Source organism: Acidimicrobiales bacterium (assembly GCA_035533595.1).
In the GTDB taxonomy this organism is placed as follows: Bacteria; Actinomycetota; Acidimicrobiia; order Acidimicrobiales; family Bog-793; genus DATLTN01.
In genome coordinates, this window is record DATLTN010000005.1 from 1 (window position 1) to 57,186 (window position 57,186).

Genomic DNA, 57,186 nt, shown 5'->3' on the forward strand with positions numbered 1-57,186 from the left:
TCCTCGGGGAGCCAGTCGGCGACCGACGGAGGCAGCAAGAACAGCTGGTCACGATCGCTTTCGCGGAGGTTGATCGGCATGATCAATTCTCCCGCGCGGCCCCGTAGGAAGGTGGGACCCCAAGGTTCGTGCGACAGCCTCGTCAGAGCCCTAATGTCCAGGGCTCGGCTGTATCGAGATGGCTCACTTCTCCGAAGTGGCGGATACAGCCTCCGATACAGCTGGGCGTGCACACTCGGGACTGTTGGTGTTTTGTGGATCGTTTTTCATCCGCTCACTTGCGGCGCAGTGCGGAAGCTCCAGGATGGAATTGAGGAGAGACACGTCCTCCTCGCGTTCCCACGGCCTCTCAGCCCGTCGGGGGTCGACCCACTCGGGATCTTGCATTTGCCGCGCCATCTTCGGCGGACGAACATCACGCCGTGCACCGCGCCGGGCTCCGCCAGCGTGATCCCGCCGTTATCGAAAGTGGGGTATGGGCGTATGAGCGAGGCAGATGCGGTTCTCGCGGTTTCAGGGCCACTTATCGGGGTCTACGCCGCGTGGGCGCCTTTTATCATCCCGAAGATCACAGCCCCCGACCGGAAGGTCAGTGAGCTCATCTTCCTAAAGCGAAGCGCGCTTCGCGACGACCTCGGAGAGCTCCGCAATCTTCGGATTGCCGTGTACGCCCTCGCCATCATCCCGACTCTCGGGGTACTGACCTTCGGCCAAGAAACCATCGCGTTGCTAGTCCACCGAGGGTTCTCGTGGGCGGGACGGGGTGTGATCGGTCTCGAGGTCCTGTGGCTAGTCGCTGCCGTGTTCGGTTGGGTGCGGATCAGGAAGCGTCGCCGGCAGATCGGCGATGCAAAAGCAGTGTTCGACGGGGGTGACCGCAGCAAGGAAGGCGTCCCCGTTCCGCCGATTCCGCGGCCTAAGTCGGCCGCCGCCGCCTGTCCGCCCGCCGGCGAACGAGGTTCAGGAGCGTCCTCCGACGCGCCCACGGGCGAACAAGGCTCAGGCATTACCTCCGGCTAGTTCACGCCGCTCATGCTCGGCCGGGGTCTCACCCCGAGGGCGCCCGAAGAATCGCTGCGCCAAGCCAATCCCTTCGACTTCCGAGGAGTCGACGTCCGTCACGACGCTGTCGACGTGGTTGGAGGCGATGAGGACGACCCGGCCGCTACCGAGCTTGTCGAACAGCCCAGCCTCCTTTACCTCGCCCTCATCAAGAACGCCGATAACGAGGTACTGCCCGAGGGCTTCCGAGACTCGGGCAAGCGTCTCCACTGTCGGGACGTTCGCCCCTCCCTCGAGCCGGGCAATTCCAGACTGAGTGGTGCGCATCATCGCCGCCATGTCGCTTTGGGTCCGGTGCCCGAAGTGGAGCCGCGCCACTCGAATGACGTATCCGAGACGTGCCGCCAGGTTCGCCGTGGCGTACTCACGAAACGTCCGGGGGTCGTCCTCCAGCGTCTTGTCGAATTCCTCAAACGTGCGGTACTGCTCCATTAGGTGTCCCCTCGCTTAGAGGTTCTCGGGCGCATGGTGATACCGCTCGGCACAGAGCTCCATGACCTTCCGGGCGCGCTCGAGCTCTTCGGCGTATGTACCCTCCTCGATGGGGAAGGTGGTGAGCAGAGCGAAGTCACTGGACGGAGTGACGTAGTAGCTGACCGCCCTGTCGACGCCCTCGACGTGGAGGTACGCAGTACGCAGGCTCGCCCCTTCGTGGAAGAACCTGACGCCGTCGGCCAAGCCATTCGCCTCGGCGAGGTCGTCAAGGAGCCTGCGCAATCGCCCCAAGAACTGCCTTCGTTCCGCGTCGCTAAGCGACTTGGCTCGATCGAGCCAGCCGCTGATCTCGGGGGACAAGCGAAAGCGGGAGTCGTCTGTCGGCGTGGGAGGAAGTCAACCACAGCGGCGGCCTCGGGAGTTCATAACATAGATAGTATATAACACACATGTGCTGCGAACCGCCGACGTCGTGCTCGCGCCATGCGCCACAACCCCCAGCGACAACCACAAGGGAGCCCAGTCATTCGCTCCGGTCGTCAATGGACAGCTCCTGGCTCGGCTGAGACGACACGGCTCACTTCTTCCGAAAGTGGCGCGATACAGCTTCCGATACAGGGGGGATGGCCGTCGAGCGGGATGACGGGCTGTTCGTGCCGGATCGGCTGCCGGACAAGTGGGGGCGAGGGGAGCGTCCCGACGTTGGGGCGCCACGCGCGAGCGGGACATAGCTCGGTGCTCTAGACGGTTGCCCTGGCTGTCTCGACGAGACGCTTTGCCGCGCGTTGGACTCGCCTGACGTCGTCTGCGCTCACGGGATTGTGGCTGTAGCCAGACTTGATCTTCAGTCCAAGGAGCGTTGCAAGGTCATCGGCGAGGCCTTTGTCGACCGCGGCGAGGAGTTGCGCTGCCTCCACGTGCCTCTCTCCCATGGCGTGCTCGCCCAGCCGCACGCAACAGATCACGTCAGCGGCAGCGATGCCGGCGTGGATCAAGAGCGTGACGTAGGCGTCGGTCAGATCGTCGTCATCGAGGAAGTTATCGATGACCTCGGCGGCGAGCATGAATTGGTCAGCCTTGGCCCGCCGCCCGGCGACGACTGCCGGGTCGCAAGGGCGTGTGCTCCCAGTGGGTCTAGGCACTCTGCCGTCTCGCTGGCAGGAACAGCTTCCGCAGCGAGCCGCTCAGGGCAACGCCCTCGTTGCGGATGGCGTTGAGCTTCAACGAGCGATCTAAGCCGTCTCCGCATTTCAGGATCGAGGGTCAGTTGCCCCGCACCAGCGGCTGACGCGATGACGTCGAACTGCAGCAGGAGAGCCGGTGACGCGTCCACCGGCGATACGGGAGCGCTTGACGCCCCGCAGCGGCGCACTCCCCGAGCTGATCGCCGGCGCGGCGTACTCCTGGGTGGCAAAGGGTTTAGGGATCTGCACGCCGGGGATTGTCTTGCTGCGGCACGGGGCCGTGAGAGAAACGGAGGGGTCGTGAACGACGAACAGCTGCACGAACTACTCCTACAGGGTCTCGAGACCGAGCGGGGAGGCATGAGGATCTACGAGGTAGCGATCCGTTGTGCCGTGAACGACGACTTGCGTGAGGAGTTCGAGAAGTACCACGAACAGACGACCCACCACGTCGAGCTGATGGAGGGGGTCGTGCGCGCGTTCGGCCTCGAGCTCGAGGCCGAGTCTCCCGGACGGTCCGCGGTGCGGAAAATCGGCGAGGCGCTCGTAGGCGCCATGGAGCTCGTACTCGAGGCGGGTCCGCCTGAGGCCGCGCAGCTAGTGGCCGCCGAGTGCGTCACCTTGGGCGAGACGAAGGACCACCTCAACTGGGAGCTGATCGGCGAGCTGTTGACCCGGGTCCACGGCGAGGAGGGGAAGGCACTGCGTGAAGCCCACGGCGAGGTCGAGGAGGAGGAGGACGAGCACCTGTACCACTCGACGGGCTGGGGACGGGAACTCTGGCTCGAGTCGCTCGGCGTGCCGGCCGTCCTTCCCCCTCCGGAGGAGCGCAAGGACGTGAAGACCGAGATCGGCGCGGCGCGGGCGAAGCAGCAGCGCGACCAGATGACCTGACGTGACGACTCATGAACGGGCGGCGTTCTTCGAGGTAGGGGATACGCAGGGTAATTCCGAGTGGTGGTGACCGGATGTGCCTCGAGCGGACGTGGGGACAACGGGCCGGTCTCGCCTGACGGTCCAGCGTCGACGTACCGACTGCAGCTGAACGGAGAATTCACGCTCCGGGACGCGGCCGACGCCGTGCCCTATCTCGCCAAACTCGGCATCGGCGCGTTGTACCTCTCCCCGATTCTGCAGGCGGCCGAGGGCTCAGGGCATGGGTACGACGTGGTCGACCACTCGCGAGTGGACCGCGCGCGCGGCGGTCAGCTCGGCTTCGAGCAGCTTCGCCAGGCCGCGCTCGAGGCGCACCTCGGCATCGTGCTCGACATTGTGCCGAACCACATGAGCGTGGATCCACCGCAGGAGAACGGTTGGTGGTGGGCCCTGCTGCGCGATGGCCCGGACGGGGAGGCGGCGCGATGGTTCGACGTCGACTTCGCTGCGAGGAACGGCAAGGTGAGCATCCCGGCACTCTCCGACAAGGTGGCCGTGTCCGAGCTCGGCGTCGAAGGAGACGTACTCGTGTACGGCGAGCGCAAGTATCCGCTCGCGGCTCCGGTCCGGATGGACGAACCGTTACGCACGCTGCTCCAAGCGCAGCACTACGAGCTGCTGCCCGATCGCGCGGCGGACAGCGAGCTCAATTTTCGACGGTTCTTCGCGGTGAGCAAGCTCGCCGGAATCCGGGTGGAGGACGAGTCGGTCTTCGACGCGAGCCATCGCCTCGTCCTCGAGCTCGCGCGCATGCCGGGGGTCGTCGGGCTTCGAGTCGACCACCCGGACGGCCTCACGGATCCCGACCGCTACCTCGAGCGGCTGCGTGCCGCAGCGCCGAGCCAATGGATCGTCGTCGAGAAGATCCTGGGGCAGGGCGAGGTGTTCCCGCACCGCTGGCCGGTCGCTGGCACCACGGGCTACGACGCGCTCCGCGAGGTCAACGGCGTCATGATCGATCCCTCCGCCGAGGCTGTCGTCGATCGCTGCTACCGCGAGGTGACGGGGGACGACCGGAGCTGGACGGACCACGTCGAGGCCGGCAAGCGCCACGTCGCGACGACGATCCTCTCCTCGGAGGTGCGTCGCCTGGCGCGGCTTGTCCCCGAGGAGCGCTGTGCCGCTGACGCCCTCGTCGAAGTCGCCGTTGCCTTCCCGCATTACCGCTCGTACCTGCCTGCCGGGCGCAGCGACCTCGACGATGCCCTCGCGGCCGCGGAGGCCCGACGTCCTCAGCTCGCGGACGCCGTGCGCCACCTTGCAAGCCGCCTGCACGATCCGGCCGACGAGCTGGCCGTCCGTTTTCAGCAGCTCACCGTGGCCGTGACCGCGAAGGGGGTGGAGGACACCGCCTTCTACCGCTACTCGCGCTGCATCGCCCTGAACGAGGTCGGCAGCGATCCCGGCGTGTTCGGCCTCGCTCTCGATGACTTCCATGTGGCGATGGCTCGTCGGCAGCATCGCCATCCCGACGGCATGACCACGCTTTCCACCCACGACACCAAGCGCGGTGAGGACGTGCGCGCCCGCCTCGCCGTGCTCGCCGAGCTCCCCCTCGAATTTGCCGAGCTCGCCGTGTCACTGTTGGACCGCGCCCCGGTGCCGAACCGGAGCTTCGGCTATCTGCTCTGTCAGACTGCTGTCGCGGTGATGCCGATCGGGCGCAACCGGTTGCACGCCTACGCCGAGAAGGCGATGCGCGAGGCCTCCATCGACACCAGCTGGCGCCGCCCCGACCTGGGCTACGAGCGGCGGGTGCACGAGGCCGTCGACCAGCTCTACGACGACGAGGCCGTGGTGTCGGCTGTGCGCCGTTTCACGCGCCGGATCTCGGCTGCCGGCTGGTCGAACGCTTGCAGCCAGAAGCTGGTGCAGCTCACGATGCCGGGTGTGCCCGACTGCTACCAGGGGACGGAGCTGCTCGGCGCCTCGCTCGTCGACCCCGACAACCGCACACCGGTTGACTTCGCGCTGCGCGAAAGGATGCTGGAAGACCTCGCCCACGCCCCGAGGCCGCCGCGGGGCGGGAGGCGCCTCAAGCTCTGGCTGACGCATCGGTGCCTGATCGCCCGTCGCGATCACTCCGACCTCTTTACGAGCTACCGCCCCCTTCCCACCGGAGGGGAGGCCGCCGCGCACCTCATCGCATTCGACAGGGGAGGGGCACTCACGCTCGCGACCAGGCTCCCGGTCGCGCTCGCTGAGCGCGGTGGTTGGGGGGCGAGCTGGGTCGACCTGCCGGACGAACCACTGCGGGAGGTGCTGAGCGGCACCGTCCACCGGGGACGCACCGCCGTTGACGTGCTGCTCGGCGGCCAACCCTGTGCCCTACTCGTGCCCGAGGCCGCATGGGTCGCCTGACGGTCTGGGCGCCGCGAGCGAGCCGCGTCCGACTCTGGAGCCGCCAGCCTGAGGAGGCCGATGCAGCGGTCGAAGAGATGGTCCGAGGTGACCGCGGTTGGTGGTGGATCGAGACACGTTCGGTCGCCGGTGGGCGCGACTATGGCTTTCTCCTCGACGACGGCGAGGGGGTTCTCCCCGACCCGCGCGCTCGTTGGCAGCCGCAAGGCGTGGAGGGCCCGAGCCGCTTCTGGCGCGACGAGGCACCGTGGTCCGACGAGGGGTGGAACGGGCGCGACCTCGCCGGAGCCGTCTTCTATGAGCTGCACGTCGGAACCTTCAGCGCCGAAGGAACCTTCGACGGCGTGGTCGGCCACCTCGATCACCTCGTCGAGCTCGGCGTCACCCACGTCGAGCTGCTGCCGGTCAACGACTTCAACGGATCCTGGAACTGGGGCTACGACGGGGCCCTCTGGTACGCAGTGCACGAGGCCTACGGCGGACCGGACGGGTTGCATCGCCTCGTCGACGCATGTCACCGGCGGGGGCTCGCGGTGGTCCTCGATGTCGTCTACAACCACCTCTCGAGCGACGGCAATGTCCTCCCCCGGTTCGGGCCGTACCTCAAGTCCGGCGCGAACACCTGGGGCGAGCACGTCAACCTCGACGAGACGGGTGCTGAGGAGGTGCGGGCGTACATCCTCGACAACGCCTGCAGCTGGTTGACCGATTTCCACATTGACGGTCTGCGTCTCGACGCGGTGCACGCGCTCTCCGACTCCTCACCGCGCCACGTCCTTGCCGAGCTCTCCGAGCGCGTCGGCGCCCTCGAGCACGTGCTCGGCCGGCGTCTGCTGCTCATCGCGGAATCCGATCTCAACGATCCGATCACCTGGACGCCGGTCGCCGACGGTGGCTGGGGTCTCGACGCGCAATGGGACGACGACGTCCATCACTGCCTGCACGCCCTCCTCACCGGCGAGCGGCAGGGGTATTACGTCGACTTCGGCAGCATCGGCGCGTTGGCCAAGGTGCTCCGGCACGCCTTCTTCCACGATGGGACGTATTCGGCATTCCGCGGCCGAGTGCATGGTCGACAGGTAAGTCCGGCGACCACGGGGCGTCATCTGCTCGGCTACTTGCAGGACCACGACCAGGTCGGGAACCGCGCCGGCGGGGATCGGCTCAGCGCGCTCACGAGCCGCTCGCTGCTCGAGGTGGGAATGGTGCTCCTGCTCGCGTCGCCCTTTGTGCCGATGCTGTTCATGGGCGAGGAGTGGGGCGCCTCGTCTCCGTGGCCGTTCTTCACGTCGCATCCCGATGCTGCCCTCGGGGAGGAGGTGCGCGACGGTCGCATCGCGGAGTTCGCGGCGCATGGCTGGGACGTTGAGACGATGCCCGACCCGCAGGACCCAGCGACCTTCGCGCACGCCAAGCTCGACTGGGGAGAGCTGCTCGAGGAAGGTCATCTGGCGTGTTTGTCGCGCTACCGCGAGCTCCTGCGCCTGCGTCGCGAACACCCGGAGCTCCAAGAGGGGCAGCTCGACAACGTGGTTGTCACCTACGACGAGGAACAGCGGTGGATCGCAGTGCGGCGAGAAGGCTTCGACGTGCTGGCCAACTTCTCCGATGAGGAACAGGAGATTCCTACGCTCGCCACCGAGATCGTTCTCGCGACAGGTGCCGTCAGCCTGCGACAGGGTCATCTCCGGGTTGCGGCACGCTCCGCCGTGATCGGGCGGCGCCGGGATCGTTGACGGAGCGGCGTGTGCCCCCATGTTTTGCCGGGGCCATTGCCGCTCCTCATCACCGTCGACACGATCTCGACGACCCTGCTGTCCGAACTTGGTGGCGGGGCTTTGCGAGGTTTGAGGTGAGGTGGGGCGCGTCGTCGAGGTCCTGGCCCGTCGAACGCAGTGGCTCCGGGACGAAAGCTTTCGCCTGCCCCTAGAAGCGATCTTTGACTCGCCTGATTGGACGCTGCCCGGGCGGCAAACTCCCTCCTTGCGGCGCACGATTCCCCCGCTGCGTAAGGCCCCGAACAACACGAGCAATACGCCGGCTCGGATCCACCAGGAGCTGCGTCGGCCGTCAGCCCGAAGTGCGGGCGCCCTCACCTCGAAGGACGAGGCAGTGCTCGAGCACGACACCGGCACGCTCACCCGTCTCGCGCTGCGGGAGCCCCGTCTCGAAGACGTGCAGAAGAGCGCTTCCCACCTCGACGCGCACCTCGCTTCGTCCGTCCACGAGGGCAGAGCGCACGACGGTGCCGTCCTGGTCACCCGCACCCGCGGCGACGAGTCGGATGGACTCCGGCCGAGCGACGAGGACCACACGGTCACCCGCCACGGAGGTCTCGTCGTGAGCCTCGGACCCCGCTGCTCCGGCATGGGCGAGCACCTCCGTGGCGCCGTCTCGGAGCGTGACGCGCAACCACCCGTTGCCTCGGTCAACCACAGTCGCTTCGAAGACGTTGAGCGCGCCCATGAACCTCGCGACGAAGGCGTTGGCGGGGTGCTGGTACAGCTCGACGGGGGTTGCGAACTGCGCGATGCGGCCGGCACTGAGCACAACCACGCGATCGGCGAGCGTCGTCGCCTCCCGTTGGTCATGCGTCGTTACCACCGTGGTCAGCTGCTGCGCGCGGGCTGCATCGATGATCAGGGTCTGCAGCTCGTCGCGGCGCGCAGCATCGACGCTCGAGAGGGGCTCGTCGAGCAGCAATAAGCGGGGATCGCCGGCGAGCCCGCGCGCGAGTGCGACGCGTTGCTGCTGACCACCAGAGAGCGTTGTCGGGCTGCGGTCGCCGAAGCCGTCGAGGCCCATCCGCGCGAGCAGCTGCTCCGCGCGCCGAGCGCGCTCCTCGGTGCGGACTCCGCGGGTCTTCCACGGATAGGCGACGTTCTCCCGGACCGTCATGTGCGGCCAGAGCGCGTAGTGCTGGAAGACGAAGCCGATCCGCCGACGCTCGGGAGGTATGTTCACGCCGCTCGCGGCGACGACCCCGCCGTTGATGCGGACCACGCCGTCGAGCGGCTCGAGGAAGCCGGCGATCGTTCGTAGCAGACTCGACTTGCCGCTTCCCGAGGGTCCGACGATGGCGACGATCTCGCCGGGACGGATCTCGAGATCGACTCCCTCGAGGACCGTGTGGTCCCGATAGGCGAGGGACACCCCGGCGAGTTCGATCGCAGCGCCGCCGCTCGGCACGCCTTGGCCCGCCGGTTCGGGTGCAGCCGGTGCGGCCCTCACGGCTGCCACGCCGGCATCTCGATGCCGACGTCCGCGACGACGAGGCGCCGACTCGAGCGGACAGCGAGCGCGGCACCGGCGACGATGACGGTGATCGCGGTGACGACGATCGCCAGCGCGGCGGTGAGCGCCACCTCGCCGGCCTGCTCGGCATCGAGCACCGCGACGGCGAAGGTCTTGGTCGCGGGGCCGTAGAGCAAGGACGACATCGTGAGCTCGTGGACGGCGAACAGGAACGTGATCGCGAACGACGTCACGATGCCCGGCCACAGGGCGGGCATCACGACGTCCCGAGTCGCTCGCCACTGGGACGCACCGCTCACCCGTGCTGCCTCCACGAGATCTTCGGAGAGCGCGCCGAGCGTCGCCGTTGAGGTCCGTACGCCGATCACGGCGAAGCGTGCCACATAGGCGAGGAGGATGATCAACAACGACCCGTACAGCCAGCGCTGCCACGCGATCAGCACGGCGATAGCGACAACGGAGCCGGGCAACGCGAACGGCAGCGACAGCAGCAGCGCCGCTGCGCTCGCGAGGCGTGACTCCCGCCGTAAGAGCAGTGCTACGAAGGCTCCGCCGAGCGCGACGATGACGGCGGCGCTCCCCGCCAGCAGCGCGGAGCGGCCGAGGGCAGCAAGATTCTGTCCAGAAAGCGCCGAGGCGTAGGAGCTGCCGACCCATCGCACGGGCGCGAAGACGAGCCGAAAGCCCGGGCTGACCGAGGTGATGAACAGCGCCCCGAGCGGGATGGCGGTCGTGACGACGACGAATGCGGCGCAGCCCGCCGCGGCAACCAACCGGAAGCGCCCGAGCGCAAGGAGCGGCCGGGAGGTGGCCCCGTGGCCGGAGGTCGGCCCCGCGCCGGCCCGGCCGCGGTTCGCACGACTCGTCGCGATGAGGAGTGCGATCGCGACCACGCCGAGGAGGGCCGAGAGCGCGCCCGCCGAGGAGATCGCATTCGCTCCCCCCGCAAAGCTGAGGTCGGAGTAGATAACGGTCGTCACGGTGGTGAAGCCGGCCGGGATCGCGAGCACGGCGGGTATCCCGAAGTCGGCGGCTGAGCTCACGAAGACGAGGAGCATCCCTCCCGCGATCGCGCTCTTCGCGAGCGGCAGGGTGATGTCGAGGAGGATCCCGATAGGTGAGCGGCCAGCGCTGCGGGCCGCTTCCTCGAACGCCCCGATACGTGCTGAACGGAGCGCCGCGAAAACAAGCAGATAGATGAGCGGTGCTCCCTGCAGGGCGAGGAGAAGCACGACACCACCCGGTCCGCTCAGCCAGTTGACTGCGACGTGGGCGAGATCGTCTGAGAGGCCGGCCCGGCTATACGCGTCGAGCCACGCGACTCCGGTCACGTAGGCAGGCACGATGAGAGGCGCGACCCATGCGCCGCCGAACCACCTTCGGAGCGGCAGGTCACTGCGCGCAACGAGGAGCGCCATCGTCACCCCGAGGGCGCCGGCGAGCATCGTCGCGAGTGCCGAGACGACGACGGTGTGGGTGAGGGCGGTCACCACCGGGCGCGCGGCGATCGCGCGCCAGGCGCCAATCCCCCCTCCGGGGCCAGACAGGGCAGAGCGGAGGAGGTCCGCGAGGGGATAGCCGACGAGGATCAGTGCCGCGACGGCCAGTAATCCGAGCTTCAGACGATGGAGCTGGCGTTCGCCGAGCGCCGGTCGCTCCGCGCTCAGACCAGCAAGCGAGTCACTCAACCAAAGATTCCCGCAAAGCTGTCGAGGATTGACGTCTTGTCGGCGGTGATCCGGCTCCAGTTGATGTTGAGCTGCTTCTCGTGCTTGGGCATCGGGTGCGCGGGGGTCGCGCCGAAGTAGGCGGCGTCGTAGCCAAGCTTGGCCGCTTCTACCTGGCCGCTGCGCGAGAGCAGCCAGGTGACGAACGCCTTCGCTGCCGCTGTGTTGCCGCTGTCTTTGGTGATTCCGACCGTGGCCGGGATCGGCACCGCGCCGTCGTTCGGCCAGACCATCTGGACATTCCCGCCCTGGGCAATGATGCTGCGCGCGACGCTGTCGAGGGTTACCCCCACGAGGTCCTTGCCGCTCGCGACGTCGGTGCCGACCGTTGTCGTTGACTGTTCGACGCGCACGCCGCCGGCCTTCAGGGATTGGAAGTACTTCCATCCGAACAGCGTGTGCAGCTCGGTCGCCCACCCAAAGGTCGTCCCTGAGTAACTCGCGCTCCCGATGGCTAGCTGTCCCTGGAGGGCGGAGCTGGTGAGCGCCGGCCACTCGAGCGGCGGGTTGGCCATCCCGGGATGCTCCAGCATCATCATCTCGAACGTGAAGGCACCGACCCAGCCCTTGCCGGTGTATCCGGCGGGAATCGCCCGCCCCGCGAGCGAGGGCTTCCAGGTGGAGAGGATCCCTTCGGAGACGAGGGAGTCCATGTCCGTCGGGTCGGCAAAGAGCACGACGTCGGCCCGCACGTGGCCGCTCTGCTGTTGCGCGGCGAGCTGGGTGGCAAGGGCGCCCGTCCCGCCGGTGACCATGTTCACCGTCACGCCGGGGTAGGCCGACTCAAAAGCACTCGTAAAGCCCTGGCCGCCCTGTGCAGTGAGCGCGGCGTAGACGGTGACCGATCCGGAGACGGGCGCGCGCTTCGCCTCGGGGGCGACCGGGGAGGCGCCGGCGGCTTGGACGAGGGCCGTGACGGCTACGAGGCCGGCCGCGGCGGCGACGGCCGCGTGACGGCCATTCAGGATTCGGGGATGAGCGGACCTGCGTGACGATTTCATGGCGCCATCGTGTCATGTGCGATTGAGGCCGAGGGTGCAAACAAGGTGAACGGGGACCGATCGTTTGGCGAACACTGCCTGAATAGCCGAGCTGTTCGGCGACGTGACCCGCCCCGACGAGTACCAGGCGGGCGCCCGAGAGCGTGAGTAGCGAGACGACAGTTTCAGGCTCTGCAGCGGTACCCACGGGTGGGTGGGTCGACCAGTCCCTCGGGGTACACGGCCGCAGGTCTTCTCGAGGCTTCGTTCAGGCTCTGCCTTGCTGGTCCTGCAGGCCCCGGGTCGCGCGCCGGGGCACCGGATCGGGCATCGCGCCCAGGGGATAGCTGGCGAGGTACTCGCCGAACTCGTCGGGCGGCATAGGGGCGCCGAGATACCAGCCCTGCCCCCATCTGCACCCGAGATCGCGTAGGGCGTTGAGCTCGGCGGCGTCTTCCACGCCCTCGGCGATGCACTCGATCCCGAGAGACGAGCCCAGCACGAGGATCGCCTCGGTGAGCTGCCTGATCGTCTGCTCACCCGAGCGGAGTGCAGCGACGAAGGATTGGTCGATCTTCAAGAAGTCCACCGGGAAGCGTCGCAGGTAGCTCAAAGCCGAGAAGCCCGTTCCGAAGTCGTCGATGGCAAGGCGCAGTCCCATGCCGTTGAGCTCGTGAAGTCGAGTCAGGGTCGAGTCGACGTCCTGCATGAGCACGCTTTCGGTGATCTCGAGGATCAGGGTGCTGGGCGCCACACCGGTGCCGGCGATCGCCTTCACGACCTCGTCGGCGAACTCGGGGCGCTGGATCTGCCATGCCGAGACGTTGACGCTCAACCCGAGGCGCGGGGCCTGTGGGTGTGCCGCTTGCCAATTGCCGAACCAGATGCAGGCCTTCTGCAGGATCTGGCTGCCCAGTGGGAGGATCAGCCCGGTCGTCTCCGCGAGCGGGATGAACGTCAGCGGGGTGACCCAACCGCGGGTCGGGTGCTGCCAGCGCGCGAGGGTCTCGGCGCCCACGATGCGCTGGTCCTCGAGCGAGACGATCGGCTGGAAATAGATCTCGAGCTCGTCGTTCTCGACTGCCCGACGGAGATCCGCCTCGAGCTCGATCCGCCCGAGGAGGTCCTCATACATCGCCGCCTCGAAGGTGACCGCACGGCCCTTGCCGGCCCCCTTGGCCTGGTACATCGCGATGTCCGCATTGCGGAGCACCTCTTCGGGAGAGCGCGTCTCGGCGCTCGAGAAAGCGATGCCGATGCTCGCGTTGGCCGACACACCGGTCGAGCCGATGCCGCTGCGCGCGCTGATCAGGTTGAGGATCCGTTCTGCGGTGCGGTTTGCGACCGCAGGGTCCCCGAGGCTCTCGATGAGGACGGCGAATTCGTCACCGCCGATCCGCGCGACCGTGTCGTGCTCGCCGACCGAGGCAAGGAGCTGTTCGGCTGCGGCGACAAGGACGCGGTCGCCCGTCGAGTGCCCGAATTGGTCATTGATCGTCTTGAAGTCGTCGAGATCCACGTAGAGGACCGAGACTTCGTATTCGTCGTGCTGGCGGAGCTCGAAGGCGTTATCCAGACGGTCGAGGAGGCGCGTGCGGTTGGCGAGGCCGGTGAGCGGATCGTGCAGCGCCCGGTGGAGGGCATCATCGACGGCCCAGTGGAGCGCGTCGACCGTCCTCGCGTCCGTGAGTGCGAGGCTCGCGAGCTCCGCGAAGGAGAGCAGGAGCTCGCGCTCGGTCATCGAGTACTGCCGGCCGGCCGCGAGCGACGAGGTCGTCATGCCGCCCACCGTCTCGCCGTGATCGTGCACCGGCGCCGCCATCGCGGCCTGGACGCCAAAAGCGAGGGACTCGTGGACCGCGTCCGGATTGCTCTGGTAGTCCTCGATCACCACCAAGCTGTTCTCGGCAACGGCGCGCCCGACGGCTCCCTCGCCCACGATCCTCTGCGCCAGCGACTCGCCTCGCGACTCCGGAACCCCATAGGTGGAGACCGCGGTCAACGTTCCCGGATCGTCGGTCTCGCGGAAGTGGATCGTCACCAGTTCCCCGCCGAGCAACGCGGAGGTGCTCTCGGTGATCGCGTCGAGGATCCCCGTGACCGGCTCGCGGGTCGAGATCGACCGCTGAATGGCGACGAGCCGTTCGAGCAGCTCCTGGCGCGCTCGCAGCGAGGCGACGACGCGCAGGTTGTGCAGGGTGAGCGACAACACCCGCGCCATCGCCCGCAGCAGGCTCGACTCCTCGCGGCTGAAGGGCGATCCGGAACGCCCGACCAGCAGGTCCCCCGAGCCTCTCGAGAAATTGATCGGGACGCAGAGCACCGCGCAATGCCCCACCCCTGGTATCTCGACGGTGTCGCGGTCGCCCCGCGCCGACTCGACGAGCATCTCGTTGGGCGTGCGGTCGGCCGGGAACCCGCGCGCCGCGAGCACCCGGCCGCGGTCGATCAGGGCGCCCACCTCGGCCTCGAAGGCCTCCGTGATGAACTCGATGCCGCCCTGGACCGCTCTCGTCTCGTCGGCGAACGCTGACACCGCGACCAAGAACTCCGCGAGCTGTTGTGCCGACCACTGTGACGGAGTTTCCATGCCCTTAGGCCAGCGCGAGGACGACGAGTGTCTGGTTGTGAAATCCCCGAGTTCCCACTGTCCGGGCGATCTCGCCGTAGGTGTAGAAACCGGCGATTGCCGCATCGCCCGTTCGCGCCCCGATGCGGGCGACCTCGTCGTCGATCCCCTCGCCGAGGACACCCCGCCGCGCGATGCAGTCAAAGGCGACGATCCCCCGCGGGGGCTCGCCACCGAGCTGTGCGAGCGCGTCGGCACAGGCGGCATCGGTGGCCGAGAGCACCGAGTCGGCGTCTCCCTCCATGAACCACGTCAGGCCGCCCTGGGGGACGTTGGCGACGAACGTCAGGCTGCGGGTCTCGAAGTTGGCGCCGGAGACGAATCGCACTTCCTCGCCGCTTCGGCGTTGCAGCCCGAGGGGGTGCGTCAGCGCGAAATGGGTGAACGCCTCGGAGTCCTTGGCCGCCTCCGGCGGTGCATTGAGGCCGCGCAGGTAGACGTCGAGCGCCGGCTCGTCGTCGAGCGCGAGCACCGTGTTCGTCCCGCTCGCCGTGACCACCATCGGTTCACCGACGCGGCGCCACCCGTGATGGACTCCGATGCCGATCGGCCCGTCCGAGCCGATGGCCGCGCCGACGACGGCGTTCGTGAGGACCGTGTCGCCGAAGAATTGCTTCGTCTGGTGCATATGCAGGTCATCCCCTGCGCAGCCACCGACGAGCGGCATCGCCGCGCCGACGATGCCGTAGGCGCCGCGCACGACCTCTTGTTGATCGCCGGCGAGGCCGTCGGTGAGGAGGAATAGGACCCGATGTGGCCGGTCCGCGACGGCTTCGGCGGCACGGGCGACGACCTCTGAGGATTGCCGCAGCGTGGCTTCGGTGCCGGCAGCCGTGGCGATGGAGAGACCGTCACCGCCGAGCGCCATGATCACGACACTGTTGTCCCCGGGACCGGCCCGGGAGAACTCTCCGGCCGTGGTGCAACCGATGAGCGGCACGCCCGCGGCTCGCTCGCGGATGCCGGCGAGCAGTTCCGTCGGGTCGTAGCGGTCGGCCGCGAAGACGACCAGTAGCTTCGGATCATCGGCGACGAGCGCTCGATCGGCGGCTTCGTTCCCGGCCGATCTGGCGTTTTCGACCCCAGAGTGACCCACGCCGAACCAGCGAACCACTCTCATCACCGCCATGTCTCGGGAGACTGAGGTGATTATCGCATTCCCCTGGACATTCAGACGACGGAGGAGCCTGCGAGCACCCCGTGGGGCGGAACCGTGCCGGAGCTCCGCCGCCATCGAGACCCGCACGGCGGATCCACCGGTCCGGCGGGTGCGCCCGGAGCAGCACCGGGCTTGATGCCCGTCCGACGGTCATCGTGCGCCAATGCCCTGCACGACGCGCGCTCGGCGAAGCTCGGCGCCGCGGGAGACAGCGACGGCGGTCGTTCCCCGGCGAGGCTTCCCGGGAACCCGGAACCTGAACGTCGGTAGCCTTGAGCGACGCGAGGGGGTCCATTGGAATGACGCTGAGAAAAGTCGTGAGCGAGGTCAGCAGCACGGTCTTCTCGTTGCCGTACTACGCGGCGCGAGACGAGGGCTTCTTCGCCGAGGAAGGCATCGAGGTCGAGTTCGTGAAACGCGATGGCGCCCTCCCGCCCTCCCGGGGGTTCGAGCTCATCACCGACCACCGGCTCGTGAGTTCGTTCGGCTTCCGCTCGCCCTTCGAGGAGGGCGAGACGAGCCTCTACCGGGCCTGCGAATGGGGTCAGGTCCGCCGCGCCCACGACACCGGGCGGGGTGGTCAGGTCATCTCGAAGCGCTCCGCCGCTGCGAGCCAGGCGATCGTCGTGCGCCCCGACTCACCTGCCAACATCCCCCAGGACCTCGCGAACGTGCCCGTCGGCGTGAACTTCCACCACGGCTCGCACTACGTCGCGATCCAGACCCTCGAAGGATTCCTCCGACCCGAGGAGATCAGGGTCGTCCACATCCAGGGCGGGGGGCGATTCCAGGCGCTGCGCGACGGGGTCGTCGACGCGATCGCGATCATGGAGCCGTGGATCACCGTCTCGGAGAAGCTCGGCTACAAGATCCTCGCTGAGGCGCACTACGTCGGCCTCGAGATCGGCAGCCCCGACCTCGAGCCGGAGACCTTCGACGCCATCAATCGGGCGGTCTCGCGCGCCGCGGCGCTCCTCCGGAGCGACCCCTACCCGTATGTCCACCACATGATCGCGGACGTCCCGAAGGACATCGTCGAGCTGGTGCCCTCCGACTTCAAGCGCAACCGCCTGCGCTACCTCGACCCGGCGCCCTATGACCCGACGGAGTTCGATCGGACCTATGAGTGGATGGTTCGCTGGGACCTCATCCCCGACGACTCCGCCTTCGAGGTCCTTGTCGACAATCGGACCGCCGTGACCAGGTAGCCCCGAACGGGCAGCTCCGGCCCGCCGAGGAGCCTCTTGACGGCTCACGGCCGGTGGCGTCTGACGACGCCGGCGCGGGCGCTCTATCGCTGCTGGTCACCGTTGTCGTGGCCATCGTGCCCGTGGTTGCCACCGTCGGCGCTGCCGCCGTTCTGGTTGCCCCAGTTGCCGAACTGGCCGCCCCAATTGCCGTTCTGACTGTCGGAGTTCTGGGCAGCCGAGGAGCCGCCCGGGTAGGCCCCGCTCGGGGTGCCCCCCCAAGCGGTGCTGTTCGACGACGGGGCGTTCGACGAAGCGCTGTCCGTCCAGCCGCCAGCCGATGAGCTCGCACTCTGCGGAGAGCTGACGCTCTGCGGGGGCGTGGTGGCCTGGCCGGTGCCGGAGCCGCTCGCGTCGCTCCCCGCGGGCCCCGAGCCGGCAGCCCCCGTGCTCGACGTGGTGCTCGCCGCAAAGTTCACGGTGCTCGCGGTGTTGGCCGCCACCGACGGAGGCCCTGGTTGTGCGTTGCTCGTCGACGCGGCGCTCGCCGGTGCGCTCGAGCCATAGGTGGAAGTCGATGACCGGTCGGCCGAACCCCGGTCGCCCGAGCGCGGCGTCTTCGCAGGTGTGGCCGAATGGGCGTCTTGCGACGTCCAAGAGCTATTCCAGTCCCCGTTACCGCTGGCTCTGCCGCTCCCGCTGGTCGCGCCGAGGCTGTCGGTTTTGCCGTTGGCGTTGCTGTTGCCGTTGTTCGTATGGGCGGCGGAAGCGGCGGCACTCTGGTTGCCGTCGCCGCGCGCCGACGTCGGGCCGGCCGCCCCGTGGCCTTCACCACCCTCGGAGCCGTCCGATTGGCTGGTGGCGCTCGGCGCAGCGGATGGCTTTCCACCGGTCATCGCGGCGGGCGAAGTCGTTGCGTTCGCGCCGCCGCTCGTGTTCTGACCACTCGGAGCCGTGGAGGGGATGCGCGACGCGGTGACGGCCGCGGTCGTCACCCCCGATGAGGGCGAGGGCCCCGGTGACGCGGCGGCCGACGGGGTCGCGCTCGCGAGCACGGGCGGAGAGGTCGCAGCGGGACCAGCGGAGGTGTTCGGGGATGCGGAGGCGAGCACGGTCGGGGAGGTCGCAGCGGTACCAGCGGAGGTGTTCGGGGATGCGGAGGCGGGCACGGTCGGGGAGGCGTGGTGAGGACGCAGGTGCCGTGTCGCGTGTGGCGAGGTGGTGCCGGGGCGCCCGGTCGGCACCCTCGCACCGGAGGGGCCGCCTGCCACGCGCACCGGGGCCGGTGCGCCGACGCGTGGAGCGGCAAGCGCGGCAGCGGGCGCCGGTGTCGTCGCCGGAGCTGGATGGTGGCCGAGGACATGGGCCGGGACGAAGGCGGCGATCGCTGCGACGGCCGAAACGGCGACCGTGCCCATCGCACAGGCCGGCCCGACGCACGCGGGGACCGCGGCCGGCGCGCTGTGTTCGGCGAGGCACGAGACCGTCTGCGATGCCGCAGGGTAGAGGTCCGACCACCTCACGTGCAGCCGCACCCAGATCCCGGCCAGCACGCCGTCGGGGCCGACGAGGGCGAGGTACTCACGACGCAGCGCGCGGCGCGCCCGGTAGAGGCGGGACTCGACCGAGGAGAGCGGGATCGCCTCCCGGTCGGCGATGTCCTGGTAGGAGAGCTCGAGGCCCTCGCGCAGCAGCAGGATCGAGCGGTGCGACGGGGCGACCCTCCGGACGCACTCGCGGGCGAGGTCCCCGTCCACGCCGGCCAGGATGGATCGATCGCAGCCCTCCACCGGCGTGCTCATCGCGTCGAGCGTTGGCGCATCGACTGGACGAGAGCGGCGGGATCGGCGCAGGACGTCGATGCAGTGGTTGCGGGCGACGACCCGTAGCCAGGGGTAGCTGTCCGCCCCGGGTTGCCCGTTCAGGTGCGCCTGCCACGCCTTCGCGAAGGTCTCCTCGGTGGCGTCCTCGGCGTCGGCGCGGCCGGGGAGGAGCGCGCGGCAGAGGCGCTCGATGTCGTCGTGGTGGGTCTCGTACAGGGCGATGAAGTTCTCGGTGGGCGCCTCGGCCGGTCGTCTCACCTGAGTCCTCATCGGGCTCCTCAGCTCGTTCCGACCGGGCACGCTGCGCGGTCTCTCCGCGCGCTAACGACGGGCGGTCGCGGGGAATTGAGCGATTTGTCGCGGAAAATATCTTTGGGATCTCAGCGCGAGTTTTCCCGGTCTCGGGCGTTGAGTAGTCATGAGAACTGAGACAGCCGCACCCCCCACGCCGAGGCCCGCGAGGCAGACCGATGTTCGCCCCGACGACTACCTGTGGTTCGTCGAGCAGGGTGTCGGCAGCCCGGTCGTTGGCCCGGGCACCGACCGCTGCTCCCTCGAGGAGGAGCTCGACGTCGACGCCGAGGTGCTCGCCATGGTGCAAGCCGTCGCGACCCGCCTCGACCGGGTGAAGCGTGCGTTCGCTGAGGTGGGGACGAGCGTCCTGCTGGCCGAGCTGCGCCACATGCCCGAGTTGGTCTGTGAGGTGCTCGACGAGCTCGCGGACTTCACCGAGCACGCAGTCGGGGCGTTGCAGGCCTGAGCATCGGCACCCCCCGTTACACCGGGATCCTCTTCATCAGCTGACTCTTCGAGCCGGCGAGCCGGACCCTCTCGTCGTCGAAGTTCGCGACCATCGACGCCGGCAGCGAGACCTCGCGCTTGTTGAACAGGTGGCCGACCGTCACGAGAATGCGTTGGATGCGCCCGTCGTCCCCGTCGACCACGATCCCCCGGAGGCGCCCCAGGCGACCGTTGTCGGCGCGCACGTCCTCGCCGTCTCGGACCTCGACCTCTCCTGCAGGAACGGTGTGATCGAGCACGGTGCGCGCGATGGAGCCTCCGAGCGCCGCCCCGGAGAGGTTCGGGACCTGGTGGGCCACCGCCGCGCTCTCGAACGCCTCGTACTCGGCGCGGGAGCAGTCGAGCTTGATGTGCGCGGCGACGGACTCGACGCGGTCGAAGGGGACGAGGCGGCCGGTCTCCTCGCCGGGGCCCTCCACGGCGAGGTGCCGGAGGACCCTCCTCGCGGGATCTACCAGTGCCCGGTCGACCTGGCCGCAGCTCCCGTCCACGCAGTCGACCTCGGTGCCTGCTGTCAGAGTAAGTAGCTGGGTCATCCCTTTCCTCCTTCAGAGGTGCGGACATATAGATACCCAGATACGGCGTCGTTCATGAGTCCGTCCGCGCCGGCCACCCTCCCGAGGCAGGGATCGAATACCGTGCACATCGCAATGCGACAGGTCGAGCGGAACTTCGTCAGTTGCTGACGCCCGCCCCGGGGAGCACCTCCGGGGCGCCCGGGGTGAGCGCGCCGTCCGGCGCGTTGCGACGGCTGCACCCCGGCTCCTTCGCCGCGGTGATGGCGACCGGCATCCTGTCGATCGACACCCACCTCCTCGGCCCGGCGTGGCTCTCGCGGGCGCTGCTCGCGGTCGCAGCGACGAGCTTCGGAGCGCTGCTCGTCGCGACGACGGCCCGCGTCGCCTGCTGGCCGGCAACGGTGCTCGGCGATCTCCGGGATCCGACGAGCGCCTTCGGCTTCTTCACCCTCGTGGCCGGCACCAACGTGCTCGCCGTTCGGCTGCTGGAGGCCGGCCACCCCCGCTCGGCGCTCGCCCTCGCGGCGTTCGGGGGAGCCGTCTGGCTCGTGCTCACCTACGCGATCCCCCTCACCGTGCTGCTCACGCCGCGCGCCGCGACCGCGGCCCGCCATGTCGACGCCGGTTGGCTCTTGTGGGTGGTGGCCACGCAGTCGGTGGCGGTCGTCGGGGCCACGCTGGCCGTCGCCGAGCCCTCCGCCGGCGGGGTCCTCGCCGACGTCGCGGTCTCGCTCTGGGGGATCGGCCTCGCCCTCTACCTCCTCGTCACGGGGGTGATCGTGCTCGGCCTGCTGCGCGCCCCACCGACACCCTCGTCGATCTCGCCCTCGCTGTGGATCACGATGGGTGCCGGCGCGATCAGCGTGCTCGCCGGTGGCCGCATCCTCGAGCTTTCCTCTGACATCCCGGTCGTGCGCACGACGGCGTCGCTGATCGACGGCCTCTGCTTCGTGCTCTGGGCGGTCGGCACGTGGCTGATCCCGTTCCTCCTCGGCCTCGGCCTCTGGCGCCACGCGATCACACGGTGGCCGATCGACTACGAGGCGTCGCTGTGGAGCATCGTCTTTCCGATCGGCATGTACGCGGCGTCGAGCGACACCTATGCGAAGGCGGCGGGGATCGCCTTCCTGCGGCGCTTCTCGGTGGTGAGCCTCTGGTGCGGCGTCGCCGCGCTGGTCGTCGTCAGCGGCCTCGGGCTGCGGCGCTGGGTGCTCCGACGGCGCCCGGCGCCCGCGCCCCGTTAGCGCTCCGCACGCGCCGCGCGCGCTCAGGGCGAGGGGCGGTTCGCGTTGCGCTCGATGCCGTCGAGGAGGAAGCGGAGGCCGTCGGCGAACTGCTGTGGTGAGGTGAAGGCGGCGAGCTGCGCGCGCATCGGGTCGTCCGCCTCGCTCGTCGATCGAGAGCGCTCGCGTGAGGCCTCGAGCGCCGCGAAGCCGATCGTGTAGGTCTGGACCGCGGCGTAGGCGCGGAGCGCGGCGTGCTCGTCGAAGCCGCCGCGCTGCAGCACCGCGAGCATCGAAGCCATGCGGGTGAGCGCCGCCGGAGAGGCCACCGGGTGGCGGAGGTAGACGTGCATCGCGGCGGGCTGGCCCACGAGAAAGGCGCGCAGGCGCGCTGCGGCCTCGGCGAGCCATCCGGTCCAGTCGCTCTCGTCGGCGTCGGGGCGCCAGAAGCGCTCGAGGAGCCGATCGACGACCTCGTCGAGAAGGTCGTCCTTGTCCCGCACGTGGTGGTAGAGGGACATCGGGGCGACGCCGAGGCGAGCGGCGAGGGAGCGGATGGTGAGGGCGTCGTAGCCCTCGTCCGCGACGATGAGCGTCGCCGCGTCGACCACGCGCTCCCTCGAGATCGTCCCCCGAGGCGCCCGCCGCGTCTGCAGCGGGGAGGTCGAGGAGTGCGCCGACCCCCGTGCTGGCATTTCTCCACGATACCGCGCACGTACGCGTACAGAAGAGGTGTATCGTACATGTACGGTAGAGGTTCGAAAGAGGAGGGGGCCACGGAACTCTCGCTGTTCCTGATCGCAGTCGTCGTCGGCGGGGTGCTCTGGGTCGCGACCGCGGTGACCGGCGTCGCCGGGCTGATCGCGGCGGTCTTCGGCGAGCGCTTCGAACGCTGCCCGCGTTGTGAGCACTACGCGATGACCGTGGGCGGGCTGGCGCACCCGCAGGGCTGTCCGGCCGAACGGCACGGGCGGCTCGAGCACCATCGGACGAGCCGGCACCATGGGCTCCCGCTCCTCCATCACTAGGCCCCGCACGTGCTCAGAGCAAAGTCGAAGCGGTCGCCGGAGCCACTCAGCTGGGTGGGCGACGAGGCGATCGTCGTCGTCGTGGCGATCGAGGACTCGGCCTCCACCGAGCGTGCGACGACCTACGCGGCGGGCCTCGCTCGTCGGATCGGTGCGACCCTCGTCGTCTCGCACGTGCAGCCACAGCCTTGTTGGACGTGGACCGCCTGCGCCTCTCTCGCGTTGACCGCCGTCCCCGCCATCGATCGACCCTCGGACCCCGATCTCCCCGCCAGGTTGCTCGAGGGCGCGGCCAACGAGGGCCTCCGCGTGAGGACAGTCGCGCTCGAGAGCAGCAGCGGCGCCGAGGTCGCTGCGCTCGCCGACTCGCTGCGCGCCGATGCGGTCGTGCTCGGAGCCCGCAGGTCGCGCCTGCGCCTTCCCGGCTCGCTTGCCGGCCGTCTGCAGCGGCACGCACGCTGGCCGGTCATCGTCGTGCCGTGAGTTCGCCCCGTGCGCCCGCAGGCTCGCGCCGCGGCGGCGTCGCGAGCAGCGGCCCGCTCCTGCTCGGGCAGGTGTGAGGAAGTCCGACCGGCCTCATCCCTGCTCGACGCGCAGCGTCCGCCAGGCGGGCGAGCCCGCCGCGTCGGAGGCGGCGAGGCTGACCTCGGCGACGATGGCGAAGTCGTGGTCACCCTCCGGGTCATCGAGCACCTGCCGCACGTGCCAGCTCGCGGGGCCCTCGACGAGGGTGAACCACGCACCAGCGCGCGCCCCGGCGCCGGTCCCGATCGCCCCGTGCAGGGCGGAGTAGCCCTCGAGCGCGGCGGACCAGGCGGCGAGGTCCAGGCCTGCGGGCTCCTCGGCTTCGGCGAGCCCGGCCGCGTCGCGCCGTGCGGCGAGCTCGACCCGGCGGAAGGCGGCGTTGCGGACCATCACCCGGAAGGCCCGCGCGTTCGCCGTCACCGGTGGAGGCGGTGCCTCGCCGCTGTGCAGCTCGAGGCCGATCTCCTGCACGGCGTCATCGAGGGTCCCGGCCTCCGCTGCCGCCGCGAGATGCCTCCACTCGTCGATCAGGCTGGAGTCCACCTGGCGGACGAGCTCACCCAGCCATTCGGTGAGGTCGAGGAGCTCCTCGGTCTTCAGGTCCTCCGGGACGGTGCGCACGAGGCTCCGGTAGACGTCGGAGAGGTAGCGGAGGACGACGCCCTCGGAGCGGGTGAGGCCGTAGTGGGCGACGTACTCCGAGAAGGTCATCGCCCGCTCGAACAGGTCGCGCACCACCGACTTCGGGCGGATGGTGAAGTCCGCCGCCCAGGGATGGGCGACCCGGTACGAGTTGAACAGGTCGTAGGTCCAGTCGCGAAGGGGCTTCGGGTACTCGATCTGCTCCAGCGCCTCGATGCGCTCCTCGTACTCGACGCCGGCCGCCTTCATCGTCGTCATCGCTTCGGTCTTCAGCCGGTCGAGCTGCGCGACGAGGACGCGGGTCGGGTTCTCGAGGGTCGACTCGATCACGCTCACGACGTCGAGCGCCCAGGCCGGCGAGGAAGCGTCGAGTCGCGGGACGGCCTCGAGGACGAAGGGGCTGAGCGGACTGTCGAGGGCGAAGTCGACCTGCAGGTCCCGCAGCACGCGGATCGTGCGCCCCTTCTCGTCGGGCTCGTCGAGGCGCTCGAGGGTGCCCGAGGCGATCAGCGAGCGGTAGATCGCGATCGCCTGGCGGACGAGGCGCCGGCGGACCGACCGCGGCTCGTCGTTGTCCCACAACAGCTGGGCGAGCGCCGCGCAGCCGTCGCCCGGGCGGTCGAGCACGTTGAGCAGCGTCGAGTGGTTGACCCGCAGCTGCGAGACGAGGGGCTCCGGCGAGGCGGCGACGAGCTTGTTGAACACGGCCTCGTCCCAGGGGACGTAGCCCCGCGGCGGCTTCTGCTTGACGAGCTTGCGCGTCCGGCGGGCGTCGCCCGCGACCTTCTTCTGCGCCTGCTCGTTCTCGATCACGTGCTCTGGGGCCTGCACGACGACGAGCCCCGAGGCGTCGTAGCCGGCGCGTCCCGCCCGCCCCGCGATCTGGTGGAACTCGCGGGCGTTGAGGAGGCGGGAGGTCGTCCCGTCGTACTTCGCGAGGCCCGAGAGCACGACCGTGCGGAGCGGCAGGTTGACCCCCACTCCGAGGGTGTCGGTGCCGACGACGACGCGCAGCAGCCCCGCCTTGGTGAGCCGCTCGACGAGGCGCCGGTACTTCGGGAGCATCCCCCCGTGGTGGACGCCGATGCCGTGGTGGAGGAGGCGCGAGAGCGTGCGGCCGAACCCCGGGGCGAAGCGGAACTCCTCGAGCGCGGCGGAGACAGCGTCGCGCTCGGGCCTCGTCGTGAGCTGCGCGGAGGTGAGCGCCTGTGCGCGCTCGAGCACCTGGGCCTGGGTGAAGTGGACGACGTAGAGCGGTGCCTGGTCCGCCGCGAGCAGCGACTCGATCGTCTCGAGCAGGGGGGTGGCGCGGTACTGAAAGACGAGCGGAACCGGGCGCGTCGCGGAGCGCACGACCGCGACCGCGCGCCCCGTCCGGCGCCGCAGCCCCTGTTCGATGGCGGTCGTGTTGCCGAGCGTCGCCGACATCAGGATGAACTGCGCGCCGGTGAACTCGAGGAGCGGGACCTGCCAGGCCCAGCCGCGGTCCGGATCACCGTAGAAGTGGAACTCGTCCATCACGACCTGGTCGACCTCGGTCGTCGCACCGCTGCGGAGCGCCATGTTGGCGAGGATCTCGGCCGTCGCGCAGACCACCGGGGCGCGCGCGTTGATCGACGCGTCGCCGGTCAGCATCCCGACGTTCTCCGCGCCGAGGTCGCCGCAGAGTGCGAAGAACTTCTCCGAGACGAGCGCCTTCACCGGCGCGGTGTAGAAGGAGCGCTTGTGCTCGGAGAGCGCGGCGACGTGCGCTCCGAGCGCGATCAGGCTCTTGCCCGAGCCGGTCGGGGTGCTGACGATCACGTGCGAGCCGGCAAACACCTCGACGAGCGCGTCCTCCTGCGCCGGATAGAGCGTGAGGCCCTGGCGCTCGGTCCACCCGAGGAAGCCCTCGAGGGCATCGTCGCCGTCGGCGGCGCTCAGCTCGCGTAGGGACGACATGGTCACCCACTCTCTCGCACCGCCGGGGGGCCGCGGCGTCCGATCGGGGCGAGGGACCTCCCGTCGCCCGCGGGAGAGCCGTGACACGCTGGCCGCGTGGAAGTGACGAGGGTCGACAAGTGGCTGTGGGCGGTGCGCGTCGCGCCGACGCGCTCCGCGGCGAGCGAGCTGTGCCGGGCCGGTCACGTGAAGGTCAACGGGGCGAACGCGAAGCCGTCGACCGCCGTCCGTCGCGGCGACGAGGTGATCGCCCGCGCCGGCGAGCGGACACGCGTCCTCGAGGTCCTCGAGGTGATCGACAAGCGCGTCGGTGCAGCGTTGGCGGCCTCGTGCATGCTCGACCGCAGCCCGCCACCGCCGTCGAGGGAGGACCGGGCCGGCGTCGGCCTGCGCGACCCGGCGGCGGGGCGGCCGACCAAACGGGACCGCCGGCAGATCGATCGGCTGCGCGGTCGCTGACCGCCCGACGGGCCGCGGAGGAGCGGGTTTTCTGGCGTACGGCTCCGCGGTGGCGCGGCGCTAGCTGCCGGGGAAGGCCGTCCCTTTGGAGGGGCCGGAGGTGGTGGTGAGCCGGGCGGCGGCGGTCCCGCGCAGGCCCTCGGGGACGGTCGCGACGCAGACCTCGTGGCTCGGGCAGCGGGTCGCGGCGAGCCGGGTGCCGACGGCGAGGCCCGTCGGCCGGTTCAGTCGGGAGGCCGCTGCGAGCACCGCAGGCGAGTTCGCCGTCGGGAAGGGCTGTCCGAAGATCGTCGTCGGCCCGGTCTTCGGGAGGACCGAAATGGAATCGGAGGCTCCGCCGGAGAGGAACAGGTCGCCCGCGGCGTCAAAGACGAGACCGACGCCGGTGAGGCCCCGCCGCGCCGTCAGCGTGTTGGCGACGACGGCCTGTCCGAAGACCGTCCCGGACGCCTTCGCGAGGACCGAGACCGGCCGGCCGCAGCCATTGACGAGGAAGAGGTCGCCCGCCCCGTCGAAGGCGACCGCGTTCGGGTTGCAGACGCCGGAGGCGGCCGACGTCGTGTCGAGGCCGACCGGGACGCCGGCGGTGACGGGCTGACCGAAGATCGTCCCCGACGCCACGGAGTCGACGGCCATCGCGTTGACGCCGCCGCTCGCGACGAAGAGGTCACCGGCTGCGTCGAAGGCGACCCCGTTCGGCGCTGAGGTGCTGCTGAGCACTGTCCGCTGCGCCGCGATCGTCGTCGCGCCCGCCTGCCCGACGGCGATGCCCGCGGTCGCGACGAAGAGGTTGAGGACACCGACATAGGTGCCGAAGCGCCCGCCTACGAGCGCTGCCGCCCGCCGGCCCGTTCGGTCGCGCCGGCCTCGTCCCGGGTCGTGGGTCCGACCGCGCGTCGCCCCTAGCAGGTGAGCACTTCCGCATCGTCGGTGTCCTCCGCCCAGGATTCTGCGAGGTCCAGGCCGGCCGCTGGAGGAGCGGCTCGGTCGTCGGCTGGCAGCGCCCGGTCGCCGCGCTCGGAATAGCCGAGCGCGGCGCGCCGTTTCATGATCCATGAAGGTCGAGATCTTCTCCGACGTGGTCTGTCCCTGGTGCGCCATCGGAAAGGCGCGCTTCGAGGCGGCGCTCGCCCGCTTCGAGCACGCGGCGGAGGTCGAGGTCCGGTTCCGTTCGTTCGAGCTCGATCCGAACGCCCCGCGATCCTCGGGCGTCGACTCGGCGACCCACCTCGCCAACAAGTACGGAATGTCCCGCGAGCAGGCGGTGGCGTCCCAGCAGCGACTCGCCGAGGTCGCCGCCGAGGAGGGCCTCGAGTTCCACTTCGACCAGACGCGGCGCGGCAACACCTTCGACGCCCACCGTTTATTGCACCTCGCCGGCGAGGTCGGCGTGCAGGGAGCGCTGAAGGAGCGTCTGATGCGCGCCTACTTCGCCGACGGCGAGCCGATCGGTGAGCGGGCGACGCTCGTTCGCCTCGGCGCCGAGGTGGGGCTGAGCGCCGAGAAGAGCGACGAGATGCTCTCCGGCGAGCGCTACTGCGCCGAGGTGCGCGCCGACGAGCAGGCAGCGAGGGACCTCGGAATCAACGGCGTCCCGTTCTTCGTCCTTGACGGCCGCTACGGGGTGTCGGGCGCGCAGAGCCCTGAGACCTTCCTCGCCGCCCTCGAGACTGCTTGGCGAGAAGGGGCCGCGGAGGTCGAGTCGGCCGGCGAGGTCTGCGGCGCCCAGAGCTGCGAGGTCCCCCCGGCCCCCTGAGCGCGGCGCGGGAGTCCCGCCGGCTCGGCGCGGATGGCCGCGAGCGGAGCGAGCCTAGGACGCGCCGCTCGGTGAGGCCGCGGTGGTCGTGGTGGTGCTGGTGGCGGTCGTGGTCGTCGCCACCGGGTGCCGCCTCGGCTTTTGGTGGCGGGGTGGCGTCGTGGTCGTGGTGGTGGTGGTGCTCGTCGAGGTCGTCGTCGGCGCCGACGCATTGGTCGGCGCGGGCGGCGGCGGCGGGAGGACCCTCGGCTGGGCCGCACCGAGTTCGGTCGAGAAGTAGCCCGTGGTCACGGTGACGAGCGTCCCGTAGGGATCGAGCGGGTAGACCTGCGCGGCGTTGCCGATCGGGAGTTCCACGCAACCGTCGCTCTGCGGGTAGCCGTAGCCGGGGCGGACGAAGCCGTGCACCGCGTCGCCGCCGTTGAAGTACGAGACCCACGGGATCCCCGGGTCGACGTAGTGGCTGCCGTCGGGGTTGGTGCCGCTCATCGTCGTCACGGTGAAACGGGAGTAGACGGGGAAGGTTCCGAGCGCGGTCGGCGCGCCGCTCACGCCGGTGTTCACCGGCGTCTGGTAGATGACCTTGCCCTCCCGCCAGACGTAGAGCGTCTCGGGCTGGCTCTCGGTGACGAGCAGGTAGTCGTAGGGCCGCGCGGTGGGTCGGTGGGCGGCGACGACCGAGAGTACGGACTGCCAGAGGGCGCCCGTCGGTTCGCCGTTGATGTCGAGGTGGTGCTCGGACTGGAAGGCCATCACCGCGCCCTCGGTGGCGACGTCCCACGCCCCCGGCGCGAAGTTGGCGCGCAACGGTGCCGGAACGTTGGGGAATCGCCAGGTCAAGGAGCCGGCCACGGGGGACAGGGCGACGGCGCGCGGATTGGTCGGCTCCTTCCCGAGCGCCGTGGCCACCCTCGCGGCGGTCGCGCCGGGGCCCGCCGGTGCGAAGGCGACCGGCAGGTAGTGCAGCTCGGCGAGGAGCTGCTGGAGGCGGAGGATGGAGCCACCGGCGACGGTGAACCCGGTCTCGACCGTCGCCGGCAGGCGCGCGCCGTCGCTCGCCCGGAGCCCGTTCACGCCGCCGCGGATGAAGAGGTGCACCACGGTGAAGGGAAGGAAGTTCTCCTTCGGTGTGAACCTGAGCACCTTCGGGGAGGGGTGCGACCAGCGCCCCGAGATGGTCGGGGTGATCACTGGGTCGGGCACGTGACGAGCGAGCGGTGTCGAGAAGGTGAGCTCGATCGGCGCCGAGTAGGAGACGCCGGTGGCGTGCGTGGGCGGCGAGATCTCGACCAGCCGCAACGCCGCGGGGGGGCGGTGATGGCGGGGGAGCGCTGCGGAGCCGGCCCGCGAGGGGCTTCCCACCACGCTCAGCACGAGCGCGCCACCGAGCACGAGCACGGCCGTCAGGGTGGCGGCGCCCGCTGCCTGGCGCACGCGCGGGCGGCTGAGCGCCCCCCACCGCCGCGGTTGGCCGGGCTCTGACCCTTCGGCCGCGGCAGGGCTCACTGTTCGCCTCGGGCGGCCCGCGGGGCGCGCTCGCGCCGCCGGCGGTCAGAGCCATTACTGGCAGCGGAGAAAAGTGCGCGGGTCACCCTGGGCTGAGCGTACCCATCCACACCGCCGCTCAGACGGCGGCAGCACGGGGAATCCGTGCCGGGACCTGAGGTTTCGGCACGGCTCTGTCGATAGAGTCTGCCGGTGCGCACGCGGGCCGTTCGCGAGACAGGCGACCAGCGCGTCGCTGCGGTCGCGCCGGCGCGCGCCGTGGCGGTGCCCGACCTCCGCCACCCGCTCACCACCGGCGGGGTGCTCGCGCTCCAGCAGATCGCCGGGAACAGGGCCGTGCAGCGGGCGCTCGCCGCGGGGACCACGGTGCAGCGGCTGAAGAGCGATGCCGAACTGTTGAAGGGGCCGCTGCCCCCGGTCGGGGACCCCGACCGCGACCGGGCGGTGCGCCTGAGGATCAAGCGCGGCCAGAAGCAGCGCGCCGACGAGAAGAGCGCCAAGGCGGGCTGGTGGGGATGGGCCACTTCGTTCCTTCCGGGGAAGGTCTCGACGAGCGAGGCCGCCGAGGAGGAGAACGACGAGGGCGGTGACGGCCCCGAGTACGGCTCGGCCGAGCTCGCGAAGGGGGAAGGCGGCGCGTCGGTCGCCGAAGCCGCCTTCGGCGACGCGGAGCAGGAGGATGCCGACGAGTCCAAGAACCCCTTCGCCCCCTCAGAGATCGAGATCAACCTCGTGAAGGGCTCGATGGAGAAAAAGGGCACGAGCGTCGGCGACGTGAAGGGGAAGGCCGGTGCCTCCCTCACGGGGGAGGGCGGCCTGAAGAACACCGCGTCGCTCTCCGCGGAGGGGTCGGCGGGAAAGGCCACGGCCACCGCATCGACGCTCGCCAAGGCCGACGGCATGGAGGGGGAGGGCAACGTCGAGTTCGTGCTCGGAGCCTCCCATGAGACCAAGTCGAGCCAGTTGAACTGGGACATCGCCGGCCAGCGCCTCGAGGGAAGCGGCCAGCTCGAGAGCTTTGCCGGCGCAAAGGGAAGCGCGTCTGGGAAGGCCTCGTACAACGCGACGACGGGCGACGTCTCGGCGAAGGGCAAGGCGAGCGCCCTCGTCGGCACGGGGACCGAGGGAACGGTCACCGTGCGCCTGAAGAGCGGTGGCGCAAGCCTCGGCACCGTGCAGGGCAGACTCGGCCTGCACTACGGGGTCGGTGGGGAGATCTACGGGTCGATCTCCTGGACGGGTGGCAAGATCTCCTTCAGCTCTGGCGGCAAGGTCGTCGCCGGCGTCGGCTTCTCCTACGGCTACGAGGTCGAGCTGAACACCCAGGCGCTGGTGGAGACGTCCTCGTCGTGGGCATCCGCGCTGTGGAGCTGGTTGCCCGACATGACCGGCATGAACGAAGAGGATCTCTGGGTCTGAGAGCCCGGCGAGGCGCGCCGAGGCGCCCTGCTACCGCAACGAGTTCAGGCTGAAGAGCTGGCCCGTGACGCCGTCGTTCGGGAGGCCCGCGAGGAAGCAGGCGAGCTCGGCGACCACCTGCGGCGCCTTGAACCACTCTCCGCCCTCCTGTCGGCGGCGGGGGTGGTCGACGATGTCGGACTCGGTCGGGTCGCTTGTCGTCACCCCGTGCATCGCTGTCGCCGTCGGGCCGGGGTGCAGCTCGTTGACGGCGATGTGATCGGGCCGCAGCTCACGCGCCGCCGAGCGGAGGAGCGCCGTCAGCCCGGCCTTCGAGGCGGAGTAGCCGGCGTGCTCGGCGGGGGAGTGGAGCGAGGAGCCCGAGCCCATGCCGATGATCTTTCCCCCGCCCGCGGCGCGCAGATGCGGCACCGCGGCCTTGATCCCGAGGAAGACGCCGGTGAGGTTGATGTCGAGGCACTGCCGCCAGTCCTCCATGGGGAGCTGCTCGATCGGCAGCCGGCCACCGTTGACCCCGGCGTTCAAGAGCACGACGTCGAGGCGGCCGAAGCGCTCGACAGCGTGCGCCATCAGCCGCTGCATGTCCTGTTCGGAAGCGACGTCGGCGGGCAGGATCTCCGCCTCCCCGCCTCGCGAGGTGATCGCCGCGGCGGTGTCCTCGAGCTCGGCGCGGCTGCGGGCGCTGCACAGCACGCGCGCCCCGCGCTCCGCCCAGGCGAGCGCGATGGCACGCCCGAGGCCCCGGCCGCCTCCGGTGATCACCGCCACCTGGTCGGCGAGGTTCCGCTCTGTCGTGTCCGTCGTCCGCTCGCTCATCTCGGCCTCCCGCCAGTCCGGCCTTCGCCGGTCACTGTCACGACGACGGTACCCGCGCCTCAGCCCGCCCTCGAGCTCGGGAACCCTCCCGCTCAGGTGTGCCGGCGGTATCGTGTCCAGTCGTTGCGCTTCGCGCCAGAAGGGGGGACTGGGCCATGACGATGACCTCCGTGGAGGCGGCTGCGCCAGAGCACGATGCACCGCCACCGCCTCGTCATTTCGAGATCGTTCCGCTGAAGGGGCTGCCCATCGTCGGCGTCCTGATCGTCGGCCTCGTCGTCAGCATCGCGACGAACCACTACTGGGCGCTCGACTTCTTTCACGTCGTCGCCGGCGGGCTGTGGACCGGTATCGACCTCTTCCTCGGCTTCGTGATCGGCCCGATCCTCGGTCGGCTCTCGATCCCCGCTCGCGTCGAGTTCTCGAGCCGCTTCATGCCGAAGATGGTCCTCATCATGCCGACGCTCGTCGTCTGCACCCTCGCGGCGGGGTGGCAGGTCGCCCGCCACGACGGGTACCTCCTGTCGAACTACTCGCACCACGGCTGGATCGTCGCGTCGTTGATCGTCGTCGCCGTGATGGCGGTGGTCGCCCTCGGCCTCCTCGAGCCAGCGAACATCGCCGTCCTCTTCGAGCTCAACAAGCCGAGGCCCAACGGCGAGGTGATCGGTCGGCTGATGAAGCGGTTCATCTACACCGCCGGCGTCACCGGCGCGATGCAGGTGGCAACGCTCGTGATCATGACCAGGATCGCGACGGCGTCATGACCGACGCCGACCGCAGCACGCAGGTGGCCGCGAGCGAGCGCCACCTCCCGCCTGTCGCCGAGCTCGTGGTGGCCTCAGTCGCGCTGATGCTCTCCGGCGGCGTGTACCTCGCTGCGCACCTGCCGCATCCGCCGCCCCTCGCGCCGGCGATCGGACTGCTCGCCGGCGGCGGGGTGCTCACCGTCGCCGCAGTGGTGCTCCTCAGCCGTATTCGGCCCTTCGCGTGGACGACCTTCTTCCTCGTCGCGCGCTGGTCCTTCGTCGCCTATCTGGTGATCGCCGGCCTCCTCGGCTTCGTGTTCATCTACGACCACACCCGTGGCGCGACGCTCACCGTGCTACTGCTGACGCTCGTCGTCTTCGCGGTCGACGTGCCGGCAATCGTCGCCTTCACGGTGGCGCGCTACGAGGAGACAGACCCGAGAGGCTGACGTCCGCGCACTCGCTCTCGTAGTCGGAGGGCCGCAAAGGCCTTGCCTCTTCGCGCGATTCTGCCTCGGCATGTGACAGTACAAAAGGTACATTCGTCGTGAACCTTCCGGGGAGGTCGACGAATGCGCTTTCTGACGCGGCCCGCATCGCTGCTCGCCGGAACCCTGTTCGAGCTCGCGGTGGCGATCTATGTCGTCGCCTCGATCGCGACCGCGCTCGGGAATCTCGGTCCCGTGACCATCCCGGTCACGCCGACGACCACCACGATCGCCGGTACCCAGCGCCCGGCCGATGACGCTCGCCGAGGTCATCGCCCGGGAGACCGTGCGCAAGCCGATCGCGCACCGCGTCGCTGAGCGCCGTCCGGGGCTGTACCTCTGAGTGGCGCGGCCTCTGGGGTGGCGCGTTCGCCTGGGGGCCCCGGCCTCGCGGGCGCGCCGCGTGCTCCGCGAGACTGGGTCCGTGGACAGACCGCGCGTGCTCTTCGCCGGTCCGGAGTTTCCGGCGGCGAGGGGCCATCTGGCAGTGGTCGTCCCCGGAATTCAAATGGCCGATCTCGACCGCTCGGGCGCCGGGGTCGCGAAGGGTGCCGAGGTGCTCGTCCCACTCATGGCGCCGGTCGACGCCGCGCTCCTCGACACGGTCTCGGGGCTGCGCGTCGTCCAGCAGTGGGGAGCGGGGCTCGAAGGCGTGGATATCGCCGCCGCGACCGAGAGGGGAATCGCCGTCGGCAACGTGACGAGCCTCGAGTCCGGTAGTGCGGACTCGGTCGCCGAGTGGTGCGTGATGGCCGCGCTGGCGCTCTCACGGCGCCTCGGCCAGCTCGATCCGGCGATGCGCGCGGGGAGCACGTGGGGAGCGCCCATCGGCCGCGCTCTCACCGGCAAGAGCGCGGCGATCATCGGGCTCGGCGGCATCGGTCGCGCCCTTGCCGCCCGCCTCTCGGCCTTCTCGATGGAGCTCGCGGCGGTGACGGCGCACCCGCAGCGGTCACGATCGATGCTCCCCGGGCTGCGGGAGGTGTACGGCCCGGCCGCTCTCGCAGGGGTGCTGCGCACGAGCGACTTCGTCTTCCTCTGTCTCCCGCTCACCCCCGAGACACGGGGGATCATCGGTGCACCGGAGCTGCAGCTCCTTCGGGAGGAAGCCTGTCTCGTGAACGCCGGGCGTGGCGCACTCGTCGACGAGGAGGCGCTCGTCGCGGCCCTCGCCTCGGGACGCCGGCTCACGGTCGCGCTCGACGTCTACTGGCGGGAGCCGCTCGAGCCTGACCACGCGCTGCTCGGGCATCCCCAGGTGCTCGCCACCCCGCACATCGCGGGGATCACCGACGACGCCTACGAGGCGATCGCCCTGCGCTTCGCCGACCTGTTCCACCGGCTGGAAGGGAGGCTCCCCCTGGGGCACTGTGTGAACTGGGCCGAGGTGGCCCCCCGCTTCTACGCGGAGCGCACCGCCTGACACCGACAGGTTGTGGTGGCGGGTGGACCTCGGCGATGCCCGCAGGTGGAACGAGCGAGAAGCGCAGCGCGCTGGTGACGCCGCCTTCGGGCAATTCCTGGTAGTTCCGCCAGGGATCACGAATGAATTCGGCGTACAATTAGTTCGACATGCGAACGGATCTCCTCTTCGGGCGCGGAGCCGCCGCCGCGAGACGGAGCCACCGGTGGCTTCCCTCGCGGGCAGCAAGGCCCTGAAGGCGACCACCATCGTGGTGCGGGCGGCCGTGCCGCCACGTCACCGCTGAACCGGGCTCGCGCGTGGCCGCGGGCGCAGTGGCAATTCCATGAAGGAGGCGGCGACATGGCCGAGGTAGCGACCGAGCAGGCCCGTTCCGAGAGCGACGGCCGCGTCTTTGAGTTCGGGGGCCTCCGCTTCGACGTGTCCTTCCGGGGGCGTGGCCCGACGCTGCGGGTGCTCGGCCCCGACGGCCCGCTGTGGGCGGAGATGCTGCGCTTCGACGACTTCGCCGAGGAGCCCCACTTCCACGCACCCCCCGCGGACCGCTTCGCGTTCGACCGATCCCTCGGCGACCCGCTGGCCTGGTTCATCGCCCAGGTGCGCGACCACCTCGCGGAATGGCTCGAGCGGGCCGGCTTCGCGGCGGTGCTCGCGCGCGTCGATGTCGCCGAGGTGACGCGGCACGCCGAGGAGCTCGAGCGGGCGATGGCGGTCTTCGTGCCCGACGGTTACACCCGAGTGCCCGGCCGCGGGCTGCAGCCGATCGCCGCACCCCCGGCGCCAGCCTGAGCCCGCCTCCAAAAGTGACGTGGCGAGCGTCCTGAGAGGCCGCGCGCAGTGGCGCGTCGGTACCCTTTCTCGATGACGATCCTCAAGCGAGCCGCGCGGATCTTTCCCGTTCGTGATCTGCGCGTCGCGTTGGCCTTCTACGAGCGGTTGGGCTTTTCCACGCGGAAGTACTACGACGGCTACGGCTTCGCGAGCCGAGATGGGGTCGAGCTCCGCCTGGGGGTGGTGCCAGGTCAGCAGGCGCCAGCAAGGCACGCCCCGCGTACCTGTAGGTGGACGACGCCGACGCAATTGCACGCGAATGGCACACGGTCGGGGCAGACGTCCACTTGCCAGAGGACACCGAGTGGGGTCAGCACGAAGGAGCTGTCGTCGATTCCCGACGGCAACGTCTTGAGATTCGGTTCGCCGCCGAGGGCCCGACACTGGGTTCGGCCAGAAGTCGGCGGCGGTCGCCACGGCGGCCGGGCGCGCCAGCTGTCGCTGGAGCTACTCGCCGCCCTCGCCGAACAGCGTCCCGACACCCTCGACGACGTCGTCGGTGAGGCCGGGGCTGGTCTCGCGGCGCTCGTTCTGGCGGCGCGCCCAGAACTCCTCGAACTTCGCCTTCTCCTGAGCGGGCTTGCCCACCGGCTCGCCGGACTTCAGCCGTCGCTCGTACCACTGGCGGAAGGCGGTGGTCTTCTCGGTGCGCGCGCCGCGCACCTCGGAGCGCCGCGCCGTGCGCCGTTCTGATCCCCACATCCGCTCGTCCCGCAGGCGCGCCCGGCGTTCCATCCCCGGGCGGCGACGCCCCGACAGGTCCGGTGCCCGACGCCGCCGTAGCTCGCTGCGCGCCGTGCCGCGGCGGTTGCGCGCGAGGCGGGCGCGGCGCTCCGCCATGCGGATCGCATAGGGGTCGTCGCTCGTGATCGCGTTCGAGCGGGGGCGGGTGGTGATCCCCTCGGACTCCTCCATCGACATCGTCTCGGTCTCGGGCTCGCCCGAGGTGACGCCCCCGCCGGGGGTGGCGCCCGGCCTCGGGCGGGGGCCGACGAGGGGCCGCCGGGTGGGTGCCTTCGCCTTCGGCGTGAGCGCGGCCTTCTTCTTCGCCTCTTCCTCGGCCTTTTTCTTCGCCTCGGCTTCCTTTTTTTTCTTCTTCTTGCCGCCGAACATCTCCTCGAACAGGTCGCCGGCGAACTCGCCGACGAGCTCGCCGAGGAAGCGCTGGGCGGTCGGCAGCTCCTGCGCGGTCGCCGACTCCTCCCGCTCCGGGAGCGGGCGACCGAGCAGCGCGCCGGCGTTGCGGTTGCCCACGCCGCCCGTCGCCAGCTGGTGGAGGACCGGTGCCGGGATGCGCTGCACGGCGTTGTCGCCGGCGAGCGCCGACCGCAGTGCCCGGTTGCCGACGAGCCGCTGCAGGCCGTGGATGCCGCGGGGGAGCGGCGCGCCCTCTCCGGTGTCGACGACGGAGGGGGAGCGGCGCGCGAGGCCGCGCCCGGCCTGCTCGTTGGCCTCCTCGGTGACCCGAAGCTGGTCAGCGCGCTGGGTGCCCTGCGCCTCGCCCTGTTTTGTCGGTGTCGCCATTCAGTGCTCGACCTCCAGTCGCTGAGGGTAGTGCGCGGCGGAGCATCGCACCACGTCCAGCGGGCGGTTTGCCCCCGCGCCCCGCGGTGGGGAGGAGCAGGGGATCAGCCGGCGAGCGCGACGCCGGTCGCCGCGACCAGCGAGGCGGTCACCGCCGCCAGCACCTCGGAAGGCGGCGGCCCCTCGGGCGTCTCGGGCGGCGCCTCGCGCACCTCGGCAACCGTCTCGGCCCAGCGCGCCGTCCACGAGGAGGGCCAGGCGAGGGCGCGCGCCGTCAGCTCGCAGGCTCCGAGGGCGTGCGCGGCGAGGACGCCGCCGGCGCCGGAGGAGCCGAAGGCGGCGGCCAGCGCGACCGTCCCACCGGCCTGCAGCGCCGCGGAGGCCGTGCTCCAGGCGCCCCGCCACGCGGCGGCGACCGTCCGGTCGCGCCCGCGTGCCCAGCGCGCCGAGCTCTCGGCGTTCCAGACGTAGGGCCAGGCGAGCTTCCAGGGCTCCCTCTGGGTGTCGGAGAAGGCGTTGTCGAAGGCCGCGCTGGCGGCCTTCTCGGCTTCGGCGATCGAGCCCAACGCCTCGGCGGCTGGACCCTCCCCGTCGATCGGCGACGAGTCGCGCAGCGCCGCTGCCGCGTCCTCGGCGCCGGCCGCCTCCAACCAGAGGGGCAGGTGGGTGCGGACGAGGAGGTCGAGCGCCCACCACCGCGGCGCCGCCCCCTCCCCGCCGAGGCGTGCGCAGAGTGCCTCGGCGATCCGAGGATCGGGCTGTCCCGAAACGGCGGCCGGCAGCGCGGCGAGGACCGCGGCGAAGTCGCGGAGCGGGCCGGCCGCTTCTGCGGCGTCAGCCTCGGGGAGGAAGTCCACGCTGCCCGCTGTCGGCGCGGCCGCGGCCGCGGCGGTGTCGGCGGCGATGCCGAGCGTCGCCGACAGCCAGGACCGCGCGAGCGGGCCGGGGCGCTCGGCGGCGGGCGACACCGCGGCGTCAGGTGGCGCGTCCACGCCGCCGGCCGAGAGGTCAGAGGCGGGGGTCGTCACCACGAGGCCGCTCGGGAGCGCCCCGAGGCGGTCACCCGCGACGAGCAGCGTGCTCACGTCGTCGAGGGGCGTCACCATCACCTCGACCGAGGTCGCCGGCGCGTCGAGGAAGGCGTAGGGGGAGGCGGTCGCGGGGAGCGCGCCTGCGCCGGCGAATCGCGCCTCGAGGACCTCGAGCCAGTTCGCCTCCACGACCGAGAAGCGGAGATGGCGGAGGATCTTCGGGTCGCCGAGAGCGCCCAGCTCCGGGAAGACGGGCGGCTCCCCCTCGCCGAGGAAGGCCCACAGCATCCCGCCGTGCTCGGTGAGCGGGTGGGCGCGGATCTGCACGTAGTCGCGGGTGATCAGCCCCTCGAGGGGGATGTCGACGCAGTGGCCGGTGTTGTCGAAGCACCAGCCGTGGTAGGGGCAGCGCAGGCCGACATCGGCGGCGACACCCCACTCGAGGCTCACCCCGCGGTGGGGGCAGCGGTCCCCGATCAGCCCGTAGCGGCCGAGGCGGTCCCGGTAGCAGACGAGGTCCTCGCCGAGGAGGCGGACGCGCCGGGCGTGCTGGCGGTTGAGGATGTCGAGGGGGAGGACCGGCAGCCAGTGGCGGCGCAGCGCCTCACCGACCGGGGTCCCGGGAAAGACCGAGAACGCCGGCCGCTCGTCGGGGGGGACCTCGGTGGCGGCCTCCGTGGTCGTCATGGCGCACCGTCCACAGAACCGGCACCGGGGCGCGCCGCGCGAAGGTCAGGCAACGGCAGGGACATCGGGGCGGTGCGCTACGCCTGGACCGGCGTGATCTCGTTTCCGACAAGGACCGGGATCTGTGCGCCCGCCGGCGCCTGGAAGGGTGCCTTGCCCGCCGCCACCTCGGCGAGGGGGACGAGGCACTGCCCCTCGATGTCGAGGCGCTCGCGCAGCGCGCGGGCGGCGAGCAGCTGGCGCTCGGTGGTGCAGGCCCAGTGGGCGAGCACCTCCTCCTCCCACGCGATGTTCTCCTTCGCGTCGCCGAGGACGGCGTCGAAGAACTCGAGGTCCGCGTCGGCGACGCCGTACTTCGCGCTCAGCGCGTCGCGCACCTGGCCGAGGACGCCCACGTAGAAGAGGTCCGAAGCGTAGAGATTGGCGATGCCGTCGAGCCACGTCCACTCCCAGGCGCGGGAGTACATGCACAGCGTCGTGATCGCGAAGAAGGTGCGCGTGTACGGGCGCCACTCGGCGAGCTGCTGGCGGGTGACGCCGAGCGACTCGCCGAGGCGGGCGAAGAGCTCCTCGTAGGCGGGCGTCGACCACTCGGGACGGATGTCGCGGACGACGTTCTTCCCCTCGACCCAGACGAGGCGCCGCAGCAGCTTGGCGCGGATCGCGTGCTCGTTGGTCTTGATGTAGATCGCCGCGGTCGAGAAGTAGAGGTGGTCCCAGTAGTAGTACTGGTCGAGCACCCAGGCCTGGAGCGCGTCGCGGGAGAGGTTGCCGGCGATGAGCTCCTTGTAGAAGGCGGGCGGCTCGGACATCTTCTGCTCGTACTGCTCGCTGAGCAGCGAGAGGAACTCCTGGCCCGACAGCGGCGGGACCGCGAGATCCTCCGGCCCGTACGGCGTCTGCGACACAACTTCCCCCTTGGTGGGTGGCGAGATTGAAGGTGGACGGGGTGCGGCGGGCCCTACATCCCCCCGCCGGCGCCCATCTGGAAGCGGAGCTCGAAGACGTGCAGCAGCTGCTCCTGGAGCTCGGGAGTGGTGCAGAAGCGGCGCACGATCTCCTCGTTGAAATCGGCGTGCTCGATGTCGATGCCGGCGTGCTCGAAGCGGTTCATGAGCGCCCGCTCGATGTCCGGCACTCCCCACTCCTGGAAGCGCTTGCGGTCGCGGTCGATCGCCTCGAGGAGCTCGGCGGAGTGCATCGCCGTGCCGCCCTCGCCGACCATGCCGCTGCCGATCGCGATGGAGAAGTGCTGGTAGCGGTCCATCGCCACCCGCCAGCCGCGTGAGATGAGGATCTGCGGGTCGGCGTCGCCCTTCTCGAGCTCGTTGATCTCCTCGTCCGAGACGCCAAAGGCGTAGGCCTCCCAACGGCTGAGGAGCGGGTGGGCGACCTTCTCGCCACCGACCGAGGTCTCACCGCCCTCGTCGACGAGCTTGCGCAGCTGGTGGCGGCGAGTCGTCTTGTCGGGGTTGTTGATGTAGCGCTCGCCCTCGAAGCGGTGGTTGATGTCACCACCGGAGAAGGCGCGGCGCTTGCCGGCCGCGAGGCGCGGGAACTCGTCCTGGCTGAGGATCTCCTTCGCGCGGAAGGGGTAGTCCTTCTGGTACTCGCTGCGGATCGCCTCGCACGCCGCGATCAGGTCGTCCGGCGACAATGCCCGCTTCTCGGTGTCAACGGTCACGTGGTAACCCCCCGTCTCCGTGGCGCCAGTGGGCGCGCGTACCAACCCTATCGCTTCGACCCGATCCTTGAACATGCCAAGGGATCGCTCGGGCGCCGCCCGCGGCGGCCGCCTGCGGGCCCTCCGGCGCGGCCCGATCCCGGCGAAATGGTGCCCCTCAGGAGCCTGCGGTGGCGAGCTCGCGGGCGCTGATCCCGTAGAGCGCCGCGGGGTTGTCCGAGAGGATCTTCTGCTTGGAGCGCTCGTCGAGGTCGCCACGGCGGAAGACGGCGATCGCGTTGACCTCGCTCGAGGTGTCGGTGTGGCCGTAGTCGGTGCCGATCACGAGGCTGTCCTCCCCGACGATGTCGAGGATGTAGCGGATGTCGTCCGAGGTCTGGGTGGTGACGTAGACGTTCGCGTCGCGGAAGGGGTTGTCCTCCCCGGTGAAGCGCTTGCCGTTGCGGCGGGCGAGCTCGCTCATCACCCACGGCACCCACTGCGCCGAGGCCTCGATGAAGCCCCAGCGGAGCTTCGGGAAGTCCTTGGAGAGGCCGCTCCGGAGCAGGCCGTAGCAGGCGAGCATCGTCGGTACCCGGAAGGTGCCGAAGCCGTCGAGGAGGCTGAAGCGGGTCCGCAGCGCGTCGACGAGGCGGGGGCTGCCGTTCGCGATGTGGATCGCGATCGAGAGGTCGAGCTGCTCGGCGAGTGCGTAGATCGGGTGGAAGGTGGGGTCGAGCAGCATCAGGTCGCCGTCGAAGGGGCGCATGCAGACCCCGACGGCCCCGTGCTCGCGCGCGAAGCGGATCTCGTCGAGTGCGTCAGGGACCGAGAGCACCGGGACCACGCAGGTCCAGCGCAGCCGGCCGCCGCCCTCCTTCCAGATGTCGGCGAGCCAGCGGTTCCAGCTGCGGGCGAGGGCGATCTCGATGTCCGGGCGGTCGGTCAGCTGCTCGATCCAGACCGAGTTGTGGAGGACCTGGATGTCGATCCCGAGCTCGGTCATGTGCTCGAGGCGGAGCGAGATGTCCTCCATCTTGCGGGCGGCCGCCGGGGCGGCGACGTCGCGATGGCCGGAGAGGCTCTGCGTGCGCTTCTCGACGTCGGCGTCGCTCGTCGCCGCGGTGCGCAGGCCGGCGAGCTTGCCGTCGATCAGCCAGTAGCGGGTGTTCGGGTCGTCGTCTGCGGTGACGATGCGGGGGCGGAATTTCGCCTCGCTCTTCTCGAGGTAGTCCCACGTCCGATCGGTCTCGATTACGTGCGCGTCCGCGTCGATCACGACGGCGGAATCCAAGGAATCGGCCACAGCCCCTCCGAGCCTTCTCGCGGCGAGCGCCGCAGGCGACGAACCGCGCCGCCGCGCTCATTCTTGTCCTACCGCCGCGCCCCCACAACCGTGCCTCGGCGGCGGGCCGTGCGGCCGTTGGTGGGGGCGCGGCGGCCGCCCTCTGGCCGTGCGGAGCTCGCCGCGGCGCGCTCAGGAGACCTTGCGGCTGCGGTTGCCTCCGGCGGTGCGCTCGCGGAGCGCGACGACGAGCTCGTCCTTGGACATCTTAGAGCGCCCCTCGACTTCGAGCTCGGCGGCGCGCGTGAGCAGGTCGGCCTTGGTCATCCCCTCGAAGTGCTGCTGCTCGTGGGGTGCCCCGGCCTCGACCTCCTCGGCGGCCTTCGGCACGGCCTTGCGCGCACGCTTCGCGGGGGCCGCCTCGGCGACCTCCTCGACGGACGCCTCCACCGCGGTGCCGCGCACCTTCGCGATGCTCGCCTGCAGCGCGTCCATCAGGTTGACCACGTTGCTCACGGGGCGCTCGGGCTCGTAGACGAGCGAGCGTCCCTGGCGCTTCTCCTCGATCAAGGCCTCGATCCGCTCGTGGTACTCGTCGTGGTAGCGCTCGGGGTCGTAGGCGACCGACAGCGACTCGATGAGCTGCTTCGCGACGTCGAGCTCGCGGCCGTCGAACTTCACGGCCTCGGGGAGGCTGTCGAGCTCCTCGGCGGGGTCGCGGACCTGCTCGGCGAAGTACATCGTCTCGAGGACGAGGACGTCCTCGGCGGGGCGCACGGCGACGAGGTACTGCTTGTCGCGCATCACGAGGGTCGCGAGTCCGACCCGCTTGGACTCGAGCATCGCCTGGCGCAGGAGACCGTAGGCCCGGTCCGCGCCCTTGCCTCGGGGCGCGAGGTAGTAGGAGCTCTGGAAGTAGAGGGGGTCGATCTCGTCGAGGGCCACGAAGTCACTGATCTCGATCGTCTCCGACCGGCCGGGGGCGATGTTCTTCAGCTCCTCGTTGGTGACGATCACGTACTCGCCGCCGCCGAGGTCCATGCCGCGCACGATGTCGGCCGCGGCGACCTCCTCGCCGGTCCGCTCGTTCACTTTCTTGTAGCGGATGCGGTCGGCCGTGCCCTTCTCGAACTGATTGAAGTGGACGCCCTGGTCGCGCGTCGCGCTGAACAGCCCCACGGGCACACTCACCAGCCCGAAGCTCAAAAAGCCGCTCCAGATCGACCGCGCCATGTCGTCCCTCCTATTCGGGGGTTCAAATCTACCCTCAATAGGCAACATCTGCCCCAACGGGGGTGGTCTGACCCGCGCGAGCGAGCGCCGCAGCGGTCCGGCCGCTCTATCGTTTTGCCATCACGACCCGCAGGCTGTGGCGACTCTTCCTCGTCGACCTCGCCGCGTTCCTCGCGGCCGCGGTCGCCTATGCCGTGGACCGCGGCCGCCTGCCGGCCGGTGCGCTGCCCGCCGCGCTCGCCGCGCTGGCGCTCGGGAACCTGGGCGCGCTCCTCGCCGGCCACCGAGGGCGGGAGCGTCAGGCCCGCCCGCCTCGTCGGGAACCCGACGGTCGCGGCGCCGGCGACGGGAGCGCTCTCTGGTCGGCCATCGGGTGGAGCGCCGTTCACCTGCTGTTCCTCGCGCTCATCGTCGCCGGTACCTTCGTCACCCACCCCTTCTTCGGAACTCAGGGAGCGGACTTGACCCAACAGCTCAACCCCGCAATCGACGGCCAGGTGGCACCCTTCCCGCCCGCGCACCTGGTGCCGAAGGGCGTGCCGCCCTGCACGAGCGGAGCGGTCGCCGCCACTCTCGCCGCGGTCTCGCCCGCGGCCGCGAGGATCACGATCCGGCTCAGCAACTCCTCGGAAGCCTCCTGTCGTCTCGGTGCCGTCGCGACCGTGGTGGCGGTCGGTGGTGCGGCGCCGGTCGCCGCCGCCCCGACGCCTCCGCGGCCGACGAACTCGATCGGGCCCGTGCTCGCTCCCGGCGACGGGGCCACGGCGCTGCTGACGGCGCGCTGCGCGGACGCTCGTGGCGGCGGTCGCGGCTTCAAGGCGCTCTCGATCCGCTGGGCGGGAGGCTCGGCGCGCGCGACGCTCCCGCCCGCGAGCTTCCTCACGGCCGGCGGGAGCGGTTGCGTGCTCTCGGTCTCCGCCTTGGTGTGGAGCTCCGGAGGATGACCGCCGCTGTCGGCCCCTACGACGACCCGCTCGGCAGTGCGCCGGGGGGCTCGCGCCTGCAGGGCAAGGTGGCGCTCCTCGTGGGCGCTGGGCAGACGCCGGGGCTGTCCATCGGGAACGGCCGGGCCGCGGCGGTGTTGTACGCGCGCGAGGGCGCGCGCCTGTTCTGCGTCGACCGCGACCTCGACTCTGCGAGCGAGACCGCGGCGGCGATCACCGCCGAGGGGGGCGAGGCGACGGCCTTTCGCGCCGATGTGACGAGAGAGGACGAGGTCGCCGCGCTCGTCGCCGGCTGCGTCGAGCACTTCGGGCGGATCGACATCCTCCACAACAACGTCGGTGCCGGCCTCGCGCTCGGCGACGCGCCGGTCGCCGATGTCGACAGCGACGCCTTCGACAGGGTGATGGCGGTCAACCTCCGCTCGATGGTGATCACCTGCAAGCACGCGCTGCCGGTGCTGCGGGCGCAGCGCTCAGGGGTGATCCTCAACATCTCGTCCTTCGCCGCCTACAGCAACTACCCCTACATCGCCTACAAGACCTCCAAGGCGGGGGTGATCGCCCTCACCCAGAACCTCGCGATCAGCAACGCCGAGTACAACATCCGCGCCAACGTCGTCGTGCCGGGGCTGATCAACACGCCGATGGCCGTCGACAACCGCATCGGTGTGATCGGGGACTCCCGCGAGGAGGTGATCGCGAAGCGCGACGCGCAGGTGCCCCTCAACCAGAAGATGGGCACCGCCTGGGACGTCGCGCACGCCGCGCTCTACCTCTGCTCGGACGAGGCCAGCTTCATCACCGGCGTCTCGCTGGTGGTGGACGGCGGACAGAGCCTGCGGATCGGCTGACTGCCGGGCCAAGCGGCAGCTGGCGCTATCGCTCGAGGGGAGCCCGCCCGAGCGGCGACGAGCGGTCCCCATCTCGCCGCAGGGCGTGCGCCGCTACCGCCCGGAGAAGGATCGCCGCTGCAGCGCCGAAGCTTTGCTCGGCCCGCGGGCGTGCTCGGCACCGCGGATTGAACCGCGCTGGAGCGAGCAGCCGTCGATGCTGGTGCCGGTGATGCTCGCGAACATCGAGAACTTCGGGGCGCGCGAGGGGGCGCGTCGCTTCGCGCAGGGGCGCGTCGCCGCCGAGGCGACCGAGCGCGAGGGGCTCGAGCGCCTGCAGGCGCTGCCCGACGGCGGCGTCAAGGCCGACGAGACCAAGCAGGTGATCGACCACATGCGGACCTTCATCGGCTACCGCGAGTATCCGAACGGCATGGTCAGCCGCTACCTCCTGTACAAGCGGGCGTTGCTCGGCGGGGCCGAGCGGCTGGTGCAGGCGGGCGTGCTCCGCGAGGCGGAGGACGTGTTCTTCCTCACCTTCCCCGAGATCGAGGATGCGGCGCGCACGCGCGAGGTCGACGGCGGGCTCATCCGTGTGCGCAAGGACGCGTTCGCCTCGTACCGCGCGCTCACGCCGCCGCGCGTGCTCACCTCCGAAGGCGAAGCGATCACGGGCGCTTAGCGACGCGAGGACGTGCCGGCGGGCGCGCTGGTTGGCGTGCCGGTGTCCGCCGGGACGATCGAGGGGCGGGCCCGAGTGATCCTCGATATCGAGCAAGCCGACTTGAAGCCGGGCGACATCCTGGTCACGGCGTTCACCGACCCGAGCTGGTCGCCGCTGTTCGTCACCATCGAGGGCCTGGTGACCGAGGTAGGCGGACTGATGACGCACGGCGCCGTGATCGCCCGCGAGTACGGCCTCCCGGCCGTCGTGGGCGTGGAGCACGCCACGTTGATCCCGGACGGGCAGATGATCCGCGTTCACGGCACCGAGGGCTTCGTCGAGCTGTTGCCGTGAGCTGTCGGCGCTGAGCTCTCTTGCTCGACGTGCCGTCCTTCGAGTGCGGCGTTCACCTGCGACCGCTATGGGTCTCTCGCTGTCCCCGCGGTTCGCTGAGTATCTGAGTGCATTGCCCGAAGGGGCGATGGTTCCTGCACTTCGCTCGGTCGGCTTGCGGCGTGCCGAGCGAGGGTCAGCGACCAGCGAGGACGGTGTTCGGCCTGAGGTGAGCGTCAGCCACCGGTGCTCGGCGTCGTCGCGTCTCGCCGCGGCCGGTTGGCGCCGGACGGGGAGCAGACCGAGGTCCCGCACATCGGGCCACTCTGCACCGAAATGTCGCCCGGTGGCCCCGCGCCGCTAATCCACCACGACGGCGCGTGGATCTTGGTGCCACAGATGGCATTGGCTCGTATGAAGAACGGGCTGTTCAGGTCGATGCCGGTGCCGTTGAAGTTCATTCGGCCGCCCGTGCCGGGGTCGGGGTAGTTCGGGACGCCGTTGGCCCGCATGCACTGGGAGTACTGCACGAGCGACGCCTGGTTCGGCGGCGTCAGGTCTCTCGCCCCGGCACGGAGAGCCGACGATGCCGCGGCGAGATACCCGTTGCATGGAGCGGTCCCGCTGTGGACTGCGTTGGAGAGCGACCCGGCGGAGCCCGGGATGGCGATGTTGATCACCCCATGGGAGTCGATCGTTGGGTCTGGCTGACTTGGATCGCCGTGGCCGCGCATGCAGGTCGCCCACTCGACGAGTGACTGTGCCGCGTTCGTCTTCGGCGCGACCGCTGCGCGGGCGGTGGCACCGATGCTTGTCGAGACGTTGGCTACCGAGGGGGCGCCCGAACCCGTGCCCCCGCACGCGGCGAGCCCGAGGGCGATCGCCGTGACGGCGAAAGCGAGGCCGCCGGATCGGCGACAGCGCGCCGTCCGCTCCCTCCGTCCCGCTCGTCGACCTTCCATCTTCTGTCTCCCTGTCGAGCTTTCGAGACAGTTGTATGACGGAAATGTCCCACCGAGGTCGCGACTGTGACCTCGGTGTGACCCGCTCGGTGGGCGACTTCCCCGTTCACGCCGGCCGGCTGCATACGCGTGTCGCGTGGGGGAACGCTCCGCACCGGTGAAGCGAGCGGCCTGCGGCCCAGCGACGTGATTTGTGGCGGGCGCCGCCTGCGGCTCGTACCGACACTGAAGCGATACCCGCGAGCGGTGGAATCCCCAGAGCTCGTCGTCGCCAGCATTGGGGAATGGCGAGCCTGGTTGCGCACCCACCATTCCGACTCAGGCGGCGTGTGGCTCGTGCTCGCCAAGAAGGGTACGACCCACCCGACAACGCTCTCGTACGACGAGGCGCTCGGGGCTACGCGCCTTTACCGCCAGCTACCTCAAGGCGTACCTGCGTACCCACGCTGGCGATCAGCGCACGCGCAACGTCAACGATCGCTCGGAGACCTTGCGGAGTAGTGATTCATCATGGGCTGCGTCATCGCGCCGGGTTTCGAAGAGCAGACGTCGACGTCCCCGGAGGTCGATACGAGGTGCTGGAGGCACGCTGGATCCAGTTGCCTGATCGGGGCAATGGCGCGAGCGACGCGGAGATCTTCCGAGTGGTCAGTGCTTGAACGCTGCCCAAGCCTCGCGCGCGCCGTAGTAGACGAGGACGTAACCGGCAGCTGGGTCAGCCCACCACCAACCCGCGGCGGCGTTCAACACGAGTCCGACGAGCACGGCCGTAGCGAGAATGCCATCCACCATGGTGACGCGGCCTTCGGTTTGTAGCACCGTATTGCCGAGTGCGGCACCGGTGCGCGCCTTGCCCGCGGCGAGAGTGAACATCGCCGCCGCGGTGCCCGCTGTCCAGACGATCCCGAGGGGGCTGTGGCGCGGGTGGAAACCAGCGACGAGCACGAGCGTGCTCTGGATCGCGAGATAGATGACGAGCGCGGCGAACGACGAGCCGATCAGCCGCATCGCCCGGCGCTGCCGTTCTTCGGCAACGTCGGCCAGTTCCCACAGCACCACCGTCGACGCGCCGATCTCGATCAGACTGTCGAGATCGAAGCCCGCCAGCGCGACCGAGCGTGCCGCAATCGCGCCGATGGCCAACACAACGAGCCCGACGACGTTCCAGGCGAGGGTGGCGTACTCAAGGCGACGGCCATGGCGCAGCAGAATCGCACGATCCGCTGCGAGTATCGCTGTTTGTGGCACGGAGTCACTCTTGCATGGCCGAGGCCGGGGGAGATCCCCTCTAATGATCTCCGGCAAACTTTTCGCGACTCGATTCGGAGCTACTGCTCAGCTGACAAGACGTGCGGTGACCACAGCACCGCACGGGTTTCGGGCACCGCCGCGACGACGGCACGTTCGACCCGTCGACCGAGAGCTTCGGCGTAGTCGAGTGTCGAGGTGGCCGGGATGAAGCCCTCGATGTCAAAGAGCAGCGCGCGGCCCGACCAGCGAGCGCGAACGTGGACGTGTTCGATACCAGCGACATCGAGGGCCGCTGTCTCCGCGTGCAACACCAATTCCGGATCGACACCGTCCATGAGGTGCCCGACCACCTCGGATGTGACTTCCCATCCGACGTGCACGATAAAGGCGGTGATGAATAGACCGGCGAGGCCGTCAGCCCAGTGGACTCCGGCCGCGGTCGCTGCGAGACCGCCCAGCGCGCCAGCCGACGAGATTGCGTCGAGCCAGGAATGCTTGGCGTCCGCCATGAGTGTCATGGAATGGATTCGCTTGCCGACTTTGCCTTTGTAGCGAGCGACGACCTGATTGCCGACGATGCCAACGCCTGCGGCGATCATGCCGATCGCGAAGTGGGAGGTTCGGCCGTGCTCGGTGAGCTTGTGAACGCTCACGATCCCGGCGAAGACGGCACTTGCCCAGATCGCAAACGACACCCCGACCCCGGCGAGGTCCTCGGCGCGGTCGAAGCCATAGGTGTGATCCGGTGTTGCCGCGCGTCGCGAGAAGCGGAAGCCGATGAACACCACGAGCGAGGTGGAGACATCGGAGAGGTTGTGCAGCGCATCACCAAGCAGGCCGACCGAACCGCTCAACACCGCAACGGTCAGCTCGACCGCGCCCGTGATCGCCAAGCCGATTGCCGAAATGCCGATTGCACGATTTGCGGCGACCCGGTGCTCGGCGTCCTCGGTCGCTTCGGTTGGAGGGAACGGGTTCCAGCTGTTCGACTCGCCCAATTTGTGCATCGCTTCTCCGTTCCTTCGGAACCCATTCTCCCGGCTCGAAAGTAGTTACGCACATTGCGACGCGGTCGCACTTGGGGTGCGTTCGTGTCCCAGGTGTCGTCATGAGAAGAGCGCCAGCGCTCCCACTTTCGGCAACATCCGACGATTGCCCTGAGGGGCCATGGAGCCTGACCCGGTGGCTCGGACACCCAAGCTGAGGCGATCACTCGTCTCGGACAGTCAGGTGAGGGTCGTCAGCGGTCCACGAGGCGTGCACAGGGCAGCGCACCTGATGCAGAACTGAGTCGCCGGGATGGCGCGCAGCCGCTCCTCGCCGATCGGCGCTGCGCAACGCTGGCAGCGGCCGTAGTTCCCCTCCGCAAGGCGCCGGATCGCCCCTTCCACTCCCGCGAGCGCATGCTCTGCGTCGCTGAGGCGCGTCGCGAGGCGGGCGCGCTCGAAAGCGATCGTCGCCCCTTCGGGGTCGTGCTCGTCGTCGCCGTTCGAGCCCGAGGCGGCCGCCACCACCTCGGCGACGTCGGCAGTGAGGCTCGCGATGCTCGCGAGGAGCGCCTCCCGTTCCTTGACGAGCAGTTCGGCGATCGCGGCCACTCGCGGTGGCACCGACTACGGCGTCATCGCGGGGCAGCCGAGGTAGCCGGCGGCGATGCTCGTGATGCGGTCGCCCGGCCCCGTCGGTACGGGCGGGCCGCTCAGGTAGCCGATCAGCGAGCCGGCGTCCGACGTGACCGACCACGAGCCACCCTGGGCCGAGGAGGTCTCGAAGGCCGTCCCATAAAGCGCGCGCCCCGCCGTCACCGTGTCGCCGATCAGCAGTCCCCGCGCCGTCGTGTAGGTGGTGCCGTGCTCCCCGTAGGCCTGGTAGCCGTCGAAGCGCCCCCGCTGGAAGAAGACCTCGGCGGCGGGCCAGCTCGCGACCTCGAAGGTGCCGCAGCCACCCTCGTTGTCGTAGGTGGGGCCGCTGCGCGGTGCCCCGAGGAGGCGCTGCAGGATCGTGAGCGCGCCCGCCTCACCGCTCCCGAAGGCGAGCGGGCCCATCGCCTGCGGGCCGAGCAGCACCCGCCCGGCGTGGGCCGCCCCCGACGACCTGTGGAGGGTCGGCGCCGCGTCGACGGTGTAGCCGAGCGCCGCGGAGAGGACAGCTGCGGCGAGGAGGGAGCGGGCGCGGCTTATGTCCTCACCCACCCTTCCGAGGAGGCGGCGCCGGGCGGCGCGCCGCACTTTCTTGCCGCCTTCGCGTAGCCCGGCGTGTCGATGCCGAGACTCGTGGATTTGGAGATCCCCGAGCCGCCTTCGCCATCCGGATCGGGGAAGTTCGGGAGGCCGTTCGTTTCCATGCACTCAGAGACCTTCAACATGGCTGCAAGGTGCGCCACCTGCCCTGCCTGTGTCGGTGGTGCCATCCCGGCGGCACCCGCGTTTGCCGCGCAATCCGCGGTGAGGAACTGCGGAGAGGTCTGGTCGATGTCTTACAGCGTGCCGTTCGGGAACCCGCCGCCAGGCTGTGGGTCCGGGAACTTGGGCACACCATGGGTCTGAATGCACGTTGCGTAAGAGAGCTGCGCCTTCTGCATGTCAGGCGACGGGGGTGGGCCGCTATTACCTGCCGTCGGGGTGCCGCGGGATGTCGTCGTCGAACCGATGATCGCCACTGCCGAGGTGGGAGAGCCCCCGCAGGCGACTGCGAGCAAGCCGACTGCCGGGAGCGCGAGTAGGGGCGCTGGCTCACGCCCGAGCTGCTGGTGCCGCGGCCGCGCCGATTCCTGCACAGGCTCACCCGTACCCTCGTGCGCCCGAAAGCGTGCGAACCCTCCGAGTGCCCTTCGCAGATGGCCTACCAATGACCACATGGCCAACTCGAAAGGGACCGGGGGCGCACCCCGCGAGCATCGCGCCGCCGAGGAGGACTTCCCGGGCGCGGGCTACAGCACGTTGACGGCGCGCGAGACGACGACCGCCACGGTGAGCAGCGAGGCGAGGGACTGCACCGCCATCAGCAGCTTCGCCCAGCCGGTGAGGGGCATCGTGTCGGTCGGGCTGAAGGCGGTGGCGTTGGTGAACGAGGTGTAGAGGTAGTCGTAGAACTTCGGCGTCCACCAGCTCGCGCACTCGGGCGTCGACATCTGCGGGAACAGGAAGTCCGGTCGAGGGTGGCTGGCGAGGGTTCGCGCCGCGGGGCCGCCGCGGTCGAGCTCCCAGTACCAGAGGCCGAAGACGATGATGTTCGTCAACCAGACCGGGAGGGAGGCCTCGACGAGTCCGCGTCCGTCCTGCAGCGCGCGCCCATTGCCTAACAGCGCGTGGATCAGCTCGAGGAGCGAGACGACGTTCGCGAGGTTGATCAGGGCGATGAGGGCGATGCCGAGCACCCGCAGGCGCTGCTCCTCTTTGGTGATGCGCCCCGGGTTGATGGCGAGCAGCAGCAGGCACAGCGCCCCCTCGACCGAGGGGAGGAGGAAGTGCGGGCCGAGGCCCCGCACCACCTTGTCGGGGAGCAGGAGCTGGAAGACGATCGCGACCGCCACCGCCAGCGAGGCGGGCCAGCGGTGCTCGCCGAGCGTGGGGAGGCCCCACGCGACCTGCCCCTCGGTCGGCCGCTCGACGCCGGGGGGCTCGGGAGGGCCGCCCGGGGATGCCGTGCTCACAGCGAGAACGTAGCGAGCGGTCGCCCTCGGACCGGGGATGCTCGGGTGCGCTCAGCGGGAGGCGGCGAGACGGGTGGCGCGGGGGAGGAGCTCGGCGCTGCCGAGGCGCTCCGCCCAGCCGGCGAGCTCGGAGGTGGGCCCCCGCCAGCGGAGCGACTCGGTGTCGCCGAGGATCGTCGGGTCGATGCGCAGTGTCGCGAGATCGAGGAAGCGTTCGGCGAGCGGCCGCCCCTCGGCGAGGGTGGCGGCGAGCTTCTCGGCGCCGCGCGCCGCGCGCTGCAACGCCGGCGGCCAGTCGTGGGCCGCGTCGGGGATCGCCGCGATGTGGCCGTAGTGGGAGAGGACGACCGCTGCGCTCCGCTTCCCCCAGCCGGGGAGGCCGGGGAAGCCGTCGGCGCTGTCCCCGACGAGGGCGAGCCAATCCGGGATCGACGCGGGCGCGACCCCGAACTTCTCGATCACCCCTGCCTCGTCGGAGACGACGCCGCTGCGGCGGTCGAGCTGCACGACGCGCGAGCCGCTCACGCACTGCGCGAGGTCCTTGTCCGGGGTGCAGATCACCACCTGCGAGACGCGAGCGTCGGCCGCGGCGGTCGTCGCCGCGGAGGCGAGGGCGTCGTCGGCCTCGAGCTCGACCATCGGCCAGACCACCACCCCGAGCGCGGTGAGCGCCTCCTCGAGCGGAACGAACTGCGAGGTGATCTCCTCGGGGACGCCGCTCCCGTCCTTGTAGGTCGGCCACAGGTCGTTGCGGAAGGACTCGATGACGTGGTCGGTGGCCACCCCGAGGTGGGTGACCCCGCTCGAGAAGAGCGCGAGCACCGACACGAGCACGCCCTGCACCCCGCCGAGGGGGCCGCCGGTCGGTCGGCCGCGGTTGCCGAAGTGGTGGCGGAAAAGCTCGTAGGTGCCGTCGAGGAGGTGCGGGCGCAGCGTCGCCCCGCCGCCCGTCACGAGCGGGTCAGCCCCTCGAGGCGGCCGAGCGCCTCGGTGAGGACGTCGGGGCGCTTGCAGAAGGCCCAGCGCACGAGGGAGCGGCTGCGCACCTTGTCGTCGTAGAAGACGCTGCTCGGGATGGCGACGACCCCGCAGCGCTCGGGGAGCTCCAGGCAGAAGCTGACCCCGTCGCCGGCGTAGAGCGGGGTGATGTCGGTGGTGAGGAAGTAGGTGCCCTCCGTCCGGCAGAGCGAGAAGCCGAGGGCGGAGAGGCCCTCCGCGAGCAGGTCGCGGCGCGCCTGCAACGACGCCGCGGCCTCCCGGTAGAAGGCGTCGCCGAGGGCCAGGCCGACCGCGATCGCCGGCTGGAAGGGGGCGCCGCTCACGTAGGTGAGGAACTGCTTGGCGGCGCGCACCGCGTCGAGGAGGGGGGCGGGGGCGCAAGCCCACCCCACCTTCCAGCCGGTGAAGGAGAAGGTCTTCCCCGCCGAGGAGATCGTCACCGTCCGCTCCGCCATCCCCGGCAGGCTCGCGAGCGGGATGTGGCGTCCCTCGTAGACGAGGTGCTCGTAGACCTCGTCGGTCACCGCGTAGAGGTCGTGCTCGACACAGACGCGGGCGATCTCCTGCAGCTCGGCCTCGCTGAAGACCTTCCCCGTCGGGTTGTGCGGGGAGTTGAGGAGCAGGAGGCGGGTGCGGTCGCTCACCGCCGCCGCGAGCGCCGCCGGGTCGAAGGACCAGTCCGGGGCGGTGAGGGGGACGACGCGCCGGCGCGCCCCGGCCATCGCGATCGTCGCCGCGTAGGAGTCGTAGTAGGGCTCGAAGACGACCACCTCGTCGCCCGCCTCGCACAAGCCGAGCATCGCGGCGGCGACCGCCTCGGTGGCGCCCGCGGTGACGAGGATCTCGCGGTCGGGGTCGAACTCGAGGCCGTAGAAGCGGCGCTGGTGCTCGGCGACCGCCCGCAGCAGCTCCGGCTCGCCCCTCCCCGGCGGGTACTGGTTGCGGCCGGAGCGGATCGCCGCGATCGCCGCCTCGGCGACCTCGGGTGGCCCGTCGGTGTCGGGGAAGCCCTGGCCGAGGTTGATGGCGTTGGTGCGCACAGCGAGGGCGGACATCTCGGCGAAGATCGTCGTCCCGAACTCGCTGAGCGCGGAGTTGAGGGGCGCGCGCCGCAGCCCGACGGGCTCCTCGGTGGCCGGCTCGGTGTGCATCGTGCTCCTCCGCCGCGGCGCGCTGCCGCCGGCCCGCCCACGCTACGTCGCGCCGCGCCCCGCCACCTTCTCGGGCGCCGGTGCCCGGCGGGCGGGAGCGTCGTAGCATTCACCGTGAGACAAGGGGGTCGGCGATGGCGGTCCAGCTCAACCACACGATCGTGCACAGCCGCGACAAGATGGCCGGGGCGACGTTCCTCACGAGGGTGCTCGGCCTCGACCCGCCGGGGACCTTCGGCCACTTCGTGACGGTCGAGGTCGCGAACGGTGTCTCGCTCGACTACGACGACGCCGAGGAGATCCGCTCCCAGCACTACGCCTTCCTCGTCGACGACGACGACTTCGAGCCGATCTTCGAGCGGGTGAAGGCGGAGGGGATCGCCTACTTCGCTGACCCGGGCCACCACCGCGAGGGGGAGATCAACGTGCGCGACCGGGGGCGGGGCTTCTACTTCTCGGACCCCGACGGCCACAACCTCGAGGTGCTCACCCGCCGCTACGGCTCGTAGTCGACCGCCCGCTGCCGGCCGATAACGTCGGCCGCGGCCGCGGCGGCGGCCTCTAGCGGGAGGGCCCATGACCGACACCTATGACGTCGTCATCCTCGGCGCGGGACCCACCGGCGAGCACGCCGCAGGGCGCCTGCGAAAGCGCGGCCTCTCGGTGGCGCTCGTCGAGGCCGAGCTCGCCGGTGGCGAGTGCTCCTACTACGCCTGCATGCCGAGCAAGACCCTGCTGCGACCGGGCGCGGTGCTCGCCACGGCGCGCCGGGTGCCGGGGGTCCGCGAGGCGGTGACCGGCGAGCTCTCGGCCGAGGCGGCGTTGGCGCGGCGCGACTGGATGACCTCGGACCTGCACGACGACGGCCAGGTCGAGTGGATCGCCTCGGTGGGAGCGACCCTCGTGCGCGGCGAGGGGCGGCTCGCAGGCGTGCGCAGGGTGGCGGTGACGACGCCCGCAGGCGGAGAGGTCGAGCTCGAGGCGCGGCGGGCGGTGATCGTCGCCACCGGCTCGGCTCCCGCCGTGCCACCGGTGCCGGGCCTCGCGGAGGCGCGACCGTGGAGCAACCGCGAGATCACCTCCGCGAAACAGGTGCCCGCGTCGCTGATCGTCCTCGGCGGCGGTCCCGTTGGCGTCGAGATGGCCCAGGCTTGGTTCCGCCTCGGCTGCGCGTCGGTCCTCCTCCTCGAGGTCGGTGAGCGGCTGCTCGCCGCGGCCGAGCCCTTCGCCGGCGAGCTGTTGAAGGAGGCCCTCGTCGCCGAGGGCATCGACGTCCGCACCGGAGCCCACCTCGCCTCGGTCGGACGCGAGGGGGACGGCCCCTTCCGGGCGCTGCTCGACGACGGCAGCGAGCAGGTCGCCGAGGAGCTCCTCGTCGCCGCGGGGCGCAGGCCACGCGTCGACGGCATCGGCCTCGAGTCGGTCGGCCTCGCGGTCGGCCGCGCGCTCGAGACCGACGACCACCTGCGGGCGCGGGGCGTGGAGGGGGAGTGGCTGTACGCCATCGGCGACGTCAACGGGCGCGCCGCCCTCACCCACATGGGCAAGTACCAGGCGCGCGTCGCGGTGGACACGATCTGCGGTGACGAGATCGAGGACGTCGCCGACCACGGGATCGCCCCCGGGGTGGTCTTCACTGACCCCGAGGTCTCCTGGGTGGGCCTCACCGAGGCCGCGGCCCGCGAGCAGGGGATCGCGGCGCGCGTCGTGAGCTGCCCGCTCGAGAGCGTCGCCGCGGCGGCGATCTGGGGCGAGGAGCTGACGGGACGCTGCCAGCTCGTCGTCGACACCGAGCGCGAGACGATCGTCGGCGCGACCTTCGTCGGGAGCGACACCGCGGAGCTCCTGCACGGGGCGACGATCGCGATCGCCGGCGGCGTGCCGCTCACCACGTTGCGCCACGCGGTCGCCGCCTTCCCGAGCCTCTCGGAGGTCTGGCTCGAGCTCGTGGAGGGCTACTTCCTCCCCGACGTGGCCTCTGCCTGAGGGTCCGTTCGGGCGGCCCGCGGCCCTCCCGAGGCGGCCCGCTTCCGGCTGGCGCAGGTCAGCGGCGCGGATCGGCTACCCTGTAGAGGTCTTCTTCGTCCACCTCAGGGTGGCTCGACCGATCGCCGGTGTCCGCACCGGTGGGCCCCGAACACCATCGGCGGCCATCCTCCGCTGCTGCGACGCAGTGATCGGCCCTGCCGGTCAACCGGAGAGCCTTTAGGGACCTGTCGCGCCCCACCTCAACCGGGCGCTCGCGCGCCCCAAATCCGGAGTGAATTGTGTCCAGCAGCTTCATCGACCTCGGCGTGCCCGCGGTCCTCGCCACCCGCCTCGCCGAGCTCGAGATCCTCGAGCCCTACCCGATCCAAGCGGCTGCCCTCCCCGAGGCCCTGCAGGGCCTCGACATCTGCGCCCAGTCGCCGACCGGCTCGGGCAAGACGCTCGCCTTCGCGCTGCCGATCGCGGCGCGCGTCTCGCGTGCCCAGCCCCGCCGCCCGCGCGCCCTCGTGCTCGCGCCCACGCGTGAGCTCGCCGCGCAGATCGCGAAGGAGCTCGGCCCCCTCGCCGCGGTGATGGGGCGCCGGGTCGCCACCTACTACGGCGGCGTCGGCTTCAAAGAGCAGCTCTCCTCGCTCGCGCGGGGCACCGACATCGCCGTCGGCTGCCCCGGCCGGATGATCGATCTCCTCGAGCGCCGCTCGCTCGACCTCTCCGAGGTGGAGATCGTGGTCATCGACGAGGCCGACCGCATGGCGGACATGGGCTTCCTCCCCCCGGTGCGCCGCCTCCTCGGCGAGATCCGCGGCGCCCACCAGACGATGCTCTTCTCGGCGACCCTCGCCGGCGACGTGCAGCGGCTGATCCGCGACTACCAGAAGTCGCCGCGCCGCCACGTGCTCGACGCGGCCACCGACGACATCGGCTCGCGCTCGCACGAGTTCTGGCGCGCCTCGCGCGAGGACCGCGCCACGCTCACCGCGCGCCTCGTCACCCCCTACTACTCCTCGATCGTCTTCTGCCGCACCAAGCGGGGCGTCGACCGCCTCACCCGCCAGCTCGGCCAGGCCGGACTGATCGCCGTCCCGATCCACGGCGACCGTTCACAGGCCCAACGGGACCGTGCGCTCGCGCAGTTCCGTGACCGCAGCGCGCAGGTGCTGGTCGGCACGGATGTGGCGGCGCGCGGCATCCACGTCGACGAGGTCGACTGCGTCGTGCACTACGACCCGCCGGAGGACGAGGACACCTACATCCACCGCTCCGGTCGGACCGGGCGCGCCGGCCTCGCTGGCCGCGTCGTCTCGCTCGTCACGAGCGAGCAGGAGACGGCGTCGAAGAAGCTCCGCCAGCGCCTCAACCTCGCGACCTCGCTGATCGACGCCCCGCCTGCCGACCCCTCGGCGCGCGCCCCGCAGCGGCCGGTGCAGGCCGTGGCCCCGAGGCATCAGGGCCCTGCGCCGAGCCACTCCGCCGCCCCCTACAGCGGCGGAGCGCCCGGCCCGCGCTCCGCGGCCTCGCGCCGCCGTCGCCGGGGCCCGGCGCCCGTCGGTCGGGTGGGCGCGGCGACCGCCCGCCCCCGCCAGAACTCCTCCCCGCGCGGTGGTGGAGGACGCGGCCAGGGGCGCTGACGCGCCCTCGGCACCCCGTCGAGGGGCCCGGGTGGGCATGATGAGCCGATGGTCGTCCACCCCCACGCCAACGCCTTCGACAACGCCGCGGACGAGTACGAGCGGGGCCGCCCCGGCTACCCTGCCGCGCTGCTCGACTGGATCAACGCGCTGCGACCCCTCGACGGCTCCTCGACGATCGTCGACCTCGGGGCGGGCACCGGGAAGCTGACCCGCCTGCTCGTCGGCTCCCCGGCGCGGGTCATCGCCGTCGAGCCGCTCCCCGCGATGCGCGAGACCTTCGCCCGCGTGCTGCCGGGGACCGAGCTCATCGACGCGACCGCACAGTCGATGCCGCTCGAGGACGCGAGCGTCGACATCGTCGCCTGCGGGCAGTCCTTCCGCTGGTTCGCCACCGAGGCGGCGCTCGCCGAGATCGCCCGCGTGCTCCGTCCCGGAGGCGAGCTCCTCCTCATCTTCAACGGCAACGGCGAGGCGAGCCCGGTGCAGCGCCGCCT

General features: G+C 70.5%; 55 protein-coding genes (1 of these 55 only partly in view). 25 read left to right on the forward strand and 30 right to left on the reverse strand.

Annotated features, from left to right (window positions below; translation table 11 throughout):
• Window positions 1-483 precede the first annotated feature (483 nt).
• Window positions 484-1,020: a hypothetical protein gene (locus VNF07_00935; GenBank protein ID HVB04803.1), complete on the forward strand. Its 537-nt coding sequence runs from the start codon at window positions 484-486 to the stop codon at window positions 1,018-1,020.
• Here the strand turns inward: VNF07_00935 and VNF07_00940 are convergent.
• The 3 genes from VNF07_00940 to VNF07_00950 all read right to left on the reverse strand — a co-directional run bounded on the left by VNF07_00940 (window position 1,000) and on the right by VNF07_00950 (window position 2,561).
• Window positions 1,000-1,494, reverse strand: a complete 495-nt coding sequence (locus tag VNF07_00940) for a helix-turn-helix transcriptional regulator (GenBank protein ID HVB04804.1) — start codon at window positions 1,492-1,494, stop codon at window positions 1,000-1,002. The two genes, VNF07_00935 and VNF07_00940, sit on opposite strands and share 21 nt — an antisense overlap.
• Before the next feature lie 15 nt (window positions 1,495-1,509).
• Window positions 1,510-1,857, reverse strand: coding sequence for a hypothetical protein (locus tag VNF07_00945; GenBank protein ID HVB04805.1), 348 nt, complete (start codon window positions 1,855-1,857; stop codon window positions 1,510-1,512).
• Between the two features lie 380 nt (window positions 1,858-2,237).
• A complete protein-coding gene (locus tag VNF07_00950; GenBank protein ID HVB04806.1) occupies window positions 2,238-2,561 on the reverse strand; it encodes a hypothetical protein in 324 nt (107 codons plus the stop codon).
• Window positions 2,562-2,981: 420 nt separating this feature from the next.
• On the opposite strand from VNF07_00950, the gene VNF07_00955 reads away from it, so the two are divergent.
• From VNF07_00955 to treZ, 3 genes are all read left to right on the forward strand, one after another.
• The gene (locus tag VNF07_00955) at window positions 2,982-3,575 is read left to right on the forward strand and encodes a hypothetical protein (GenBank protein ID HVB04807.1); all 594 of its coding nucleotides are present in this window, start codon (window positions 2,982-2,984) and stop codon (window positions 3,573-3,575) included.
• A 66-nt stretch (window positions 3,576-3,641) separates the two neighbouring features.
• Window positions 3,642-5,978 (forward strand): malto-oligosyltrehalose synthase, encoded by a 2,337-nt coding sequence (gene treY, locus VNF07_00960; protein HVB04808.1) that lies wholly within the window; start codon window positions 3,642-3,644, stop codon window positions 5,976-5,978.
• Window positions 5,966-7,714 (forward strand): malto-oligosyltrehalose trehalohydrolase, encoded by a 1,749-nt coding sequence (gene treZ / locus VNF07_00965; protein HVB04809.1) that lies wholly within the window; start codon window positions 5,966-5,968, stop codon window positions 7,712-7,714. The genes treY and treZ overlap by 13 nt, the downstream gene beginning before the upstream one ends.
• A gap of 334 nt (window positions 7,715-8,048) precedes the next feature.
• On the opposite strand, the gene VNF07_00970 is transcribed toward treZ, so the two are convergent.
• From VNF07_00970 to VNF07_00990, 5 genes are all read right to left on the reverse strand, one after another.
• Window positions 8,049-9,131, reverse strand: coding sequence for an ABC transporter ATP-binding protein (locus VNF07_00970; protein HVB04810.1), 1,083 nt, complete (start codon window positions 9,129-9,131; stop codon window positions 8,049-8,051).
• A gap of 74 nt (window positions 9,132-9,205) precedes the next feature.
• Window positions 9,206-10,921: an iron ABC transporter permease gene (locus VNF07_00975; GenBank protein ID HVB04811.1), complete on the reverse strand. Its 1,716-nt coding sequence runs from the start codon at window positions 10,919-10,921 to the stop codon at window positions 9,206-9,208.
• On the reverse strand, window positions 10,918-11,961 hold the full coding sequence (locus VNF07_00980) for an extracellular solute-binding protein (GenBank protein ID HVB04812.1): 1,044 nt from the start codon (window positions 11,959-11,961) through the stop codon (window positions 10,918-10,920). Before VNF07_00980 ends, VNF07_00975 begins: the two co-directional genes overlap by 4 nt.
• A 247-nt stretch (window positions 11,962-12,208) precedes the next feature.
• On the reverse strand, window positions 12,209-14,476 hold the full coding sequence (locus VNF07_00985; GenBank protein ID HVB04813.1) for a GGDEF domain-containing protein: 2,268 nt from the start codon (window positions 14,474-14,476) through the stop codon (window positions 12,209-12,211).
• A 58-nt stretch (window positions 14,477-14,534) separates the two neighbouring features.
• Window positions 14,535-15,803 (reverse strand): FIST N-terminal domain-containing protein, encoded by a 1,269-nt coding sequence (locus VNF07_00990; GenBank protein HVB04814.1) that lies wholly within the window; start codon window positions 15,801-15,803, stop codon window positions 14,535-14,537.
• Window positions 15,804-16,045: 242 nt separating this feature from the next.
• Here VNF07_00990 and VNF07_00995 point away from each other — a divergent pair, with 242 nt between their 5' ends.
• Entirely contained in the window at window positions 16,046-16,936 is an 891-nt protein-coding gene (locus VNF07_00995) for a hypothetical protein (protein ID HVB04815.1), read from the forward strand.
• Between the two features lie 83 nt (window positions 16,937-17,019).
• Here the strand turns inward: VNF07_00995 and VNF07_01000 are convergent, their stop codons facing one another.
• Window positions 17,020-18,996: a sigma-70 family RNA polymerase sigma factor gene (locus VNF07_01000; protein ID HVB04816.1), complete on the reverse strand. Its 1,977-nt coding sequence runs from the start codon at window positions 18,994-18,996 to the stop codon at window positions 17,020-17,022.
• 160 nt (window positions 18,997-19,156) lie between these two features.
• On the opposite strand from VNF07_01000, the gene VNF07_01005 reads away from it, so the two are divergent.
• Window positions 19,157-19,498 (forward strand): hypothetical protein, encoded by a 342-nt coding sequence (locus tag VNF07_01005; GenBank protein HVB04817.1) that lies wholly within the window; start codon window positions 19,157-19,159, stop codon window positions 19,496-19,498.
• Window positions 19,499-19,514: 16 nt separating this feature from the next.
• Here VNF07_01005 and VNF07_01010 read toward each other — a convergent pair whose 3' ends face one another.
• Window positions 19,515-20,075 carry a PRC-barrel domain-containing protein gene (locus tag VNF07_01010; GenBank protein HVB04818.1) on the reverse strand — a complete coding sequence of 187 codons (561 nt, stop codon included), beginning with the start codon at window positions 20,073-20,075 and terminating at the stop codon, window positions 19,515-19,517.
• Window positions 20,076-20,218: 143 nt separating this feature from the next.
• Here VNF07_01010 and VNF07_01015 point away from each other — a divergent pair, with 143 nt between their 5' ends.
• The gene (locus tag VNF07_01015; GenBank protein HVB04819.1) at window positions 20,219-21,301 is read left to right on the forward strand and encodes a tellurite resistance/C4-dicarboxylate transporter family protein; all 1,083 of its coding nucleotides are present in this window, start codon (window positions 20,219-20,221) and stop codon (window positions 21,299-21,301) included.
• Between the two features lie 23 nt (window positions 21,302-21,324).
• Here the strand turns inward: VNF07_01015 and VNF07_01020 are convergent, their stop codons facing one another.
• A complete protein-coding gene (locus tag VNF07_01020) occupies window positions 21,325-21,975 on the reverse strand; it encodes a TetR/AcrR family transcriptional regulator C-terminal domain-containing protein (protein HVB04820.1) in 651 nt (216 codons plus the stop codon).
• Window positions 21,976-22,023: 48 nt separating this feature from the next.
• Here VNF07_01020 and VNF07_01025 point away from each other — a divergent pair, with 48 nt between their 5' ends.
• Window positions 22,024-22,308: a hypothetical protein gene (locus tag VNF07_01025; GenBank protein ID HVB04821.1), complete on the forward strand. Its 285-nt coding sequence runs from the start codon at window positions 22,024-22,026 to the stop codon at window positions 22,306-22,308.
• 54 nt (window positions 22,309-22,362) lie between these two features.
• Window positions 22,363-22,791: a universal stress protein gene (locus VNF07_01030; protein ID HVB04822.1), complete on the forward strand. Its 429-nt coding sequence runs from the start codon at window positions 22,363-22,365 to the stop codon at window positions 22,789-22,791.
• A gap of 93 nt (window positions 22,792-22,884) precedes the next feature.
• Here VNF07_01030 and VNF07_01035 read toward each other — a convergent pair whose 3' ends face one another.
• On the reverse strand, window positions 22,885-25,416 hold the full coding sequence (locus tag VNF07_01035) for a DUF3516 domain-containing protein (GenBank protein ID HVB04823.1): 2,532 nt from the start codon (window positions 25,414-25,416) through the stop codon (window positions 22,885-22,887).
• Window positions 25,417-25,512: 96 nt separating this feature from the next.
• Between VNF07_01035 and VNF07_01040 the strand changes: the two genes are divergently transcribed.
• Window positions 25,513-25,875, forward strand: a complete 363-nt coding sequence (locus VNF07_01040; GenBank protein HVB04824.1) for an RNA-binding S4 domain-containing protein — start codon at window positions 25,513-25,515, stop codon at window positions 25,873-25,875.
• A gap of 60 nt (window positions 25,876-25,935) precedes the next feature.
• Here VNF07_01040 and VNF07_01045 read toward each other — a convergent pair whose 3' ends face one another.
• Both VNF07_01045 and VNF07_01050 read right to left on the reverse strand, forming a co-directional pair.
• The gene (locus VNF07_01045) at window positions 25,936-26,595 is read right to left on the reverse strand and encodes a hypothetical protein (protein ID HVB04825.1); all 660 of its coding nucleotides are present in this window, start codon (window positions 26,593-26,595) and stop codon (window positions 25,936-25,938) included.
• A gap of 182 nt (window positions 26,596-26,777) precedes the next feature.
• Entirely contained in the window at window positions 26,778-26,924 is a 147-nt protein-coding gene (locus VNF07_01050) for a hypothetical protein (protein ID HVB04826.1), read from the reverse strand.
• A gap of 5 nt (window positions 26,925-26,929) precedes the next feature.
• Between VNF07_01050 and VNF07_01055 the strand changes: the two genes are divergently transcribed.
• Complete coding sequence (locus VNF07_01055; protein ID HVB04827.1) at window positions 26,930-27,631, forward strand: DsbA family oxidoreductase; 702 nt, start codon at window positions 26,930-26,932, stop codon at window positions 27,629-27,631.
• 54 nt (window positions 27,632-27,685) lie between these two features.
• Here VNF07_01055 and VNF07_01060 read toward each other — a convergent pair whose 3' ends face one another.
• The gene (locus VNF07_01060; GenBank protein HVB04828.1) at window positions 27,686-29,137 is read right to left on the reverse strand and encodes a L,D-transpeptidase family protein; all 1,452 of its coding nucleotides are present in this window, start codon (window positions 29,135-29,137) and stop codon (window positions 27,686-27,688) included.
• A gap of 192 nt (window positions 29,138-29,329) precedes the next feature.
• On the opposite strand from VNF07_01060, the gene VNF07_01065 reads away from it, so the two are divergent.
• Window positions 29,330-30,556: a hypothetical protein gene (locus VNF07_01065; protein HVB04829.1), complete on the forward strand. Its 1,227-nt coding sequence runs from the start codon at window positions 29,330-29,332 to the stop codon at window positions 30,554-30,556.
• 30 nt (window positions 30,557-30,586) lie between these two features.
• Here the strand turns inward: VNF07_01065 and VNF07_01070 are convergent, their stop codons facing one another.
• A complete protein-coding gene (locus VNF07_01070) occupies window positions 30,587-31,372 on the reverse strand; it encodes an SDR family oxidoreductase (protein ID HVB04830.1) in 786 nt (261 codons plus the stop codon).
• Between the two features lie 155 nt (window positions 31,373-31,527).
• On the opposite strand from VNF07_01070, the gene VNF07_01075 reads away from it, so the two are divergent.
• From VNF07_01075 to VNF07_01095, 5 genes are all read left to right on the forward strand, one after another.
• The gene (locus VNF07_01075; protein HVB04831.1) at window positions 31,528-32,139 is read left to right on the forward strand and encodes a hypothetical protein; all 612 of its coding nucleotides are present in this window, start codon (window positions 31,528-31,530) and stop codon (window positions 32,137-32,139) included.
• Window positions 32,136-32,570: a hypothetical protein gene (locus VNF07_01080; GenBank protein ID HVB04832.1), complete on the forward strand. Its 435-nt coding sequence runs from the start codon at window positions 32,136-32,138 to the stop codon at window positions 32,568-32,570. Before VNF07_01075 ends, VNF07_01080 begins: the two co-directional genes overlap by 4 nt.
• A gap of 123 nt (window positions 32,571-32,693) precedes the next feature.
• Window positions 32,694-32,927 (forward strand): hypothetical protein, encoded by a 234-nt coding sequence (locus VNF07_01085; GenBank protein HVB04833.1) that lies wholly within the window; start codon window positions 32,694-32,696, stop codon window positions 32,925-32,927.
• 106 nt (window positions 32,928-33,033) lie between these two features.
• The gene (locus VNF07_01090) at window positions 33,034-34,032 is read left to right on the forward strand and encodes an NAD(P)-dependent oxidoreductase (GenBank protein ID HVB04834.1); all 999 of its coding nucleotides are present in this window, start codon (window positions 33,034-33,036) and stop codon (window positions 34,030-34,032) included.
• A 342-nt stretch (window positions 34,033-34,374) separates the two neighbouring features.
• Entirely contained in the window at window positions 34,375-34,821 is a 447-nt protein-coding gene (locus VNF07_01095; GenBank protein HVB04835.1) for a hypothetical protein, read from the forward strand.
• A gap of 489 nt (window positions 34,822-35,310) precedes the next feature.
• Here the strand turns inward: VNF07_01095 and VNF07_01100 are convergent, their stop codons facing one another.
• From VNF07_01100 to VNF07_01125, 6 genes are all read right to left on the reverse strand, one after another.
• Entirely contained in the window at window positions 35,311-36,387 is a 1,077-nt protein-coding gene (locus tag VNF07_01100) for a hypothetical protein (GenBank protein HVB04836.1), read from the reverse strand.
• Between the two features lie 104 nt (window positions 36,388-36,491).
• Complete coding sequence (locus tag VNF07_01105) at window positions 36,492-38,105, reverse strand: Rieske 2Fe-2S domain-containing protein (protein HVB04837.1); 1,614 nt, start codon at window positions 38,103-38,105, stop codon at window positions 36,492-36,494.
• 77 nt (window positions 38,106-38,182) lie between these two features.
• On the reverse strand, window positions 38,183-39,013 hold the full coding sequence (locus VNF07_01110) for a hypothetical protein (GenBank protein HVB04838.1): 831 nt from the start codon (window positions 39,011-39,013) through the stop codon (window positions 38,183-38,185).
• Window positions 39,014-39,066: 53 nt separating this feature from the next.
• The gene (locus VNF07_01115) at window positions 39,067-39,789 is read right to left on the reverse strand and encodes a hypothetical protein (protein HVB04839.1); all 723 of its coding nucleotides are present in this window, start codon (window positions 39,787-39,789) and stop codon (window positions 39,067-39,069) included.
• Between the two features lie 157 nt (window positions 39,790-39,946).
• Window positions 39,947-41,074: an amidohydrolase family protein gene (locus VNF07_01120; GenBank protein ID HVB04840.1), complete on the reverse strand. Its 1,128-nt coding sequence runs from the start codon at window positions 41,072-41,074 to the stop codon at window positions 39,947-39,949.
• Window positions 41,075-41,245: 171 nt separating this feature from the next.
• The gene (locus VNF07_01125; GenBank protein ID HVB04841.1) at window positions 41,246-42,286 is read right to left on the reverse strand and encodes a Ku protein; all 1,041 of its coding nucleotides are present in this window, start codon (window positions 42,284-42,286) and stop codon (window positions 41,246-41,248) included.
• A 194-nt stretch (window positions 42,287-42,480) separates the two neighbouring features.
• Here VNF07_01125 and VNF07_01130 point away from each other — a divergent pair, with 194 nt between their 5' ends.
• From VNF07_01130 to VNF07_01145, 4 genes are all read left to right on the forward strand, one after another.
• Window positions 42,481-43,230, forward strand: a complete 750-nt coding sequence (locus tag VNF07_01130; protein ID HVB04842.1) for a DUF4232 domain-containing protein — start codon at window positions 42,481-42,483, stop codon at window positions 43,228-43,230.
• Complete coding sequence (locus VNF07_01135) at window positions 43,227-44,081, forward strand: SDR family NAD(P)-dependent oxidoreductase (GenBank protein HVB04843.1); 855 nt, start codon at window positions 43,227-43,229, stop codon at window positions 44,079-44,081. The genes VNF07_01130 and VNF07_01135 overlap by 4 nt, the downstream gene beginning before the upstream one ends.
• 85 nt (window positions 44,082-44,166) lie before the next feature.
• Entirely contained in the window at window positions 44,167-44,742 is a 576-nt protein-coding gene (locus VNF07_01140; GenBank protein ID HVB04844.1) for a hypothetical protein, read from the forward strand.
• A 12-nt stretch (window positions 44,743-44,754) separates the two neighbouring features.
• On the forward strand, window positions 44,755-45,078 hold the full coding sequence (locus VNF07_01145; GenBank protein ID HVB04845.1) for a PEP-utilizing enzyme: 324 nt from the start codon (window positions 44,755-44,757) through the stop codon (window positions 45,076-45,078).
• Window positions 45,079-45,293: 215 nt separating this feature from the next.
• On the opposite strand, the gene VNF07_01150 is transcribed toward VNF07_01145, so the two are convergent.
• The 8 genes from VNF07_01150 to VNF07_01185 form a co-directional block, all read right to left on the reverse strand.
• Entirely contained in the window at window positions 45,294-45,737 is a 444-nt protein-coding gene (locus VNF07_01150; protein ID HVB04846.1) for a hypothetical protein, read from the reverse strand.
• A gap of 930 nt (window positions 45,738-46,667) precedes the next feature.
• Window positions 46,668-47,267: a cation transporter gene (locus VNF07_01155; protein ID HVB04847.1), complete on the reverse strand. Its 600-nt coding sequence runs from the start codon at window positions 47,265-47,267 to the stop codon at window positions 46,668-46,670.
• Between the two features lie 80 nt (window positions 47,268-47,347).
• Window positions 47,348-48,277, reverse strand: a complete 930-nt coding sequence (locus tag VNF07_01160) for a cation diffusion facilitator family transporter (GenBank protein HVB04848.1) — start codon at window positions 48,275-48,277, stop codon at window positions 47,348-47,350.
• 219 nt (window positions 48,278-48,496) lie between these two features.
• A complete protein-coding gene (locus tag VNF07_01165) occupies window positions 48,497-48,868 on the reverse strand; it encodes a TraR/DksA C4-type zinc finger protein (GenBank protein HVB04849.1) in 372 nt (123 codons plus the stop codon).
• A 15-nt stretch (window positions 48,869-48,883) separates the two neighbouring features.
• Window positions 48,884-49,462 carry a hypothetical protein gene (locus VNF07_01170; protein ID HVB04850.1) on the reverse strand — a complete coding sequence of 193 codons (579 nt, stop codon included), beginning with the start codon at window positions 49,460-49,462 and terminating at the stop codon, window positions 48,884-48,886.
• Between the two features lie 737 nt (window positions 49,463-50,199).
• Window positions 50,200-50,922, reverse strand: coding sequence for a hypothetical protein (locus VNF07_01175; protein HVB04851.1), 723 nt, complete (start codon window positions 50,920-50,922; stop codon window positions 50,200-50,202).
• A 51-nt stretch (window positions 50,923-50,973) separates the two neighbouring features.
• The gene (locus VNF07_01180) at window positions 50,974-51,876 is read right to left on the reverse strand and encodes a 5'-3' exonuclease H3TH domain-containing protein (protein ID HVB04852.1); all 903 of its coding nucleotides are present in this window, start codon (window positions 51,874-51,876) and stop codon (window positions 50,974-50,976) included.
• Window positions 51,873-53,072 carry a pyridoxal phosphate-dependent aminotransferase gene (locus tag VNF07_01185; protein ID HVB04853.1) on the reverse strand — a complete coding sequence of 400 codons (1,200 nt, stop codon included), beginning with the start codon at window positions 53,070-53,072 and terminating at the stop codon, window positions 51,873-51,875. The genes VNF07_01180 and VNF07_01185 overlap by 4 nt, the downstream gene beginning before the upstream one ends.
• Window positions 53,073-53,206: 134 nt before the next feature.
• On the opposite strand from VNF07_01185, the gene VNF07_01190 reads away from it, so the two are divergent.
• The 4 genes from VNF07_01190 to VNF07_01205 all read left to right on the forward strand — a co-directional run.
• Window positions 53,207-53,581 carry a VOC family protein gene (locus VNF07_01190; protein ID HVB04854.1) on the forward strand — a complete coding sequence of 125 codons (375 nt, stop codon included), beginning with the start codon at window positions 53,207-53,209 and terminating at the stop codon, window positions 53,579-53,581.
• Between the two features lie 67 nt (window positions 53,582-53,648).
• On the forward strand, window positions 53,649-55,058 hold the full coding sequence (locus VNF07_01195) for an NAD(P)/FAD-dependent oxidoreductase (GenBank protein HVB04855.1): 1,410 nt from the start codon (window positions 53,649-53,651) through the stop codon (window positions 55,056-55,058).
• Between the two features lie 281 nt (window positions 55,059-55,339).
• Entirely contained in the window at window positions 55,340-56,689 is a 1,350-nt protein-coding gene (locus VNF07_01200) for a DEAD/DEAH box helicase (GenBank protein HVB04856.1), read from the forward strand.
• A 48-nt stretch (window positions 56,690-56,737) separates the two neighbouring features.
• A protein-coding gene (locus tag VNF07_01205; protein ID HVB04857.1) for a class I SAM-dependent methyltransferase crosses the window boundary here: on the forward strand, window positions 56,738-57,186 show its 5' portion. It continues 301 nt past the right edge of the window; the window shows 449 of its 750 coding nt (coding positions 1-449); it begins with the start codon at window positions 56,738-56,740; its stop codon lies beyond the right edge, outside the window.

Coding starts and splice junctions, on each gene's coding strand:
- VNF07_01075 (HVB04831.1), top strand. CDS start 31,528: ATGACGATGACCTCCGTGGAGGCGGCTGCGCCAGAGCACGATGCACCG.
- treZ (HVB04809.1), top strand. CDS start 5,966: ATGGGTCGCCTGACGGTCTGGGCGCCGCGAGCGAGCCGCGTCCGACTC.
- VNF07_01055 (HVB04827.1), top strand. CDS start 26,930: ATGAAGGTCGAGATCTTCTCCGACGTGGTCTGTCCCTGGTGCGCCATC.
- VNF07_01195 (HVB04855.1), top strand. CDS start 53,649: ATGACCGACACCTATGACGTCGTCATCCTCGGCGCGGGACCCACCGGC.
- VNF07_01020 (HVB04820.1), bottom strand. CDS start 21,975: ATGCCAGCACGGGGGTCGGCGCACTCCTCGACCTCCCCGCTGCAGACG.
- VNF07_01005 (HVB04817.1), top strand. CDS start 19,157: ATGAGAACTGAGACAGCCGCACCCCCCACGCCGAGGCCCGCGAGGCAG.
- VNF07_01035 (HVB04823.1), bottom strand. CDS start 25,416: ATGTCGTCCCTACGCGAGCTGAGCGCCGCCGACGGCGACGATGCCCTC.
- VNF07_01125 (HVB04841.1), bottom strand. CDS start 42,286: ATGGCGCGGTCGATCTGGAGCGGCTTTTTGAGCTTCGGGCTGGTGAGT.
- VNF07_01185 (HVB04853.1), bottom strand. CDS start 53,072: ATGCACACCGAGCCGGCCACCGAGGAGCCCGTCGGGCTGCGGCGCGCG.
- VNF07_01100 (HVB04836.1), bottom strand. CDS start 36,387: ATGGCGACACCGACAAAACAGGGCGAGGCGCAGGGCACCCAGCGCGCT.
- VNF07_01080 (HVB04832.1), top strand. CDS start 32,136: ATGACCGACGCCGACCGCAGCACGCAGGTGGCCGCGAGCGAGCGCCAC.
- VNF07_01050 (HVB04826.1), bottom strand. CDS start 26,924: ATGAAACGGCGCGCCGCGCTCGGCTATTCCGAGCGCGGCGACCGGGCG.
- VNF07_00990 (HVB04814.1), bottom strand. CDS start 15,803: ATGGCGGCGGAGCTCCGGCACGGTTCCGCCCCACGGGGTGCTCGCAGG.
- VNF07_01160 (HVB04848.1), bottom strand. CDS start 48,277: ATGCACAAATTGGGCGAGTCGAACAGCTGGAACCCGTTCCCTCCAACC.
- VNF07_01070 (HVB04830.1), bottom strand. CDS start 31,372: ATGAGCGAGCGGACGACGGACACGACAGAGCGGAACCTCGCCGACCAG.
- VNF07_00980 (HVB04812.1), bottom strand. CDS start 11,961: ATGAAATCGTCACGCAGGTCCGCTCATCCCCGAATCCTGAATGGCCGT.
- VNF07_00935 (HVB04803.1), top strand. CDS start 484: ATGAGCGAGGCAGATGCGGTTCTCGCGGTTTCAGGGCCACTTATCGGG.
- VNF07_00950 (HVB04806.1), bottom strand. CDS start 2,561: ATGCTCGCCGCCGAGGTCATCGATAACTTCCTCGATGACGACGATCTG.
- VNF07_01190 (HVB04854.1), top strand. CDS start 53,207: ATGGCGGTCCAGCTCAACCACACGATCGTGCACAGCCGCGACAAGATG.
- VNF07_00940 (HVB04804.1), bottom strand. CDS start 1,494: ATGGAGCAGTACCGCACGTTTGAGGAATTCGACAAGACGCTGGAGGAC.
- VNF07_01010 (HVB04818.1), bottom strand. CDS start 20,075: ATGACCCAGCTACTTACTCTGACAGCAGGCACCGAGGTCGACTGCGTG.
- VNF07_01105 (HVB04837.1), bottom strand. CDS start 38,105: ATGACGACCACGGAGGCCGCCACCGAGGTCCCCCCCGACGAGCGGCCG.
- VNF07_01135 (HVB04843.1), top strand. CDS start 43,227: ATGACCGCCGCTGTCGGCCCCTACGACGACCCGCTCGGCAGTGCGCCG.
- VNF07_01095 (HVB04835.1), top strand. CDS start 34,375: ATGGCCGAGGTAGCGACCGAGCAGGCCCGTTCCGAGAGCGACGGCCGC.
- VNF07_01025 (HVB04821.1), top strand. CDS start 22,024: ATGTACGGTAGAGGTTCGAAAGAGGAGGGGGCCACGGAACTCTCGCTG.
- VNF07_01085 (HVB04833.1), top strand. CDS start 32,694: ATGCGCTTTCTGACGCGGCCCGCATCGCTGCTCGCCGGAACCCTGTTC.